Genomic DNA, 57671 nt, shown 5'->3' with positions numbered 1-57671 from the left:
GTGGCCTTCCCAACCTCGGTCTGGATCAGGATGTATGCCTGTACCACGGGGACCTCCCGGCGGCCGGTTCAAGGGGGGATCGCCGCCGTGAGCACCCGGTCAGGCGTGTGGGTGGATGGGCTCACCGGCAGTCTGATCACCACGCTACCCCGCGGTGGGCCGGGGAGGGGAGACCCCGGGGCCCCGGAAGGGCGTACGCTGCGCGCGGGGGAGCGCGACGGGGGCCGATTCGGATGGAAACGCGAGAGGACGGCAGATGCAGGGGACCGTGGGCGAGCTCGGCGAGTTCGGCCTCATCAGGGAGCTGACCGCCCGGGTACCGCTCACCGATGCGGTCGACCTCGGCCCGGGTGACGACGCCGCGGTGGTGCGGGCACCGGACGGCCGGGTGGTGGCGACCACGGACGTCCTGATCGAGAACCGGCACTTCCGCCGGGACTGGTCCACCGCCTACGACGTGGGCCGCAAGGCCGCCGCCCAGAACCTTGCCGACGTGGCCGCGATGGGGGCGGTGCCGACCGCCATCCTGCTCGGCCTGGTCGCCCCCGCGGACCTGCCGACCACCTGGGCGACCGAGTTGATGGACGGGCTGCGCGACGAGTGCCAGGTGGCCGGGGCGACGGTGGTCGGCGGCGACGTGGTGCGCGGCGACACCGTCACGCTGGCCATCACGGCGCTCGGCGACCTCCAGGGGCGTGCGGCGGTGACGCGCTCCGGCGCACAGGTCGGCGACGTGATCGCGGTGACCGGCTGGCTCGGCTGGTCCGCCGCCGGGCTGACCGTGCTCCAGCGCGGCTTCCGCTCCCCGCGCGCCTTCGTCGAGGCGCACCGCCGGCCCGAACCGCCGTACCACGCGGGCCCGGCGGCGGCCGAGTTGGGCGCGACCTCGATGATCGACGTCAGCGACGGGCTGGTCGCCGACCTCGGCCACGTGGCCCGGGCCAGCCAGGTGGACATCGACCTCAAGGCCGCCGACTTCGACGTCCCGGCGCAGATGGCCGACATCGGCCAGGCGGTCGGGGTGGACCCGCTGGTCTGGGTGCTCTCCGGCGGCGAGGACCACGCGATCGTGGCCACCTTCCCGCGCGGGGTCCAACTCCCGGCCCGCTGGCGGGTGGTGGGCGAGGTGACCGGCCGCCCGACGGGCAGCCGCAGCGGCCGGGTGACGGTCGACGGCGCGCCCTGGGACCGGGTCGGCGGCTGGGACCACTTCGCTGAGTAGCGGGCGGTCCTCCCGGATCCCCGTACGACGGACGGCGCGTGACGCTCCGGTGTGCGGGGACGGGATTCGCGGGTGCGTTGTGCGTAGGCTTGCGCCATCCCAGCCGCCCGTCCGGCGCGGATGGTCCGAACCACTGCGAGTGGGAGCACACCACAGATGCGCATCGGTGTACTGACCAGCGGCGGCGACTGCCCCGGCCTCAACGCGGTGATCCGCTCGGTGGTGCACCGGGGCACCGACGTCCACGGGGACGAGATCGTCGGCATCCTGGACGGCTTCCTCGGACTGATCGAGGGCCGCACCAGAACCGTCACCCACGACGACGTCACCGGCCTGCTCACCCTCGGCGGCACCATCCTGGGCTCGGCCCGGGTGCGGCGGGACCGGATCGTCTGGGCGGTGGAGAACGCCAAGACGCTGGCCCGGGAGATCGGCATCGACGCGCTGATCGCGATCGGCGGCGAGGGGACGCTGACCGCCGCCAAGCTGTTCAGCGACGCCGGACTGCCCGTGGTCGGGGTGCCGAAGACCATCGACAACGACATCGACACCACCGACATGACCTTCGGCTTCGACACCGCCGTCCACGTCGCGACCGAGGCGATCGACCGGCTGAAGACCACCGCGGAGTCCCACCAGCGCGTCATGGTGGTCGAGTTGATGGGCCGGCACACCGGCTGGATCACCCTCACCGCGGGCATGGCCGGCGGCGCCCACGGCATCCTGATCCCGGAGAAGCCCTTCGACATCGAGGCGGTGGCCCGGATAATCGAGGACCGCTTCGCGCGCGGCAAGAAGTTCGCCATCATCGCCGTCGCCGAGGGCGCCTGCCCGGTGCCCGGCACCATGCGCTTCGACCACGGCGAGGTCGACCAGTACGGCCACCGGACCTTCGGCGGGATCGGCACCCGGCTCGCCCACGAGCTGGAGAACCTGCTCGGCAAGGAGGCCCGCCCGGTCATCCTCGGCCACGTCCAGCGCGGCGGCACCCCGACCGCCTACGACCGGGTGCTCGCCACCCGGTTCGGCTGGCACGCCGTGGAGGCCGTCCACCGGGGGGCGTTCGGGCACTTCACCGCGCTGCGCCGGACCGGCATCGAGCTGCTGCCGATCGGCGACGCGGTGACCCGGCTGAAGACGGTGCCGCGGGACCGCTGGGCGGAGTCCGAGGCGGTGCTCTGAGACCGCGCGGGTAGGTTGGGGCCATGTCCTCCACCGCACCCCCCCGCGTGCTCACCGTCGCCGGCTCCGACTCCGGCGGCGGTGCCGGCATCCAGGCCGACCTCAAGGCGATGCTCGCCCTCGGCGTCCACGGCATGAGCGTGATCACCGCCGTCACCGCGCAGAACTCGCTCGGCGTCCAGGGCTACTGGGAGCTGCCCGCCGAGGCCGTCCGGGCGCAGTTCCGCAGTGTGGTGGACGACATCGGGGTGCAGGCCGTGAAGACCGGCATGCTCGCCTCGGTCGAACTCGTCGAGACCGTGGCCGAACTGCTGGCCGGGGTGGACGCCCCGGTGGTGGTCGACCCGGTCGGGGTCTCCAAGCACGGGGACGCGCTGCTGGTCGCCGAGGCCGTCGCGACCGTCCGCGAGAAGCTGCTGCCGGTCGCCACCCTGGCCACCCCCAACCTGCACGAAGTGACCCAGCTCACCGGGCTGACCGTCGAGGACGAGTCGCAGATGCTGGACGCCGCCAAGGCACTGGTCGACCTCGGGCCGCGCTGGGCGCTGGTCAAGGGCGGCCACCTGGAGGGCGAGGCCGCCGACCTGCTGTACGGCGGACCGGACGAGGTGCACTGGTTCCGGGCGCCGCGCTACGACAACCGCCACACCCACGGCACCGGCTGCACCCTGGCCAGCGCGATCGCCTCCGGCCTGGCCAAGGGCGAGCCGCTGCCGCGGGCGGTGGCCTCGGCCAAGGAGTACATCACCGGCGCGATCGCCGGGGGCTTCGCCCTGGGTGCCGGCATCGGCCCGGTCGACCACGCCTGGCGCTGGCGCTGAGGAACCCGGGAAAACAGAGGTGGGCGGGCTCCTGGATGGAGTCCGCCCACCACTGGTGAGTCCGGAAATCGGCGTAGCCGGCCACGGAAACAGCGAAGCCGGCTCATCCGAGGATGAACCGGCTCACTGGAGGACCGGCTTGCCGGTCTGCGCGTCAGCGCGAGACCTTACCGGCCTTGATGCACGAGGTGCAGACGTTGAGCCGCTTCGGCGTCCGCCCAATCACAGCGCGCACCGTCTGAATGTTGGGGTTCCAACGACGGGGGGTACGGCGGTGAGAGTGGGAGATGCTGTTGCCGAAGCCCGGCCCCTTGCCGCAGACGTCGCAGTTGGCAGCCACAGGAGTCACTCCAAGACTTCAGATCAGATACTTTCGAAAACCCCGCTCAGCCACCAGAACACTCACGTGAACCAGACCGGACAAGGGGGTGAGCCTGGACGGTTCCAGGCAACCGGAAGAGCATACAACGCTTGCTTCCGTCCCACGAAACTACCATGACCGGCCGAGTGATCGCTCCGGTCGCCGGTCCGGACGACCCCACCCGAGCCCCGATAACCTGCCGGTATCACCCCTCGCCGTTCATTGCCCGGCCATGTCGGCGTCCCATCCGGAGGAGACCTGGTGCTGCACACGCTCGACGCCCCGGCCGTGCGCACCTGGTGCCAGCTCGCCCTCCGCGCGCTCGGCCAGGCCCGCGAGGAGATCGACGCGCTCAACGTCTATCCCGTCCCGGACGGCGACACCGGCACCAACCTCTACCTGACCGTCGAGTCCGCCGCCGCCGAGGTGGAGAGCCGCTTCGCCGACCCCGTCGACCCGGGCCCCGGGCTGGCCGACACGGTCCGGGCGATGGCCCGCGGCGCGCTGGTCGGTGCCCGCGGCAACTCCGGGGTGATCCTCGCCCAGTGGCTGCGCGGCACCGCCGAGACGCTGGCCGAGGGCGGCGGCGCCGAACAGCTGCGGGCCGCCCTGCAGCGGGCCGCCGACTCCGCGTACCAGGCCGTCGCGGAGCCCGTCGAGGGCACCCTGCTGACCGTCGCCCGGGTCGCCGCCCGGGAGGCCGTACGGGCCGGGGACGGGCTCGCGCAGGTCGCCGACACCGCCTACCGGGCCGCCCGGGACGCGCTGCGACACACCCCCGAACAGCTCGCCGTGCTGGCCGAGAACGGTGTGGTGGACGCCGGCGGGCGCGGCCTGGTGGCCGTCCTCGGCGCGCTCGCCGACGCCGTCGCCGGGCAGCAGCCGATGGGGCCGGTCGCGCTGCGCGGCGACATCCGGGCCGTCGAGAGCTGCGAGACCCACCTCAGGCCGCCCGGCCCCGGCCACCCCGCCTTCGAGGTCATCTACCTGCTGGACGCCCCCGACGAGGCGCTGCCCGCGCTGCGCGCGCGGCTCGGCGAACTCGGCGACTCCCTGGTGATCGGCGGCGGCGACGGCCTGTGGAACGTCCACGTCCACGTGGACGACGCGGGCGCCGCCGTGGAGGCCGGGGTCGGGGCCGGGCGCCCGCACCAGATCCGGATCACCCACTTCGCCGAGGCCGCCGCGCGCTCCGGCAGCGCCGCCGAGCGCGGCGAGCGCGAGGAACGGGCCCGGGCGGTGCTCTCGGTGGTCTCCGGCGGGGGCCTGGCCGAACTCTGCGAGCAGGCCGGCGCCGTCGTCCTGCACGCCGACCCGGACCGCCCGCCGGCCAGCGCCGAACTCGCCGCCGCCGTGCGCCGCTCGGCCGCCCGCGAGGTCGTCCTGCTGCTCAACGACCCCGAGCTGCGCGCCGCCGCCGGGGCCGCCGCCGACCAACTGCGTGAGGAGGGGGTGCGGATCGCCGTCCTGCCCACCCGCTCGCCGGTGCAGGGACTGGCGGCGCTGGCGGTGCACGAGGGCGGCCGCCGCTTCGACGAGGACGTGGTCGCCATGACCTCCGCCGCCGGGGCCACCCGGTACGCCGAGCTGGCCGTCGCCGAGGGGGAGTCCTGGACGATGGCCGGGGTCTGCCAGGCCGGGGACGTGCTCGGGCTGATCGACGGCGACGTCGCGGTGATAGGCGTCGGCCTGGCCGAGGTCGGCGAGAGCGTGCTGGACCGGATGCTCGGCGCGGGCGGCGAACTCGTCACCCTGATCCTCGGCGAGGGCGCCGACGAGGCGCTCGCCGAACGGCTCGTCGCCCACGTCCGGCACCGGCGGCCCGAGGTGGACGCGGTGGTCTTCCACGGCGGCCAGGAACCGGCGCCGCTCCTCATCGGGGTCGAGTAGCGCCGCCCCGGCGGCGGACGGGCGGGCGACCAGCGCCGTTCTGTCCGTCCGGTGGTGTAGACAGGGGCCTGATGGGCGCTCTCGATGAACCACTGACCAAGCTCGTCGGCGACCGCACCGCGAAGGTGCTCGCCGACAGCCTCAAGCTGCGTACGGTCGGGGACCTGCTGCACCACTATCCGCGCCGCTACGTCGAACGCGGCCAGCTCACCAGCCTGGACGAGCTGGAGGTCGACGAGCACGTCACCGTGCTGGCCAGGATCGAGAAGGTCACCCTGATCCCGTTCCGCGGGCGCAAGGGCGACCGGCTGGAGGTCGTCGTCACCGACGGCCGCAGCCGGCTCTCGCTGGTCTTCTTCAACCAGGGCTGGCGGCAGAAGGAGCTCAGGGCCGGCGCCCAGGGCCTGTTCGCGGGCAAGGTCGGGGTCTTCAACCGGACCCGCCAGCTCGTCTCCCCGGACTACCAGCTGCTCGACGAGGACGCCGGGTCGGACGCGGCACGGCAGTTCGCCGGCCGGCTCATCCCGGTGTACGGCGCCAGCGCGCAGATGCCCAGCTGGAAGCTGTCGATCTGCATCGAGACCGCGCTCACCAAGCACCTCGGCGACGTCGGCGAACCGCTGCCCGCCGAACTGCGCGAGCGGCACGACCTGATCCCGCTGCCCGAGGCGCTGGAGCTGATCCACCGCCCGCGCGGCCACGCCGACCGCGAGCGCGCCCAGAGCCGGCTGCGCTGGGACGAGGCCTTCGTGCTGCAGGTCGCCCTCGCCCAGCGCCGGGCCGCCGACTCCGCCCTGCCCGCCAAGCCGCGCCGGGCCCGCGAGGGCGGCCTGCTGGACGCCTTCGACGCCCGGCTGCCGTTCACCCTCACCGAGGGCCAGCAGAAGGTCTCCGCCGAGATCGCCGCCGACCTGGCCACCGAGCACCCGATGCACCGGTTGCTCCAGGGCGAGGTCGGCTCGGGGAAGACTCTCGTCGCCCTGCGCGCCATGCTCGCCGTGGTGGACGCGGGCGGCCAGGCGGTGCTGCTGGCGCCCACCGAGGTGCTCGCCCAGCAGCACCACCGCTCGATCGTCGAGATGATGGGGGACCTCGCCGAGGGCGGCATGCTGGGAGGCTCCGACCTCGGCACCCGGGTGGTGCTGCTGACCGGCTCGATGGGAGTCCCCGCCCGCCGCCAGGCGCTGCTCGACATGGCCTGCGGGGACGCCGGGATCGCCATCGGCACCCACGCGCTGATCGAGGACAAGGTGCAGTTCCAGGACCTCGGCCTGGTCGTGGTGGACGAGCAGCACCGCTTCGGTGTCGAGCAGCGGGACGCGCTGCGCGCCAAGGGCGAGCAGCCGCCGCACCTGCTGGTGATGACCGCCACCCCGATCCCGCGCACCGTCGCGATGACCGTCTTCGGGGACCTGGAGACCTCCGTCCTGGACCAGCTGCCGGCCGGCCGCTCGCCGATCTCCACCCACGTCGTCCCGGCCCTGGAGAAGCCCAACTTCCTCACCCGGGCCTGGGAGCGGGTCCGCGAGGAGGTCGCCAAGGGCCACCAGGCGTACGTGGTCTGCCCCCGGATCGGGGACGAGGAGCCCGCCGCCGACGCCGGGAAGAAGCGCCGCAGGGCCGCCGAGGAGGACTTCGAGGAGGTCGCCGACGCGGGCGCCGCGAGCGACGAACGGCGGCCCCCGCTCTCGGTGGTGGAGACGGCCGACAAGCTGGTCAGGGGGCCGCTCGCCGGGCTGCGGGTGGAGATCCTGCACGGCCGGCTCGCACCGGAGGCCAAGGACGAGGTGATGCGCCGGTTCGCGGCCGGCGAGGTGGACGTGCTGGTCGCCACCACGGTGATCGAGGTCGGCGTCAACGTCCCCAACTCCACCGCGATGGTCATCATGGACGCCGACCGCTTCGGCGTCTCCCAGCTCCACCAGCTGCGCGGCCGGGTCGGCCGCGGCAGTGCGGCGGGCCTGTGCCTGCTGGTCAGCGAGATGCCCGGGGGCAGCGCCGCGAGGGCCCGGCTGGACGCGGTGGCGGGCACTCTGGACGGCTTCGAGCTGTCCCGGATCGACCTCGAACAGCGCCGCGAGGGCGACGTGCTGGGCCAGGCGCAGTCCGGGGTGAAGTCCTCGCTCAAGGTGCTCTCGGTCCTGGAGGACGAGGAGGTCATCCTCACCGCCCGCACCGAGGCCACCGGCCTGGTCGCCGAGGACCCGGACCTCGCCGCCCACCCGGAGCTGCGCACCGCGCTGGAGAGCCTGCTCGACGAGGACCGCGCGGCCTACATGGAGAAGGGCTGAGCCGTTCCGGCGGAGCCGGATTGTCAGACCCCCGGGAGAGAATGAAGGTGTTCAGGGCGCACCTCCAAGGTGCGTACCTGGCACGACACTTGGGGGTCATGCCATGGCATTCCGTCATCTCAACGAGCTCCCGCTGGGCGACAAGGTCTTCCGGATCGAACTCGCCAGCGACGACGACCGCGAGGTCACCCTCACCCTGACCGGCTGGCGCGAGGGGGCGGCCGCCGCACCGCTCGCCTCGGGCCGGCTCCGCCTGCCGGTCGAGGACGTCGCCTCGCTGCGGATCGCGCTCAACCGCGCGCTGCGGGCGCTGGCGATCGTCGCCGACGTCTCCGAGCCCATCCCCGACCGCGACGTGCTGCGCGAGCTGTACCCCGGCCACGGCGCCCCCTGGGTGCCGCAGCACGAGGAGGAGCTGGTCCGGCGCTTCCACGACGGCGAGACCGTCGCCCGGATCGCCGCCCGCTTCGGCCGCACGCCCGACTCCGTCCGGACCAAGCTGCGCGAGCTCGGGCACGACCCGCGCCGCCCCGAGTTCTGCCCGCCCGACGGATGCCTGTCCTGGTCCCGCTACGCCTCGCCGGCCCTGCTCGGCGCGAGCGCCCCGGCCCAGGCGGCGGACTCCGAGGCGAGCTGACCACCCGTGGGTGACGGTGCGGCCCGGCGGGAGCGTCCCGCCGGGCCGCACCGGTCCGGCACCGGCGCGCTCCTGCGGGTCGGGGCGGGATAGCGTGGTCGGGCAGCGACGAAAGGACCTCCCACCACCATGACCCGCGTGATCGCCGGGGCGGCCGGCGGCCGCCGGCTGGCCGTACCGCCCGGCCGGGGCACCCGACCGACCTCCGACAAGGCCCGCGAGGCGATGTTCTCCACCCTGGAGGCGCTGCACGGAACCGTGCGCGGAACCCGGATGCTGGACCTGTTCGGCGGATCGGGCGCGGTCGGGCTGGAGGCGCTGTCGCGCGGCGCCGAGCACGTCCTGCTGGTCGAGGCGGACGCCCAGGCGGCCCGGGTGATCCGGGAGAACGTCCGGACGATCGGCCTGCCCGGCGCCGAGGTGCGGGCGGCCAGGGCCGAGAAGGTGATCGCCGGCCCGCCTCCGCAGAGCCCGTACGACCTGGTCTTCCTCGACCCGCCGTACGTGGTGACGGACGAGGAGGTCCGCGAGATGCTGATCACACTCCTGGCCGGGGGCTGGCTCACGGAGGACGCACTCGTCACCGTGGAGCGCAGCACCCGCGGCGGCGGCTTCGACTGGCCCGAGGGCTTCGAGGAGCTCCGCTCCCGCCGCTACGGCGAGGGAACGCTCTGGTACGGTCGCGCCGCCGCGGCCGGCGAGCAGGAGTAGCGGGCCGCCGCCCGCAGCAGCCGTCATCCCACGAGGGAGCACACACGCCATGCGCCGAGCCGTCTGTCCCGGTTCGTTCGACCCGATCACCAACGGCCACCTCGACATCATCGAGCGGGCTTCGAAGCTGTACGACATGGTGCACATCGCGGTCCTGATCAACCGGAACAAGCAGGGCATGTTCACCGTCGAGGAGCGGATCGGCCTGATCGAGGAGGTCACCGCCGGCTTCGGGAACGTGGTGGTCGAGTCGCACCACGGCCTGCTGGTGGACTACTGCCGGGAGCGCGGCATCCCCGCGATCATCAAGGGCCTGCGCGCCGTCAGCGACTTCGACTACGAGCTCCAGATGGCCCAGATGAACCACGGTCTGACCGGGGTGGAGACGCTGTTCGTGCCGACCTCGCCGACGTACAGCTTCCTCTCCTCGACGCTGGTCAAGGAGGTCGCCTCGTACGGCGGCGACGTCTCGCACCTGCTGCCCGCGACGGTGCACGGCCGGCTGGTGGAGCGGATCGCGGAGCGCAAGGCCCAGCAGTAGCCGCCCGTCCCTTTCCTGCCGGTTCGTCACGGATTGTCCCGCGGGCGGCAGACCGGTTCGGCTGAGGCGTTGTGACCGTGCCCGGCAGTGGCCGTACAGTCTGTATTCCTGCCCTGCGGTGAGGTCCACCGCGTCGGGCCTGCCTCCGCCGGACCGTCGGCGGCACACGGAAAGACGAAGCCCCGTGGACGTGCAGAACAAGGTCGACGAGATCGTGGCGGCGGTCGAGAACGCCCGCTCGATGCCGATGTCGGCCTCCTGCGTGGTGAACCGGGCCGAGCTGATCGGCCTGCTCAACGACCTCAGGTCGGCGCTGCCCGCCGAACTGGCCCAGGCCCAGTCGGTGATGGCCGACCACGAGCAGGTGGTGGCGGGCGCCCAGGCCGAGGCCGACCGGATCATCCAGGGCGCGCACGCCGAGCGCGGCTCGCTGATCTCGGACACCGAGGTGGTCCGCCGGGCCCAGGCCGAGGCCGACCGGATCCTCGCCGAGGCGCGCGCCGAGGTCGACACCAAGCGGGCCGAGGCCGACGACTACGTGGACAGCAAGCTCGCCAACTTCGAGGTCGTGCTGACCAAGACGCTGGGCGCGGTCGGCCGCGGCCGCACCAAGCTGCGCGGCGACTCCAGCGTCTTCGAGGCCGAGCCCGACACCGAGAGCGACGGCGAGGAGTTCCGCCCGCAGCGGATCAGCCCGAGCCCCGAGGTCGACGAGTACGTCGATGTGAAGCTCGCCACCCTGGAGAACGTGCTCGGCGCCACCCTGGAGGCCGTCGGCAAGGGCCGCGACAAGCTGCTCGGCAAGCGGCCGATCGACGAGCTGGGCGCCTACCTCGCCGCCGCCGACCAGGCCCAGCAGGCCAAGGAGCGGGCCGAGGCGGTGGCCGCGGGTTTCGCCCACGACCCCGAGGGTGACGACATCGCCTGGTACCGCGAGGACGTCCCGCAGCAGCAGACCTGGCCGGAGCAGACCCCGGCCGCGGCCGACTGGCAGGCCCCCGGCACCGACCAGTACGCGGCCGCCCAGCAGCCGGGCGGGCAGTACGTCGAGGTGTACGGCGGCGGCTACGACCCGGCCGGCCAGGGCGACCCGTACAACACCCAGTGGGGCCAGCAGCAGGGCGGCTACCAGCAGCAGGGCTACCAGGACCAGCAGGGCGGCTACAGCTATCCCCAGCAGCAGCAGGGCTACGCCGCGCAGTCGTACGACGGCTACGCCTACCCCCAGCAGCCCACCGCGCCGCCGGCCGTGCCGCACCAGCAGCAGGGCCAGCAGCAGGGCCAGGGGCAGGGCCTGGACGAGACCAGCTTCTTCGACACCAGCATGATCGACATGACCAGGCTGCGGGAGCTCGGCGGCCGCTGAACCGGCCCGGCGCGGCGGTGCGGGAGTCTCCTGACGGGACCGAAGTTGGGCCTGACGGGAGACTCCGGTAGTCTGACCACTCCGGCCCCTCCATGTCCGGCTGTCGGCTTGCCCTCGCAACGCCGGTCCGGGCGGAGACGCCACCGAAGATCCCCCCAGGAAGTCAGGACACCGTGAACCGCCTCGACCACCGCGACCCCCTCGTGTTCGACACGCACGAGCTCGGTCGGCGTCCGGGCTCGATGCGCAAGGTGAGCCGGACCCTGGAGGCCCCCGAAGGCTTCGGGATCATCGACGTCATCGGCGTGCCGGAGAAGAGCCCGATCGACCTGGAGCTCCGCCTGGAGTCCGTGGTCGAGGGCGTGCTGGTCACCGGCACCGCCGAGGCCCACGTCGAGGGCGAGTGCGTCCGGTGCCTGGAGCCCGTCGAGTTCGACATCGACGTGGACTTCCAGGAGCTGTACTACTACCCGGAGTCCGACGAGCGCCACCGCGCCCGGACGACCGGGACCGAGGACCTCGACGAGGACTCGGAAGAAGAGACTTACCGTCTGGAGGGCGACTTCTTCGACCTCCAGCCGGTGCTGCGTGACGCGGTGGTGCTCGCACTGCCGCTGCAGCCGGTGTGCCAGGAAGACTGCCTGGGCCTGTGCTCCGAGTGCGGAGCGCGCCTGAGCGACGACCCGGCGCACCACCACGATGCCGTCGACCCCCGGTGGGCGGCTCTGCAGGGACTCTCCGCCGCCCCCGGCGACGAGGGTGACGGATCTAAGAACAGCGACACCCGTGAGGGTCTCGCCGAGAACCAGGAGAAGTAGCCGTGGCTGTTCCGAAGCGGAAGATGTCGCGCAGCAACACGCGCCACCGTCGGTCCAACTGGAAGGCCGTCGTTCCGGCCCTCGTGGCGTGCGACCGCTGCCACGAGCCGAAGCTGGGCCACATCGCGTGCCCGAGCTGCGGCACGTACAACCGTCGCCAGGTCCTCTCGGTCTGATCGGCGGGGTGTACGGATCGATGTCGGACGGTAACTCCACCCGCAAGGCGACCACCGCCCCGAAGGGTTCTTCGGGCGGCGGCAAGGCCGGCGGGCCGGCTTCGACCGAATACGACGTCCTGGAAGGGCGCCTCGGGTACACACTCGAGCGCGCCCTTCTGGTACGTGCCCTGACCCACCGCTCGTACGCGTACGAGAACGGCGGGCTGCCCACCAACGAGCGCCTGGAGTTCCTCGGCGACTCGGTGCTGGGCCTTGTGGTGACCGACACCCTCTACCGCGTCCACCCGGACGTCCCGGAGGGCACGCTCGCCAAGCTGCGCGCCGCGGTGGTCAACTCCCGCGCGCTGGCGGACGTCGGCCGTGGTCTGGACCTCGGCGCGTTCATCCGCCTCGGCAAGGGCGAGGAGGGCACCGGCGGCCGCGACAAGTCGTCGATCCTCGCCGACACCGTCGAGGCCGTGATCGGCGCCGTCTACCTGGACCGGGGACTGGACGCGGCCACCGAGTTCGTCCACCGGCTGTTCGACCCGCTGATCGAGGAGTCCTCTCAGCTGGGAGCCGGCCTGGACTGGAAGACCAGCCTGCAGGAACTCACCGCCTCGGTGGGCATCGGCGTGCCGGAGTACGTGGTCATGGAGTCCGGTCCGGACCACGAGAAGACCTTCACCGCGGCGGCCCGGGTGGCCGGCGAGGACTTCGGCAGCGGCGTCGGCCGTTCGAAGAAGGAAGCCGAGCAGAAGGCCGCCGAGAGCGCCTGGCGCGCGATCAAGGAGAAGTACGCCGACCGGCTGCCCGCCGGGGCGTGACCTCGAAGTAGCCTTCACTCCTGCTGATCCGTACCGAGCAGGAGGCGTGTTCCCGTGCCCGAACTTCCCGAGGTCGAGGTCGTCCGCCGTGGTCTGGCCAACTGGGTGGCCGGGCGGACCGTCGCCGACGTCCAGGTGCTGCACCCGCGCGCGGTGCGCCGCCAGCCGGCCGGCGCGGCCGACTTCACCGCCCGGCTCACCGGCACCACCCTCGGCACCGCGCAGCGCCGCGGCAAGTACCTGTGGGTGCCGCTGGCCGGGACGGGCGCGGGCTTCTCGCTGATCGGCCATCTCGGGATGAGCGGCCAACTGCTCGTCCAGGACCCGTCCGTACCCGACGAGACGCACCTGCGGGTGCGGCTGCGCTTCGCCGACGGCGGGCGCGAACTGCGCTTCGTCGACCAGCGGACCTTCGGCTGCCTGGCGGTCGAGGAGGCCGAGGACGGGGACCCGGAGGGCACCCCGGTGTCCATCGCGCACATCGCCCGCGACCCGCTCGACCCGCGCTTCGACGACGCCGCCTTCGCGGCCGCGCTGCGCGCCAAGCGGACCACCGTCAAGCGCGCCCTGCTCGACCAGACCCTGATCAGCGGCGTCGGCAACATCTACGCCGACGAGGCGCTGTGGCGCTCCAAGCTGCACTACGACCGCCCGACCGCGACCCTCACCCGCCCGCAGGCCCTGCTGCTGCTGGCCAACGCCCGGGACGTGATGACCGCGGCGCTCGCCGTCGGCGGCACCAGCTTCGACAGCCTCTACGTCAACGTGAACGGCGAGAGCGGCTACTTCTCCCGGGACCTCGACGCCTACGGCCGCGAGCAGGAGCCCTGCCGGCGCTGCGGCACCCCGATCCGGCGGGCGGCCTGGATGAACCGCTCCAGCTACTTCTGCCCCCGCTGCCAGCGGGTGCCGCGCGCCCGCAGCGGAGGCTGAGCCGTCGGGCGTGCCCCGCGGACCTCCGCCCGGTCGGACGGGGTCCGCGGGGCACGCCCCGCGCTACTTCCGGGTGAGTTCGGGCTCCTGGACGGCCGGCTCCCCGGGCGTGCCGTGGGTGTCCTGGCCGAAGTAGGCGACCCCGACCGCGGCGACCACCGCGAGCAGGAAGCCGATCACACCGAGCCAGCCCAGGCCGGCCTTGGAGGAGTCGCCGAGCCAGAGCACGCCGACCGCGCCGGGCAGCACCGTCTCGCCGACCACCAGCGCGGCGGTCGCGCCGTTCACCGAGCCGATCTGCAGCGCCACGGTGTGGATGTACATGCCGCCGAGACCGCCGACCAGGACCGCGTACAGCGCCGGGTCGGAGAGCAGCTCGCCGAACGCGAACGGCTCGATGCCGTTGAGGATGCGCACCCCGACGCCCAGGGCGCCGAAGCCGAGACCGGAGAGCAGACCGGCGACGATCGCGCCGTTGGCGCCCATCCGCCGCACCAGCAGGCTGCCGCCGACCAGCAGCACGGTGGTGATGATCAGCAGCCACCAGTGGAAGGACATCGCCGCGTGGTGCCCGCCCTCCGGCCCCGCCGAGACGGCCAGCAGCACCAGCGCCGAGCAGAGCACGGCGATCGACGCCCACTCCAGCTGCTTGAGCCGGATCCCCAGCAGCTTGATGCTGAGCACCGCGGTGATCACCAGGTTGGCGCTGATGATGGTCTGGGACAGGAACAGCGGCAGCAGTCGGGCGGCCAGTGCGCCGAGCCCGAAACCGATCAGGTCGAGCACCGTGCCGAGGATGAACTCCCAGGTGACGGCGGCCTTCGCGGTCGAGGACAGGCTCGGGCCGCCGTGCTCGGTGGTCGAGGTGGTGGCGCCCTTGGCGGCCTCCTCCCGCGCGGAGCGGCGGGATCCGACGGCCTGGAGGACCGAGCCGGTGCCGTAGCAGGCGGATGCCGCCACGGCGGTGACGAGGCCGATGATCACCAAGTGCTCCGATCGGGAGTCGGGTCAGGAACGAGCTGAGTAAAGAAAAGGCAATGGGACCGGTGGTCCGGGACCACTATGCCCGTTCGCACGGTACGGTCGGCACGCCCCCCGCAGTGCCCCGGAGCCCGGTCGGACCCGCCGGAACGTACGTCCGGGAGCCTCGCGGGGTTCCCGCCCGGAACCCGCCTCAGGGGCGGCTGGGGGAAACATCATCCCCGAGGAGGGGAGCGGGCCCGGCGGACGGCGGGGGCTCTTGTCAGTACCAGTATGCGAAGGGTATGGCGTGCTCAGCCGCCGGTCGCGGTAGCGTCGGGGGCATGAGAACCCTTGCACGACGTTCCCGGGGCGCCGGGCCGCTTGCCCTGGTGGCGGCGCTGCTCGGGCTGCTGCTCCTGGTGGCGCCCGCGGCCTCGGCCGCCGGCGGGCTGAGCGATGCCGCGGCCACCCTGAAGAAGGGCCAGGTCTACGTCGCCCCGGCCATGACCAGCCGATTCAGCGAGTCCCAGGCCGACGCCCTGAGCAAGAAGATCGACAAGGCCGACAAGCCGATCTTCATCGCGGTCATCCCCGACTCCGCGTACGCGAAGTCCACCCTCCAGGACCTCCGCACCCTGGTGGGCGTCGACGGCGTCTACGCGGTCTGGCACGACGGCAAGCTCGACGCCGGCGGCGACCGCGGCGCGATGGGCGCCGCCCAGGCCCAGCGCATCGCCGGCGCGGCCCAGCGCTCCAACGGCGGCGACATCAACGCCACCCTGAACTCCTTCGTCGACCAGGCCGCCCCGCAGACCAAGGGCACCGGGGTCAACCACAGCACCTCGATCGCCTGGGTGGTCATCCCGCTCGTGCTGGTCGCGCTCGCCGGCACCGGCGTCTTCCTGCTGTTCCGCCGCGCCAAGAAGCGCAAGGAGGAGCAGGCCAGGGCCGAGCTGGAGCAGCTGCGCCGGGTCGTGGACGAGGACATCACCGCCTTTGGCGAGGAGCTGGACCGGCTCGACTTCAGCCCGGCCGCGGCCGACGCCGACGACGCCCAGCGCACCGACTACACCCACGCCCTGGACTCGTACGAGAAGTCCAAGCGGCTGATGGACGAGGCGAAGAAGCCCGAGGACGTCAAGGAGGTCACCGAGGCGATCGAGGACGGCCGCTTCTCGCTGGCCACCCTGGCGGCCCGGCGGGAGAAGCGGCCGCTGCCCGAGCGCCGCCCCCCGTGCTTCATGGACCCGCGGCACGGCCCGTCCGTCAAGGACGTGGACTGGGCCCCGGCCGGCGGCTCCGCCCGTGCCGTGCCGGTCTGCCAGGCCGACGCGGACCGGGTGGCGGCCGGCCTCGACCCGGCGATCCGCACCGTCGACACCGACCAGGGCCCGCAGCCGTACTGGAACGCCGGCCCCGCGTACGCCCCGTACGCCGGCGGGTACTACAGCGGCTTCGGCGGCGGCGGCCTGCTGCCCGGCCTGCTGGTCGGCACCATGCTCGGCTCGATGATGAGCTCCCCGGCCTACGCGGCGGCGCCGATGATGGACGGCGGCTACCAGGACCAGTACGAGGGCGGCGACTTCACCGGCGCCGACTTCAACGCGGCCGACTTCGGTGGCGGCGACTTCGGTGGCGGTGGCGACTTCGGTGGTGGCGACTTCGGCGGCGGGGACTGGTAGTCCGCCGAGCCGACCGACCAGGTCAGCGGCCCCGTCGGTGCTCCGGCGGGGCCGCTCCCGTTCGCGCGGGGACGCGCGCGGGAGGCTAGGGTCGGGGCATGCACGGTCGTGACGCCCACAGTGAGGAACCGGTCCGGGTGACCGCCTGGGTCCGGGGGAAGGTCCAGCAGGTCGGGTTCCGCTGGTGGACCAGGGCGCGGGCGCTGGAGATCGGCCTGACCGGCTATGCCGGCAACCTCGGCGACGGCCGGGTGCAGGTGGTGGCCGAGGGGCTCGCGGCCGACTGCGAGCAGCTGCTGGCCAGACTGCGCGGCCCGGGGACCCCGGGGAACGTCAGCGGGGTCACCGAGATCTGGACGGCCGTCGGCCCCGGCTACGAGGGCTTCGAGATCCGCTGAGCCGCCCCGGGCCCGCCCCGCGGCGGCCCGGCGCGCGGCTCGCCGCTCGGTCCGCAAGCGGGCTTCCGCGAAAAGATCCGGAACTGGCGGTGTCACGAGGTTGCCATCCGGGCAGACTCGTGGTTGACTCCGCATCGAACGATGATCCACGAGCACGGGGTGGACCGGGCCCGAGGCCCCCAGGCGTGACGACTCCGCCGGGCAGGTGACAGGGGCGCGGTAGCGTGCGGTGATCGTGTTGACCCTTTCCGTCTTTGGTGAGACGCTGGAAGCCCGCGCACACGACCGCGTTCTCCCGGCAGGCGCATACCCTCGTGAGCCCAGCTCACGGTGTTGTGCCGTAGTGCCCAGCCAGCACTTCCGGTGACGCGCCGCGCGTGCGTCCCCCTTCCCCCTAGACCTGGACCGTTCCGGTTCGGTCACTCAGCGTGGAGGACCATTCATCATGGCAAAGGCGCTTCTCGGGTACGTCGGCGGCCCCGACCCGCGAATGCTCTCCGAGATGCGACGGCTTCAGCAGCGCGTCCAGGATCTTGAAGCCGAGCTCCTTCGGATGCAGGCTGAGAACGACGCTCTGACCGCTGTCGCTGACGAGCACTCGCTGCTCAACAGCATCGATCTGGATCAGCGGGAGCCGGCTCTCACCTGAGTCCCGCCCGGTCCTCGCAGATCGACGCCGCTGTGCACTGAGCCGCCCCGAAAGGGACGCAGCTTGCAAGGGACGCCCGGATGTGGCGTCCCTTCGTCGTGTCCGGCTCCGGATACAGTCGGTTCCCGTCGTGAGCGATTGAGGAGACCGGCCGCGTGCACCTGAAGAGTCTGACGCTGCGCGGGTTCAAGTCCTTCGCCTCCAGCACCACCCTGCGCTTCGAGCCGGGCATCACCTGCGTCGTCGGGCCGAACGGCTCGGGGAAGTCGAACGTGGTCGACGCGCTGTCCTGGGTGATGGGCGAGCAGGGGGCCAAGTCGCTGCGCGGCGGCAAGATGGAGGACGTCATCTTCGCCGGGACCAGCGGGCGCGCCCCGCTCGGCCGCGCCGAGGTCAGCCTCACCATCGACAACGTCGACGGTGCCCTGCCGATCGACTACTCCGAGGTGACCATCACCCGGACCATGTTCCGCAACGGCGGCAGCGAGTACGCGCTCAACGGCGAGACCTGCCGCCTGCTGGACATCCAGGAACTGCTCTCCGACTCCGGCATCGGCCGCGAGATGCACGTCATCGTCGGCCAGGGGCAACTGGACTCCGTCCTGCACGCCGACCCGATGGGCCGACGCGCCTTCATCGAGGAGGCGGCCGGCATCCTCAAGCACCGCAAGCGCAAGGAGAAGGCGCTGCGGAAGCTGGACGCGATGCAGGCCAGCCTCAACCGGGTCCAGGACCTGGTGGCCGAACTGCGCCGCCAGCTCGGACCGCTCGGCCGACAGGCCCGGATCGCCCGCCGGGCCGCCGGCATCCAGGCCGACCTGCGCGACGCCCGGCTGCGGCTGCTCGCCGACGACCTCGGCGCGCTGCGCCGGGCCGTCGAGGCCGAGGTCGCGGACGAACTGGCGCTGCGGCTGCGCCGCACCACCGTCGAGCAGGAACTGGCCCGAGCGGTGCAGCGCGAGCGCGTCCTGGAGGCGCAGGTCCAGCAACTCGGCCCCGGCCTGGAGACCGCCCGGCAGACCTGGTACCGGCTCTCCGCGCTGGCCGAGCGCACCCGCGGCACCGTCGGGCTGGCCGAGGCCCGGGCCCGGCACGCCGTCGCAGGGGGCCGGGGCGAGGAACGGCGCGGGCGCGATCCCGAGGAGCTGGAGCGGGAGGCCGAGCAGGTCCGCGAGCAGGAGGCCGCGCTGACCGAGGCGCTGGAGGAGACCCGGTACGCGCTGGCCGAGGCCGTCGAGCGCAAGGGCGGACTGGAACGGGACCTGGCCGCCGAGGAGCGCCGGCTGCGGGACGCCGCCCGGGCCATCGCCGACCGCCGGGAGGGCCTGGCCCGGCTGCAGGGGCAGGCCGCCGCCGCCCGGTCCAAGGCCGCCGCGGCGCAGGCCGAGATCGGCCGGCTCACCGAGGCCAGGGACGAGGCGCTGCTGCGCGCCGAGGCGGCCCAGGGCGAACTGGACGAACTCCAGCAGCAGGTGGACGGCCTCGCCGGGGAGGACGAACAGGCCGAGGCCCGGTACCGGCGGGCGCGCGAGCGGTTGGCCGCCGTGGAGGCGGAACTGGCCGCGGCCCGGGAGACGGCCGGCGCCGCCGAGCGCGAGCGGGCCGGGCTGACCGCGCGGCACGAGGCGCTCTCCCTCGGGCTGCGCCGCAAGGACGGCACCGGGGCGCTGCTGGAGGCGGGGGAGCGGCTGGGCGGGCTGCTCGGCCCGGCGGCCGCGCTGCTGCGGATCGAGCCGGGATACGAGGTGCCGATCGCCGCGGCGCTCGGTGCGGTGGCCGACGCGGTGGCCGTCGACTCGCCGTCCGCCGCCGCCGGGGCGCTGCGGCTGCTGCGGGCCGAGGACGCCGGCCGGGCCGCGCTGCTGATCGCCGGTGCCGCCGAAGTGGCGGAGGCGGCGGGGGAGTTGCCCGCCGGTTCCCGCTGGGCGGCCGAACTGGTGGACGGCCCGGCCGAGTTGCTCGGTGCGGTCCGGCGGCCGCTGGCCGCGGTGGCGGTGGTCGAGGACCTGGACCAGGCGCTGCGGCTGGTCGCCTCGCGGCCCGGGATCCGCGCTGTCACCGCCGACGGGGACCTGCTCGACGCCGGCTTCGCCCAGGGCGGCTCCGGCGGTGCGCCCAGCCTGCTGGAGACCCAGGCGGCGGTGGACGAGGCGGCCCGGGCGATCGGTGAACTCACCGCCCGCTGCGCCGAGTCGGCCGAGCGCCTCGCCGAACTCACCGAGCAGCGACGGGAGTCGGCCGCCGAGGTGGAGCAACTGGCCGAGCGGCGGCGGCAGGCGGAGAAGGACCGGGCCCAGGTCGCCGGGGCGCTCGGCCGGCTCGGCGGGCAGGCCCGCGCCGCCGCCGGGGAGGCCGAGCGGCTGTCGGCCGCGGCCGCACGGGCCGAGCAGGGGCTGACCGAGCTGCTGGACGGCGCCGAGGAACTGGCGCGGCGCCTGGCCGCCGCCGAGGAGTCGGCCCCGGCGGGGGAGGACGAGCCGGACGCCACCGAACAGCAGCGGCTGGTCGAGGCCGCGAGCGACGCCCGGCAGGCCGAGCTGGAGGCCCGGCTCGCCGTGCGCACCCACGAGGAGCGGGTCCGCGCCCTGACGGGCCGGGCCGACCAGTTGGACCGGGCCGCCCGCGCCGAGCGCGAGGCGCGCGCCCGGGTCGCCGAGCGCCGCCGGCGCGCCGAGCACGACGCCTCGGTGGCGAACGCCGTCGCGGTGGGCGCCCGGCAGCTGCTGGCCTGCCTGGAGGTGTCGCTGGCCCGCGCGGACGCCGGGCGCGCGGCCGTCGAACAGGCGCGCACCGAGCGCGAGCAGGAGCTGCGCGAGCACCGGGAGCACGGCCGTGGGCTCAAGGAGGAGCTGGACAAGCTCGTCGACGCCGGGCACCGGGACGAGGTGCTGCGGGCCGAGAAGCGGCTGCGGATCGAGCAGCTGGAGGCGCGCGCGCTGGAGGAGTTCGGCATCGACGGCGGCGAACTGCTCGCCTCGTACGGGCCGGACCAGCCCGTCCCGCCGTCGCCCCCGCAGGACGGGACGGAGCCGGGGGAGCCGTACCCGTACGTCCGTGCCGAGCAGGAGAAGCGGCTGCGGGCGGCCGAGAAGGCGTACCAGCAGCTCGGCAGGGTCAACCCGCTGGCGCTGGAGGAGTTCACCGCGCTGGAGGAGCGCCACCGCTTCCTCGGCGAGCAGCTGGACGACCTCAAGCGCAGCCGGCGCGACCTGATGGACATCGTCCGGGACGTGGACCAGCGGGTCGAGCAGCTGTTCACCTCGGCGTACCACGACACCGCCGCCCAGTTCGAGGGCGTCTTCGCCCGGCTCTTCCCGGGCGGCGAGGGCCGGCTGGTGCTGACCGACCCGGACGACATGCTCGGCACCGGGGTCGAGGTGGAGGCCCGCCCGCCGGGCAAGAAGGTCAAGCGGCTGTCGCTGCTCTCCGGCGGCGAGCGCTCGTTGACCGCGGTGGCGCTGCTGGTGGCGATCTTCAAGGCCCGGCCCAGCCCGTTCTACGTGATGGACGAGGTGGAGGCGGCGCTGGACGAGACCAACCTGCGCCGGCTGATCGGGATCATGGAGGAGCTGCGGGAGAGCTCCCAGCTGATCGTCATCACCCACCAGAAGCTCACCATGGAGTCGGCCGACGCCCTCTACGGCGTGACGATGAAGGGCGACGGCATCTCCCGGGTGATCAGCCAGCGGCTGCGCGAAGAGCACCGGGAGCGGCGGCCGCGGGCGGTACGCACCGCATCGGTGTAGTGCGCACCGCATCGGTGTGGGTCGGCTGCGGTCCATCCGGCCCCCGGTCGCGGATACTGGAGCGGTTATGGAATACGTGATTCTTGCCGTAGTCATCGCCGTGATCGCCATCGGTGCGATCGCGGGCCTCGTCGTTTCCGGCAGACGACGCCAGCAGCTGCCCCCGAAGTCGCAGGCGCCGGTCATCACGGCGCCGAAGCCCACCCCGCAGGAACCCCAGGTCGGCGAGGAGTCCGCGCCGCCGACCGAGGCGCCCCGCCGCACCGTCGAGGAGGTGGAACTCCCGGCGGAGCCGGAGGCCGCCGAGGCCCCCGAGGCTCCCGAGGCCGTCGAGGTCGTGCCCGTCGAGGCCGAGGCGGCGCCCGCCGTCGAGGTCCCCGAGCCCACCGCCGGCCGGCTGGTCCGGCTGCGCTCGCGGCTCTCCCGTTCGCAGAACTCGCTCGGCAAGGGTCTGCTCTCGCTGCTCTCCCGGGAGCACCTGGACGAGGACACCTGGGAGGAGATCGAGGACACGCTGCTCACCGCCGACGTCGGTGTCACCCCGACCCAGGAGCTGGTCGAGCGGCTGCGCACCCGGGTGAAGGTGCTCGGTACCCGTACCCCCGACGAGCTGCGCGCGCTGCTGCGCGAGGAGCTGGTCGAGCTGATCGGCAAGGACGCCGACCGCACCGTCCGCTCCACCAGGCACGAGGAGGGCCCGGCGGTGGTCCTGGTGGTCGGCGTCAACGGCGTCGGCAAGACCACCACCACCGGCAAGCTGGCCCGCGTCCTGGTCGCCGACGGCCGCAGGGTGGTGCTCGGCGCCGCCGACACCTTCCGTGCCGCCGCCGCCGACCAGCTCCAGACCTGGGGCGAGCGGGTGGGGGCGCGCACCGTGCGCGGCCCGGAGGGCGGGGACCCGGCCTCGATCGCGTTCGACGCGGTCAAGGAGGGCATCGCCGAGGGCGTCGACACCGTGCTGATCGACACCGCCGGCCGCCTGCACACCAAGACCGGCCTGATGGACGAGCTGGGCAAGGTCAAGCGGGTCGTCGAGAAGCACGGTCCGGTGGACGAGGTGCTGCTGGTGCTGGACGCCACCACCGGCCAGAACGGCCTGGTCCAGGCCCGGGTGTTCGCCGAGGTGGTCGACATCACCGGCATCGTGCTGACCAAGCTGGACGGCACCGCCAAGGGCGGCATCGTGGTCGCGGTCCAGCGCGAGCTGGGCGTGCCGGTCAAGCTGATCGGCCTCGGCGAGGGCGCGGACGACCTGGCTCCGTTCGAGCCGGGCGCGTTCGTGGACGCGCTGATCGGGGACTGACGCCCTCCCCGTACGTGCGACGGTACGTACCCCAGGGCGCACGAAGGGCCCGCTCCCTCCTCGGGGGCGGGCTCTTCCGCATGCCGGGGCGGCGGGTCAGGAGGCCATCCAGGCCGGCTCGGCGGTGCGCTCGCGGCTGCGGTGGCAGGCGTAGGCGAGGGTGCCGAGCAGCAGTCGGGCCTCCGGCGGGCAGCCCGCGTTGTCGCGGGTGGGGCGGCGTAGCCAGCGGACCGGGCCGAGGCCGTCGAGGACGGTGGGCGGGGCGGCGACGTAGCTGCCCTCGCCGTGGCAGGTCAGGTCGAGCGCGGCGTCGTCCCAGCCCATCCGGTACAGCAGGTCGGGCAGGCGCCGTGCGGTGCCGGCGGCGACCAGGAACTGGAGCCGGCCGGTGGGGGCGGCGAGCACCGGGCCCACCTGGGTGCCCATCCGCTCCAGCCGGACCAGGGCCTGGAGGCCGGCCTGCTCGGGGACGTCCAGGACGTCGAAGGCGCGGCCGGTGGGGAAGAGCACCGAGCCCTCGGCGCGGGGGGCGCGGGCCCGGCCGCCGCCGCCCGGCGCGGGGTGCAGGCCGGGGGCGGCGCAGCGGGGGGAGCCGCAGGGACAGCGGGTCGGGGCGGTGGCGCCGGTGACCGGGGTGCCGGTGGCCGGGTCGCCGGTGACGACCGCCCAGCCCCAGCGGCCGGTGTACTCCGCGGCGGCCTGGGACGCGGTGACCTTGGTGCGGCGGCGCGCGCCCAGCGGTGCCAGCCGCAGGTGCCCCAGTCGAAGTTCGCCGAACAGGTTGTCCATGCCTCCCCCAACAGGTTCTCGTTGCCGATGGTTACGGGACGGTGACTGTGTGTCGATTGTCAGCTGTGTGGTGCGTAGTGCGGTGGCGGCGCGCAGCGCGTGGTGTGCGCCTGTTCCGCCGGTGTGCCTCGGGCGCCGCCTTGTGGGGGCGGCGCCGATGCCGGATCGTCGTGTGCGTGGGGCTGTCGCCGTCCCGAGTGAACGGTGAACTCACCTGTGGCTGCGGTGGATTGCGGTGTCCGCCGGGTCCTCCGGGGTGCTTCGGCGGACTTGGCGGCCCGCATATGCCGGGCCGTTGGGACTCCCTAAGTGAAGCGTGTGCCCCTGGGCTTCGGTTCACTCCTGGGGGTGGCGAAAGGTGGCGTTTCGCCAGGGCCGCTCCCGCGGACTCGTCGTGGGGCATTACGTTCAGCGTGCGGATGTCGTCGAGGAGTCTGTTCCGGGCCGCCGAGGCGCGGGAGTCGGGGACCTGACGGATCGTCCGCGACGATGGCACACCAGTGCGAGGGCTTCGCGGTACGGCGGTGCCGCGGCACGGCAGCGCCTCAGGCACGGCACGTCTGGCAAGAGCCCGCAACCGTCGGGCGGTCACGATCGGGGGCCCCGCTAGGGGCCGGGCGGGATGGGGACGTTACCCATGGCAGAGAAGCAACCGAATGAGAAGCTGACCACGTGGTTCGCCCGCAGTGGCTGGTCCAAGGGCGAGTTGGCCCGCCAGGTCAACCGCCGGGCCCGGCAGATCGGCGCCCATCACGTGTCCACCGACACCTCGCGGGTGCGCCGCTGGCTCGACGGAGAGCAGCCCCGCGAGCCGATCCCCAAGATCATGTCGGAACTCTTCTCCGAGCGGTTCGGCTCGGTGGTCTCGATCGAGGACCTCGGCCTGCGCGCGGCGATCCCGGTCTCGACCGTGGGCGGCGGCGTCGACCTGCCGTGGAGCGGTCCGCAGACCGTCCAGCTGATCAGCGACTACTCCCGCAGCGACCTCATGCTCAACCGCCGGGGCTTCCTCGGCACCTCGCTGGCGCTGACCGCGGGCGCCGCGCTGATCGAGCCGATGCAGCGCTGGCTCACCCCCGGCCCGACCGGCGTCCCCACCCCGATCCTCACCGCGGCCAACGGCGGCGAGGCGTTCACGGGCCGGCTCTCCGAACCCGAGCTCGAACTGCTGGAGCAGACCACGGTCATGTTCCGGCAGTGGGACGCGCAGAACGGCGGCGGGCTGCGCCGCAAGGCCGTCGTCGGCCAGCTGCACGAGGTCACCGACCTGCTCCAGGAGACGTACAGCGAGGACACCACCAAGCGGCTGTTCCGGCTCACTGCCGAACTCGCCCACCTGGCCGGGTGGATGTCGTACGACGTCGGGATGCACCCGAGCGCGCAGAAGTACTACGTGCTCGCCCTGCACGCGGCCAAGGAGGCGGGCGACCGCCCGTTCGGGGCGTTGATCCTCACCGACATGAGCCGCCAGATGATCCACCTCAACCGGGGCGAGGACGCCCTGGAGCTCATCCACCTGGCCCAGTACGGCAGCCGCGACACCGCCACCGCGCGCCAGCAGTCCCTGCTGTACGCGATGGAGGCGCGCGCCTACGCCACCATCGGCGAGGTCAACCGCTGCGCCCGGGCGGTCCGGCTGGCCGAGGACACCTTCACCGACATCCGCGAGGGGGACCAGGACCCGGACTGGCTGAAGTTCTTCTCGCCGGCCGAGCTGAACGCCGAGAACGCGCACTCCTTCCGCGACCTCGCGTACCACTCGGACAACGCCGAGCTCTACGCCTCGATGTCCGCGCCGGTGATGGAGACCGCGGTCGACCTGTTCCGTCGGGACGCCGACCACGTGCGCTCGTACGCCTTCAACCTGATCGGCATGGCCAGCGTCCACCTGCTGCAGAAGGAGGCCGAGCAGGCGGCGGTGATGGCCGAGCAGGCGGTGGACATCGCCACCAAGGTGCGCTCGGAGCGGCTGAACTCCCGGGTGCGCAAGACCACGGAGGCCGCGGCGGCCCGGTTCAAGGGCGTGGACGCGGTGAGCCGGCTCAAGGAGCGGGTGGTCCAGGACATCCCGGAGTTCGTCTCGGTGGTCTGACCGGTCCCGCCGAGGGCCTTCCGAGGGAAGCTCCACCGACCGTGGCGGCCGCCGCCGCCACGGTCGGTGGCATGTCCGGAGTCCGACGGTGCGGCCGTCCGCGTGGCGGTTCGGGCCGGGCGGGCGGTGGTTCAGGCCGGGCGGGGCCGCGGTTCACGCAGCCGTAACCCGCGCGTCGCACGTGTCACGGCGGTGAAACAACCGGCCACACCGGCCGAAACCCGCCTTCGACACGCTCGTCCCGACGCCGACGCCCCGGGTGGCACCACGGGACGGATCCCCGGGTGCGGATCGGCCTGAACGCAGAGGAGACGCCGATGCCGGACGGCTTCAGTGCGGGCGACACCGCCTTCGTACTCATCAGTGCCGCCCTGGTCATGCTGATGACCCCGGGGCTGGCCTTCTTCTACGGGGGGATGGTCAGGGCCAAGAGCACGCTGAACATGCTGGCGATGAGCTTCCTCTCGCTCGGCATCGTCAGCGTGCTGTGGGTCCTCTACGGCTACTCGCTCAGCTTCGGATCCGACTCCTTCGCCGGTCTGATCGGAAACCTGGACCACCTCGGGATGCGCGGCCTCGGCCTCGACCAGCTGGCCGGCTCCATCCCGGTCACCGCCTTCGCGCTCTTCCAGCTGATGTTCGCGGTCATCACCCCGGCGCTGATCAGTGGCGCCGTGGCGGACCGGGCGAGATTCGCCGCCTGGGGGCTGTTCATCGCGCTCTGGGTGACCGTCGTCTACTTCCCGGTCGCGCACTGGGTGTTCTTCTTCGACGGCGGCCACGGCGGCTGGCTGGGAGACCGCAACGGCGTGATCGACTTCGCCGGCGGGACCGCCGTGCACATCAACGCGGGCGTCGCCGGGCTCGCCCTCTGCCTGGTGCTGGGCAAGCGGATCGGCTTCCGGAAGGACCCGATGCGCCCGCACAGCCTGCCGCTGGTGATGCTCGGCTCCGGACTGCTCTGGTTCGGCTGGTTCGGCTTCAACGCGGGCTCGGCGCTGGCCGCCAACGGCGTCGCCGCGATGGCGATGGTCAACACCCAGGTCGCCACCGGCGCGGCGCTGGTCGGCTGGCTGGTCTACGAGAGGTTCAGGCACGGCGCGTTCACCACGTTGGGTGCCGCCTCCGGAGCGGTGGCCGGGCTGGTCGCGATCACCCCGGCCTGCGGCTCGGTCAGCCCGCTCGGGGCGGTGGCGATCGGGCTGGTCGCGGGCGCGGTCTGCTGCGCCGCCGTCTCGCTGAAGTACCGCTGGGGCTTCGACGACTCGCTCGACGTGGTGGGCGTGCACGCGGTCGGCGGCGCGGTCGGTTCGCTGCTGGTCGGCCTGTTCGCCACCGGCGGGGTCGGCCAGGGCGTCAAGGGCCTGTTCTACGGGGGCGGGATCGGGCAGCTCGGCAAGCAGGCGATGGGCGTGGCGGTGGTCGCGGCGTACTCCTTCGTGCTGTCCTGGCTGCTGGCCAAGGCGGTGGACCGGCTGATCGGCTTCCGGGTCGCCGCGGACGTCGAGGTGGCCGGCATCGACCGGGCCGAACACGCCGAGTCCGCCTACGATTTCAGCGCCGTGGGGGCGGGCCTGGCCCGGGCCCTGCCGGGCCTGGCCGTCGCTGCCGCGAAGCCCGTCGCCGAACGGTCCGCCGCCGCGGAGCCCGACCCGGAGCCCGCGGCGAAGCCCGCCGAGAAGAAGACCGAGGTCGACGCCCGATGAAGCTCATCACCGCCGTGATCAAGCCGTACCGACTGGACGAGGTGAAGGCCGCCCTGCAGGCTTTCGGGGTGCACGGCCTGACCGTCACCGAGGCCAGCGGCTACGGCCGCCAGCGCGGCCACACCGAGGTGTACCGGGGGGCCGAGTACACCGTGGACCTGGTACCGAAGGTCAGGATCGAGGTCCTGACCGAGGACGAGGACGCCGAGGACCTGATCGAGGTCCTGGTGAACGCCGCCAGGACCGGGAAGATCGGCGACGGCAAGGTGTGGAGCGTCCCGGTCGACACCGCCGTACGGGTCCGCACCGGCGAGCGCGGGCCGGACGCCCTGTAGCCCGACCGCGCACCGGCGGGCCCTTCGCCAGGGGAGGGTCCGCCCGACGGCGCACCGGCGTCCCCCGGCCGGTCGAACGGCTCGTCCTCGGGTCGGAGCGGCGGTACGGGGCTCACCGGTGCGACGGTCCACCAGCACGACGGACGGGACTCCGCGCATGACCACCGAGACCAGCCCCTCCGACCCCTGTGACCCGGCGGGGCACGCCGCCGCCCGGGCCGCGCTGCTCGCCGGCCCCGGTCCGGTCGGCCGCCCCCGCCGGCGGGCGCTCGCCCGGCTCACCGACGACTGGCTGGCCGGGCTGCTCGCCGCCGCCGGCGCCCCGCCCGGCGTCGCGCTGGTCGCGGTCGGCGGGTACGGGCGCGGCGAGCTCTCCCCGCGCAGCGACCTGGACGTCCTGCTGCTGCACTCCGGCCCGATCGCCCGGGAGCTGCCCGAGCGGATCTGGTACCCGGTCTGGGACGCGGGCGCCCGGCTCGACCACGCGGTGCGCACGGTGGCCGAGGCCCGCTCGGTCGCCGCCGCCGACCTCAAGGCCCAGCTCGGTCTGCTGGACGCCCGCCACCTCGCCGGGGACCGGGCGCTCACCGACGCGCTGCGCTCCGCGGTGCTCACCGACTGGCGCGCGAGCGCCCCCGCACGCCTGCCCGAGCTGCGCGAGCTGGCCCGCGCGCGGGCCGAACGGCAGGGTGAGCTGGCCTTCCTGCTGGAACCCGACCTCAAGGAGGCCCGCGGCGGCCTGCGCGACGTCGTGGTGCTGGACGCGATCGCCGCCACCTGGCTCGCCGACGCGCCCCGCGACGGCCTGGACGCCGCCGCACTGTGGCTGGCCGACGTGCGCGACGCCCTGCACCTGGCCACCGGCCGGGCCACCGACCGGCTGAGCCTCCAGGACCAGGACCAGGTCGCCGAGCGGCTCGGGGTGCTGGACGCCGACACCCTGCTGCGCCGGGTCTACGAGGCGGCCCGCACCATCGCGTACGCGGGCGACGTCACCTGGCGGGCGGTGGACCGGGTGCTGGCGGCCCGCGCCGGCCGCGGTCGGCGGGTGCGCCGTCCGGGCATCCCGTTCGTCGGCCCCGGCCGCGGCGCCGGAGGGCAGGTCCACGGCGCCGGAGGGCGGGCCCGGGGCGCGGTCGAGCGGCGTCCGCTCGCCGAGGGCGTGGTCGAGCAGGACGGCGAGGCGGTACTCGCCCAGGGCGCCCGGCCGGCCGCCGACCCGGTGCTGCCGCTGCGCGCCGCGGCCGCCGCCGCGCAGAACGGGCTGACCGTCTCGTACGCCACGGTGCGCCGGCTGGCCGCCGAGTGCCGCCCGCTGCCGGTGCCCTGGCCGGACGAGGCGCGCGAGCAGCTGGTCACCCTGCTGGGCGCGGGGGAGGCGGCCGTCCCGGTGTGGGAGGCGCTGGAGGCGGAGGGGCTGGTCCGGCGGCTGCTGCCGGACTGGGAGCGGGTGCGCTGCCGTCCGCAGCGCAACGCCGTGCACCGCTGGACGGTGGACCGGCACCTGGTGGAGACGGCGGTGCGGGCCGCCGCGATGACCCGCCGGGTGGCCCGGCCGGACCTGCTGCTGGTCGCCGCGCTGCTGCACGACATCGGCAAGGGTTGGCCGGGGGACCACTGCGAGGCCGGCGAGGTGATCGTCCGCGACCTCGGCCCCCGGATGGGCTTCGGCCCCGAGGACACCGAGACGCTGGCGGTGCTGGTCCGCCACCACCTGACCCTGGTGGACACCGCGACCCGGCGCGACCCGGACGACCCGGCGACCGTCGAGGCGATCACCAAGGTGGTCACCACCCGGGCCGAGCTGGAGCTGTTGCGCGCGCTCACCGAGGCGGACGCGCTGGCCACCGGCCCCGTCGCGTGGAGCGCCTGGCGGGCCTCGCTGGTGGACGGCCTGGTGGCCCGGGTGGCGGACCGGCTGGCCGGGGCGGGCGCCCCGCCGGTGGAGCCGGCGCCGACCGCCGAGCAGGAGCGGCTCGTGGTGGAGGCCGCCAGGACGGGGCAGCCCGCGCTGTCGCTGCGGGCCCGGTCCGAGGGGGCGGCGCCGGGCGCCGAGCCGATGGGCGTCGAGCTGGACCTGGCGGTCCCGGACCGTCCCGGGCTGCTCGGCACCGCCGCCGGGGTGCTCGCGCTGCACCGGCTGGCCGTCCGCTCGGCCGGGCTGCGCGAGCTGGACCCGGTGGGCGCAGGGCCGGTGCTGCTGCTGTCCTGGCGGGTGGCGGCCCAGTACGGCGAGCTGCCGGAGGCGGCCCGGCTGCGGGCCGACCTGCGCCGGGCACTGGACGGCTCGCTGGACGTCGCCCGCCGGCTCGCCGAGCGGGACGCCGCGGCCCCGCGCCGCCGGGGCATCCCCACCCCACCGCCGCTGGTCGCGGTGGCGCCCGCGGTGGCCTCGGCGACCGCGACCGTGCTGGAGGTCCGCGCGCACGACGCCCCCGGGCTGCTGCACCGGATCGGCCGGGCACTGGACGGGGCGGGTGTGCGGGTGCGCACCGCGCACGTCTCCACGCTGGGCGCGGAGGCCGTCGACTCGTTCTACCTGACCGACGGGGACGGCCGGCCGCTGACCGCCCGGCGGGCCGGCGAGGCGGCGGCGGCGGTCCGGGCCGCGCTGGGCTGAGCGCTCGGCGTGGCGTGGCGGGCCCCGCAGGGGAAGGTCGGGGGGAGGCCGGACGGCGAGGTCGGCCGGGGTGCGGGCGGGCGTTCCGACCGGGGGTGGAGACCGTACCCGGGGCGGCCGGATACCCTGGGGGGCGACGACCGTACCGATACCGATGCCGTAGAGGACCCGCGACGACGTGTTCGACACCCTTTCCGATCGCCTCGCAGCGACGTTCAAGAACCTCCGGGGCAAGGGCCGCCTGAGCGAGGCGGACATCGACGCCACCGCCCGCGAGATCCGCATCGCGCTGCTGGAGGCGGACGTCGCGCTGCCGGTCGTCCGGGCCTTCATCAAGCAGGTCAAGGAGCGGGCGCTCGGTGCCGAGGTCTCCGGCGCGCTGAACCCGGCGCAGCAGATCATCAAGATCGTCAACGAGGAGCTCATCGCGATCCTCGGCGGCGAGACCCGCCGGGTGCGGTTCGCCAAGAGCGGCCCGACGGTGATCATGCTCGCCGGTCTCCAGGGTGCCGGTAAGACCACCCTCGCGGGCAAGCTCGGCCACTGGCTGAAGAAGCAGAAGCACACCCCACTGCTGGTCGCCTGCGACCTCCAGCGCCCCAACGCGGTCAACCAGCTCCAGGTGGTCGCCGAGCGCGCCGACGTGGCCTTCTACGGCCCGCAGCCGGGCAACGGCGTCGGCGACCCGGTGCAGGTGGCCAAGGACTCGATCGAGTACGCCAAGCAGAAGCAGTACGACGTCGTCATCGTCGACACCGCCGGCCGCCTGGGCATCGACGCCGAGCTGATGCAGCAGGCCGCCGACATCCGCGCCGCGGTGAACCCGGACGAGGTCCTGTTCGTCGTCGACGCGATGATCGGCCAGGACGCGGTCACCACCGCGCAGGCCTTCCTCGACGGCGTCGACTTCACCGGCGTGGTGCTCTCCAAGCTCGACGGCGACGCCCGCGGCGGTGCCGCCCTGTCGGTCGCGCACGTCACCGGCCGGCAGATCATGTTCGCCTCCAACGGCGAGAAGGTCGACGACTTCGACGCCTTCCACCCGGACCGGATGGCCTCGCGCATCCTCGGCATGGGTGACGTCCTCTCGCTGATCGAGAAGGCCGAGCAGACCTTCTCGCAGGCCGAGGCGGAGAAGATCGCCGCCAAGCTGCGCGGCGGCCCGAAGCAGTTCACCCTGGACGACTTCCTGTCCCAGCTGGAGCAGGTCCAGAAGATGGGCTCGATCTCCAAGCTGCTCGGCATGCTGCCGGGCATGGGCCAGATCCGGGACCAGATCAACAACATCGACGACAAGGACGTCAACCGGGTCGGCGCGATCATCAAGTCGATGACCCCGGCCGAGCGCGCCGAGCCGGAGCTGATCAACGGCTCCCGCCGGGCCCGCATCGCCAAGGGCTCCGGCGTCCAGGTCGGCGAGGTGAAGAACCTGGTCGAGCGGTTCTTCGAGGCCCGCAAGATGATGTCCGCGATGGCCTCCGGCAAGGGGATGCCGGGCATGCCGGGCATCCCCGGCATGGGCGGCGGCGCGAAGAAGTCCGGCAAGAAGGCCCCGCAGGCCAAGGGCAAGCGCAAGAGCGGCAACCCGCTGAAGCGCGCGCAGGAGGAGGCCGCGGCCGCCGAGCGCCGCGCGCTCGGCCCGGGCGCCGGCCAGGGTCCGGCGGACGGCGGCGCGTTCGGCCTCGGCGCGGGCAAGGGCCCGGCCGACTTCGAGCTGCCCAAGGAGTTCAAGGACATGCTGTAGTCCTTGATCGACTCTGATCGGCCCGTCGTCCGGTGTTTCCGGGCGGCGGGCCGATCGCGTGTCCGATGATGGGGTCATGCGAGTGATGATCAGGGCCCCGAGGGCCGAGGACACGGCCGTTTACGCCGACGCGGTCCGGCGGTCCGCCGAACACATCGGCCGGTGGAACCCGGTCGAGCCGGACGGACTGCCCGACCTGCTGAAGCGCCAGGGCTCCGGGCTGCGGACCTTCCTGATCCTCGACCGGGAGACCGGCGGACTGGTCGGCAAGGTGAACGTCGCCAACATCGTGATGAGCCGGTTCTGCAACGCCACGCTGGGCTACGACTCGTACCTGCCGTTCAACGGCACCGGGCGGATGACCGAGGGCATGCGGCTGGTCCTGGACCGCTGCTTCGCCCCGCAGTCGTCCGACGGACTGGGCCTGCACCGGCTGGAGATCAACGTCCAGCCGGACAACGAGCGATCGATCGCGATGGCCAAGCGGCTGGGCTTCCGGCACGAGGGCTTCTCCCCGCGGATGCTGTTCCTCCAGGGGGACTGGCGCGACCACGAGCGGTTCGCGCTGACCGCCGAGGAGTGGCCGGGCACGACGGCATAACCGCTGGTGGGAGCGGCCGGCGCGGCCGTACGGCGGCTCGGGCGCGGCGTTGCGATTGGCTCGCCCGAGCACCTGTCCGTATTGTCCGATGGGTGACCGAACCCGTGCCGCCACGTCAGACTCCCGACCAGCCCTGGCGCTCGGAGGGCGCCCCGCCCCCGCCGCCCAAGCGCCGGATGCCCGGCGGCTGGGTGGGGCTCGCCCTCACCGCCCTCGTGGTGTTCCTGATCTCCGACCTGCTGTTGTCCTTCTTCGGCCCCGCCGGGTCCACCACGATCTCGTACACCGAGTTCAACAACCAGCTGAACAAGGGCAACATCACCAAGATCTACGCCAAGGGCGACGCGATCGAGGGCACCCTCAAGACCGCCCAGCCCAAGCCGGACGGCGGCAAGGGCGACTACACCGAGTTCGACACCCAACGGCCCTCCTTCGCGGGCGACAACCTCTGGAGCACCCTGCAGCAGAAGGGCGTCGAGGTCACCGCCACCTCGCCGGTCCAGCAACGCAGCTTCCTCACCAACCTGCTGCTCTCGCTCGCCCCGATGCTGCTGCTGATCTTCATCTGGGTGATGCTCGCCCGCCGGATGGCCGGCGGACTCGGCGGCGGACCGCTCGGCCGCAAGGCCCCGCCCAAGCCGGTCACCGCCGAGCAGGGCAAGCGCACCACCTTCGCCGACGTGGCCGGCATCGACGAGGTCGAGGCCGAACTCACGGAGGTCGTCGACTACTTGAAGAACCCCGAGCGGTACCGCAGGCTCGGTGCCAAGATGCCGCGCGGCGTGCTGCTGAGCGGCCCGCCCGGAACCGGCAAGACCCTGCTGGCCCGGGCGGTGGCCGGCGAGGCGAACGTGCCGTTCTTCTCCGCCTCCGCCTCCGAGTTCATCGAGATGATCGTCGGCGTCGGCGCCAGCCGGGTCCGCGAGCTGTTCGCCGAGGCCCGCAAGGTCGCCCCGGCGATCATCTTCATCGACGAGATCGACACCATCGGCCGCCAGCGCGGCGCCGGCGGCGGCATGGGCGGGCACGACGAGCGCGAGCAGACGCTCAACCAGATCCTCACCGAGATGGACGGCTTCACCGGCTCCGAGGGCGTCATCGTGATCGCCGCGACCAACCGGGCGGACGTGCTCGACCCGGCGCTGCTGCGCCCCGGCCGCTTCGACCGGCGGATCACCGTCAGCCCGCCCGACCGGGAGGGCCGGGCGGCGATCCTGCGCATCCACAGCCGCAGCGTCCCGCTGGCCGGCGGCACCGACCTCAGCCGGCTGGCCAAGGTCACGCCGGGGATGACCGGCGCCGAGCTCGCCAACCTGGTCAACGAGGCCGCGCTGCTGGCCGTCAAGCGCAAGCAGGACGCGGTCAACGAGCGGGACCTCTCGGACGCCCTGGAGAAGGTCCAGCTCGGTGCGGTGCGGCCGCTGGTGATGCCGCAGGAGGAGCGCGAGCGGACGGCGTACCACGAGAGCGGGCACGCGCTGCTGGGCATGCTCCAGCCCGGCGCGGACCCGGTCCGCAAGATCACCATCGTGCCGCGCGGCCGGGCGCTCGGCGTCACCCTCTCCACCCCGGAGGACGACCGCTACTCGTACACCGAGCCCTACCTGCGCGGCCGGATCATCGGCGCGCTCGGCGGCATGGCGGCCGAGCAGGTGGTCTACGGAGTGATCACCACCGGCGCGGAGAGCGACCTGGAGCAGGTCACCAACATCGCCCGCGGGATGGCCGGGCGCTGGGGGATGAGCGAGCGGGTCGGCCGGCTCACCGCGGTGCCCTCCGACCCGCAGGGCGCGTACGGGCTCTCCGCCGCGCCGACCACCCTGGACGCGGTGGACGAGGAGGCCCGGCGGATCGTCTCCGAGTGCTACGACGACGCGCTGCGGATCCTGACCGAGCAGCGGCACCGGCTGGATGCGCTGGCGGCTGCGCTGCTGGAGGCGGAGACGCTGGACGAGGCGGAGGCGTACCGGGCGGCGGGAGTGCCGCGGGGGGCGTCGGCGGAGGGCTCCGGAGGGGCCGAGGGGTCCGGTGGGGCCGGTGGCTCTGACGGGGCCGGTGGCTCCGATGGCTCCGATGGGTCCGACGGGAAGTCGATCGACCGGGCGTGAAGCCGGGAATCGGGGGCGTGCGCCATGGTGGCGGGCGCCCCCGATTTCGTGTTTCCCGGTCCCTTTCCCTGCCTCCTGCCCCGCCTCTTGCCCCGTCCCTGTCCCCGCTCTGCCTAGCGCGGCCGCTCGGCGACCAGGTAGCGGAACAGGTTCTCCATCCGCACCGAGCCGTCCGCGCGCAGGTACGGCTGGAGCACCTCCTCCAGTTCCTTGGCCACCAGCGAGGCGCCGGAGAACTCCTCGGCCGGCTCGAACAGGCCGGTGGAGAGCAGCCCGCGCACCGCGCTGTCGAGGTCGGCGTAGGCGAACGGGCAGCTCACCCGGCCGCTGCCGGCCGGACGCAGCCCGGCCGGGGCGAGCAGGTCCTCCAGGGCGCCGGGCGCGCTCAGCTCGAACGGGTCGCGCGCGGTGGTCCGACCCGCCATCCGCCGGGCCACGTCCAGCACCGGGGCGCTCTCGCAGCGCTCCGGCGGCCCCCAGGCGGCCAGCACCACGTGCCCGCCCGGGAGGGTGAGCCGGGCGGCCTCGGCCACCACCGGGCCGGGCTCGGCGGCGCCGGGCAGCTGCTCGAAAACCGTCACCAGCGAATGGGCCGGGTGGGGGACGGCGGATGGTCTCCGGGCCCCCGCGCACACCCGCAGCCGACGGGCGCGGGCCAGCTCGCGCAGCTCGTCCCGCGGCTCCTGACCGGCGACCTGGGCGCCCCGGCCGGCCGCGAGCAGAAGGGCCAGTCCGGACCGGCAGCCCAGGCCCAGCACGCTGCTCGCCGGGCCGACCTCCAACCGGTCGTAGACCGCCTCGTAGAGCGGCACCAGCATGCGCTCCTGGATCTCCGCCCAGTCGCGCGCCCGCGTGGGGCGCGCCGCCCCGGTCCGCGGGTGGTGCGGGCGTGCGCCCGTCGGTCGTGCGGTCGTGCCGGTCGTCCGCGCTGAAGCCATGGCGGCCTCCCATCCGGTCCTTCGGTGTGCTGCTACGGCTCCCCCAAAGTCCCGCCCCACACCAGCGAACAGCGGGTCGGGCCCGGCGTCCAGAGGGGTGCAGGGTGGTGCGCGCGTGTCACGGTGGTGCGCCCCCGTCCGGTGATACCGATTCGAAACCGGGGCCCCGGGCCCCGTACCATTCGCCCCATGGCTAAGGCACCCGTTCTCACCCCTCAGGCGGAAGACTTCCCGCGCTGGTACCAGGACCTCATCAACAAGGCCGAGCTGGCCGACAACGGTCCGGTGCGCGGCACCATGGTCATCCGACCGTACGGCTACGGCCTGTGGGAGCGGATGCAGCAGGAGATGGACGCGCGGATCAAGAAGGCCGGCGCGCAGAACGCCTACTTCCCGATGTTCATCCCGCAGTCCTACCTGACCAAGGAGGCCGAGCACGTCGAGGGCTTCGCCCCCGAGCTCGCGGTGGTCACCCACGGCGGCGGCAAGCAGCTGGAGGAGCCGGTCGTCGTCCGGCCGACCTCCGAGACGATCATCAACGAGTACTTCTCGAAGTGGGTGCAGAGCCACCGCGACCTGCCGCTGCTGATCAACCAGTGGGCCAACGTGGTCCGCTGGGAGCTGCGTCCGCGCGTCTTCCTGCGCACCACCGAGTTCCTCTGGCAGGAGGGCCACACCGCCCACGCGACCTACGAGGACGCCCGTGACTACGCGTCGATGATCCACACCCAGGTCTACGGCGACTTCATGACCAACGTGCTCGGCATCGACGTCGTGCTCGGCCGCAAGACCGCCAAGGAGCGCTTCGCCGGCGCCATCAACACCCTCACCCTCGAGGGCATGATGGGCGACGGCAAGGCCCTCCAGATGGGCACCAGCCACGAGCTGGGCCAGAACTTCGCCAAGGCGTTCAACACCACCTACCAGCTGCAGGGCGCCGAGCGCGAGCACGTCTGGCAGACCTCCTGGGGCGTCTCGACCCGCATGGTCGGCGGCCTGATTATGTCCCACGGCGACGACAACGGCCTGCGGGTGCCCCCGCGCCTGGCCGCCGTCCAGGCCGTCGTCCTCGCGATCAAGGGCGACGACGCGGTCATCGCCAAGGTCCGCGAGATCGGCGCCCAGCTGGAGGCCGCCGGCATCCGGGTCGTGGTCGACGACCGCACCGACACCCCGTTCGGCCGCCGCGCCGTCGACTGGGAGCTCAAGGGCGTCCCGCTGCGCATCGAGGTCGGCCCGCGCGACCTGGAGAACGGCACCGCGATGCTGGCCCGCCGCATCCCGGGCGGCAAGGAGCCGGTCTCCATCGACGCCCTGGCCACGCTGCTCCCGGGCGTGCTGGAGGAGGACCAGGCGCTGCTGCTGCGCCAGTCCCGCGAGCGCCGCGAGTCCCGCACGGTCGACGTCAAGACCATCGACGAGGCCATCGAGGCCGCCGCGACCGGCTGGGGCCGGATCTCCTGGGCCGACCTCGGCGCGGAGGGCGAGGCCAAGCTGGCCGAGCAGGGCGTCACGGTCCGCTGCATCGTCGCCGCCGACGGCTCGGTGCCGCAGACGGACGACCAGGAAGGCAACGTCGCGATCGTCGCCCGGGCGTACTGACATCCGTTCGGTGTCCGGTGGACGGCAGACGGCGGACGGCGTTCGGCGGACGGTGTTCGATGTCCGGTGGGTGGCCTTCGGCGGATGGCCTTCGGCGGATGGCCTTCGGTGGACGGTGTTCGGTGGACGGCGGATGTCGCTTCGATGTCCGCCGGACGTCCGTCCTCCGCGGGTATTGACCGGCAGCGGCGACATTTGCCCGGAATGCGGATGGGTAAGAATCCGGTAACTGTTCCGGTGTGTCCGCGCGGTGGACATCCCTACTGGCCGGTCAACTCCCGGTATTAACGGAATAGCGGTACGGTGTACGGCCCGTGGCCCTGTCAATCCGGCAGGCCCACGGGCCGTACGTCCTGGGTGGCGACAGCCCGCCCCCCGGACGGAATTCACCAGGCCCGTCGGCGTTGCGACGGGCCGAAACCGGCAGGGGGTTGGTCTTGCGTCAGATCCGGAACGCGCAATTCGCGCGCGGCCTCGCATTCCTGGGAGTTCCCTGTGAATTCCCCGGGAACGGGAACATGCGGAACATCGGCTCGCACTCCATCGTTGGTCTAGCGTGAGCACGACACAGCCCCTCGTTCTCGCGGCCGAACTGGCCGCCGCCTGGAGCGACATCCAGGCCTACCACCAGGACCTTCCCGACCTCGCCTCGCCCGAGGCGCTGATCGGGGAGTCCTCCTCGGCCTGTGGGACGCGGCTCGGTTTCGAGCGCCTCCTCCACGAGGCTGCCCATGGTCTGGCCGCGGCCCGGGACATCCGGGACACCTCGCGGGCCGGCCGCTACCACAACCGGCGCTTCCTGATGCTCGCTTCCGAGCTGGGCCTGGCGCACCCGGTCGAGCCGCACGCGAGCAGCGGCTTCTCCCAGGTGACCATGCTCAAGGAGACCCAGGAGCGGTACGCCGACACCATCGAGCGCCTGGACCGTGCCCTCGGGGCGCACCAGGAGGCGGTGGCCGGCGACGGCGCGACGCGCGCCTTCCGCGGCCCGGCGGCCCGGCACGGCTCCTCCGGGGGCGGCGTGCGGGTCAAGGCGGTCTGCGGCTGCGGGCGCAATGTCCGGGTCGTTCCGTCGGTGCTCGCGCAGGCGTCCATCGTCTGCGGTGCGTGCCAGCAGCCGTTCAAGATCGCCTGAGCGGTCGACGCCCCGGCGGGCTGCTGTGCGGGCAGCGGTCCGGCCGGAATGCCGGAGTGCGGCAGCGAGCCGCACTGCGGCAGCGAGCCGCACTGCGGTGAAGTGAGCACTGCGGAAGTGAGCGGTGCAGCAGGACAGTGGTGATGTCTTCGGGCCGGACCGGGAGCGGGGGCTCCCGGTCGAGCCCTGACCGGGCGCCCGGCCCGCGTACAGGCGGTTCTCGCCGATGTGGCAGAATGGACAGCTGAGTACTCGGCAGCCGAGCAGGACCCCTCTCTCCTACGGCTGGCGTGTCCCTTGAACGGTCCGCCGCGCAACCCCACGCGCTGGCGAGCCCGCTCACCCACGTCAACACCAGGAGAATCCACTCCCGTGGCAGTCAAGATCAAGCTGAAGCGTCTCGGCAAGATTCGCTCCCCGCACTACCGCATCGTCGTCGCCGACTCCCGCACCAAGCGTGACGGCCGCGCGATCGAGGAGATCGGCATCTACCAGCCGACCTACAACCCCTCGAAGATCGAGGTCGACAGCGACCGCGCCCAGTACTGGCTGTCCGTCGGCGCCCAGCCGACCGAGCCGGTGCTCGCCATCCTGAAGCTGACCGGCGACTGGCAGAAGTTCAAGGGCCTGCCGGCTCCGGCGCCGCTGAAGGTCGCCGAGCCGAAGGTCGAGGACTTCTCGCACCTGTTCGCCAAGGCCGTCGCCGGCTTCGAGGACGCCACCACCGGCGTCGCCATCACCCCGAAGGCCAAGAAGTCGGACAAGGCCGAGGCCGAGGCCGACGCCGCCGCCGAGGCCTGATCGTGATCGAGGACGCCCTCGACCACCTGGTGAAGGGCATCGTCGAGCACCCCGACGAGGTGCAGGTGCGCTCGCGCAACCTGCGTCGGGGTAACACCATCGAGGTGCGGGTGCACCCCGATGACCTCGGCAAGGTGATCGGCCGGGGCGGCCGTACGGCGCGCGCGCTGCGCACCGTGGTCGGCGCCCTCGGCGGTCGCAACGTCCGGGTCGACCTGGTCGACGTGGACAACATTCGCTGACGCTGCTGCTCGTTCAGCCGTCAGGGCTTGTGAGGCCGACCGGGACGCATGTCGTCCCGGTCGGCCTTTCGCATTTCCATCCGCTTTTCCGTCGCATCGCCGCTTCGCGTCATTGCTTCGCGGCACCGCTTCGCAGCCCGTCGCTTTCGTTTCGGCTCAGGAACTCCAGGAGAACGATCACCGTGCAGCTCGTCGTCGGCAGGATCGGCCGTGCCCACGGCATCAGGGGGGACGTCAGTGTCGAGGTCCGCACCGACGAGCCGGAACTCCGGCTCGGCCCCGGTGCCGTCGTGCTCACCGACCCCGCGTCGGTCGGACCGCTGACCGTCGAGTCCGGCCGGGTGCACAGCGGCCGGCTGCTGCTGCGCTTCGCCGGCGTCAAGGACCGCAACGCGGCCGAGGCCCTCCGCGGCACCGTGCTCATCTCCGAGGTCGACCCGGAGGAGAGCCCCGAGGACCCGGAGGAGTACTACGACCACCAGCTGGTCGGCCTGGACGTGGTGCTGCTCGACGGCACCCTGGTCGGTGAGCTGACCGAGGTCGTCCACCTGCCCTACCAGGACCTGCTCACGGTGAAGAAGGCCGACGGCACGGAGGTGCTGGTGCCCTTCGTCAGCCAGATCGTGCCGACCGTCGACCTGGAGAACCAGCGTGCTGTGATCACCCCGCCGCCCGGGCTGATCGACCCGGAGCAGGCCGAGGTCGCGGGGGCCTCCTCGGCCGAGCGCACCGAGGGTTCCGAGGACGCGGAGGAGTCGGAGTGACCGTCGAGGAGCGTGCCGGGTCGGGGGCCGAGGCGGTCGGCAGTGCCGTGTCCGGTGCTGTCGTGTCTGACGCTGTCGTGTCCGACGCTGCCGTCTCCGGTGCGGTGCAGAGCGGTATGAGGATCGACGTCGTCACGATCTTCCCCGAGTACCTGGAGCCGCTGGACATCTCGCTGGTCGGCAAGGCCCGCGCCCGCGGCCAGCTGGACGTGCACGTCCACGACCTGCGCGGGTGGACCCACGACGTGCACCGCACGGTCGACGACAGTCCGTACGGTGGCGGCCCCGGCATGGTGATGAAGCCCGAGCCGTGGGGCGAGGCGCTGGACGCGGTGGTCGCCGCCGGCCCCGAGGGGCAGGTGCCCACGCTGGTCGTGCCGACCCCGAGCGGGCGCCCGTTCACCCAGGAGCTCGCCCAGGAGCTGGCAGGCCGCCCCTGGCTGGCCTTCACCCCCGCCCGGTACGAGGGCATCGATCGCCGGGTGATCGAGGAGGCGGCCACCCGGATGCCGGTGGTCGAGGCCTCGATCGGCGACTACGTGCTGGCCGGCGGCGAGGTCGCCGTGCTGGTGATGGTCGAGGCGATCGCCAGGCTGCTGCCCGGCGTTCTCGGCAACGCCGAGTCCCACCGCGACGACTCCTTCGCGCCGGGCGCGATGGCCGATCTGCTGGAGGGCCCGGTCTACACCAAGCCCGCCGAGTGGCGCGGCCGGACCGTCCCGGACGTGCTGCTCAGCGGCAACCACGGCAAGATCGCCCGCTGGCGCCGCGAGCAGGCCTTCGCCCGGACCCTGGCGAACCGCCCCGACCTGGTCGAGCGCTGGCAGTACGGCGCCTTCGACAAGAAGGAGCGCGAGGCGCTGAGCATCCTCGGCCTGGCCTGGGACGAGCGGCTCGGCCGATTTCGGTCCGCGGCCGGTGATGTGGAAGAATAGGCCGCTGCTGTCTGTCGCTGGTTCCCTTCCGTAGGGGGCACGTGGACCGGCGCCCCCGCCACGGGGGGATCGTCGTCAGCCGATGCGGCCCGCAGCAGACCCCATTGTGACGACTTTCCGTGGGCGGCCCGTGGCGCCTGCGATGGAGAGCAACATGAGCAACAAGCTCGCTGCTGTCGACGCGGCCTCGCTGCGTAGCGACATTCCGGCCTTCCGCGCCGGTGACACCCTGAAGGTTCACGTCCGGGTCATCGAGGGCAACCGCTCCCGTGTCCAGGTCTTCCAGGGCGTCGTCATCCGCCGCCACGGCGCCGGTATCGGTGAGACCTTCACCGTTCGCAAGGTCAGCTTCAACGTCGGCGTGGAGCGCACCTTCCCGGTGCACACCCCGGTCGTCGAGAAGATCGAGGTCGTGACCCGCGGTGCGGTTCGCCGCGCCAAGCTGTACTACCTGCGTGACCTCCGCGGCAAGGCCGCGAAGATCAAGGAGAAGCGCGACCGCTGATCCACCGGCCCCCGGCCTCGCCGGGGGATCGGAACGCTCCGAGGGGGCCGAACGGCCGCAAGGTAAGCTCACCCCCCGATGAGCACGCACGAACCATCCGCGGACCGCGACGGCAGTCCCGCACCCACCGGTGCGGACTCGCTGTCGCGGTCCGCGGTCGTTTCCGGGGGCGGGCCTGAGCACGCCGAGGTGCCGGAACAGGCCGAGGGCCAGGAGCGGGCCGAGGGCTCCGGCGACAGTGGCCCCGGCGGCGAGGGCGCCGATGGTGCCGGCAGTGCCGATGGCGCCGATGGCAGTGATGGTGGCGACGGGGGTGATGGCGGTGGTGGCTCCGGTGACGACGACTCGGAGCAGGCGGAGGAGCCAGGGCACTCGCGCTCGCGGGACCTGCTGCTGTTGGTCGGGATCTGTCTGGCGGCCCTGCTGCTGGTGAACGCCTTCGTCGCGCGCCCGTTCTCGGTGCCCTCCGGGTCGATGGAGGAGACCCTGCGCCCGGGCGACCGGCTGGTCGCGAACCAGCTCGCCTACGCCTTCGGCGGCCACCCCCAGCGGGGCGACGTCGTGGTCTTCGACGGGACGGGCTCCTTCCTGCGTGGGTCGGCCGCGCCGTCCGGCTTCTGGGACGGCCTGCACTCCCTCGCCCAGGACCTCGGACTGGCCCCGGCCGGGGACACCGTCTACGTCAAGCGCGTGATCGGGGTCGGCGGGGACCGGGTGACCAGCACCGGCCCGGGCGCGCCGATCACCGTCAACGGCGTGCCGATCGACGAGACCTCCTACCTCTCCCCGGGCGACGACCCGTCGAGCGTGGCCTTCGACGTCATCGTGCCGGCCGGCAAGCTCTGGGTGATGGGTGACCACCGCAGCGCCTCCCGGGACTCGCGTGACCACCTCGGCGAGCCCGGTGGCGGCTTCGTGCCCGAGAAGAAGGTGATCGGGCGTGCGGACTGGGTGGTCTACCCGTTCTCGCGCTGGACCGGCCTGGACCGGCCCGCGGCCTTCGCCGTGACTGCGGGAACGGGCGGTCATGGGGACCAGAGGTAGGGGGCGGCTCGCCGACCGCCCCGCGGCCGGGGGACCGGGGGACGGGGAGTCGACGGCCGGCGGGGCGACGGCCGGGGGACCGGGGGAGGACGCAGCGGCGGGCCGTGGGCCGATCGGGGCCGCGCCGGCGCGTGGTCGGGCCGAGCGCCGGCGCAGTGCCCGCAAGGCGGCCCGCCGGCGCAGGCGCTCGCTGGTGCGCGAGGCGCCGCTGATCGTCCTGGTCGCCCTGCTGGTGGCGCTGGTGATGAAGACCTTCCTGGTCCAGGTGTTCGTGATCCCCTCCGGCTCGATGGAACAGACCATCCTGATCGGGGACCGGGTACTGGTGGACAAGCTGACCCCCTGGTTCGGCAGTGAGCCGCAACGCGGCGACATCGTGGTGTTCAAGGACCCGGGCGGCTGGCTGGAGCACGACCGCAAGCCGTCCGAGGACGGCCCGGTGCTGGGCGCGGCCAAGCGGGTGCTGACCTTCGTCGGGCTGCTGCCCTCCGACGACGAGCAGGACCTGATCAAGCGGGTGATCGGCGTCGGCGGCGACACCGTCGAGTGCTGCGACGCCCAGGGGCGCCTCACCGTCAACGGCCGTCCGGTGGAGGAGCCCTACCTCGCGCCCGGCAATCCGCCGTCCCGGCAGACCTTCAGGATCCAGGTGCCGGAGGGGCGGTTGTGGGTCATGGGCGACCACCGGGACGTCTCCGCCGACTCCCGTTTCCACATGGGCAATCCGGGACAGGGGACGATCCCGCTGAGCGGCGTGGTCGGTCGCGCGTTCGTGGTCGCCTGGCCGCTGGACCGCTTCCATCAACTCGATACGCCGAGTTCACTCTCCTCTCTCGCCCGGATGCCGCAGGCCGGCGGAACTGCCGCGGAATCGGTGGGCGTTGGGCCGGTTCCTGTGGAACCCCCGCTCGTTATGGGTGTGTTGGGCATCCTTCCGCTCGTCGTTCGTCGGTCCGGGCGGCCTCCGGAGTGAGCCGCGCAGGCCGCCGACCGGACGGGCCTCGCGTGTGGGACCGCGAGCCGGATGCCTTGGAGTGATAGAGAAGTGCAGGTGCGGCCGGGAGTGGTCCGGGCCGTCGGTCGAGGCTGTGCTGGTGTCAGGGGCGTCCGCCGTGGGCAAGCCCTGAGGCGTTCATGGTCGTGGTGAGCGTGGTGCCCGCTGTGCGGCACTCTGAGCGCGGGCGCACGGGCGTCCGCACAGCAGGGAGGAGACGTTGTGGGGGATTTGGTGATCGGCGCCCGATCAGGCGCCGGAGAGCCCGAGGGCTCGGGCCGTCGGGCGGACCGGTCCGCCGAGTCCGCGGCCTCGGCCGAGGCCTCGGCGGCGCAGACCGCCGACGGTCAGGGCGGCTCCGGGCCGGAGGACGCCCCGGACTCCCCGCACGCGGGTGCCGAGCCCGCGGACGGGTCGGAGTCGGAGGCTCCGGCCGATCCGCGCAAGCAGCGCTCGTTCTGGAAGGAACTGCCGATCCTGATCGGCATTGCGCTGATCCTCGCGCTGGTGATCAAGACCTTCTTCGTCCAGGCGTTCTCCATTCCGTCGGAATCGATGCAGAACACGCTGCAGGTCGGCGACCGTGTCCTGGTGGACAAGCTGACCCCGTGGTTCGGGGCCGAACCCGAGCGCGGCGAGGTCGTGGTGTTCCACGACCCGGGCGGCTGGCTGAACGACGAGCCGACCCAGCAGAGCAGCAACTCCTTCGTCCGCGGTGTCCAGGACGTGCTCAGTTTCGTCGGCCTGATGCCCTCCGCCAACGAGAAGGACCTGATCAAGCGGGTCATCGCGGTCGGCGGTGACACCGTCGAGTGCGAGGCCGACGGGCCGGTGACGGTCAACGGCGTCGCGCTCAACGAGCCGTACGTCTACCCGGGCAACACCCCGTGCGGTGACCACCCCTTCGGCCCGGTCCAGGTGCCCAAGGACCGGATCTGGGTGATGGGCGACCACCGCGCCAACTCGCTGGACTCCCGCTTCCACATGGACCAGCCGGGCGGCGGCACCGTCCCGGTGAACAACGTGATCGGGCGTGCCTTCGTGGTGGCCTGGCCGATCAGCCACTGGTCGACGCTGCCGGTGCCGGACACCTTCGACCAGACGGGCCTGGCGGCGGCCGCGCCGATGGCGCCGCCCGTGGCCGGTGCGGTGGGGGCCGTCGCCCTGCTCCCGCTGGTGCGTCGGGTGCGGGGCCGGGCGGAGCGCCGCCGGGAGTCCTGAGCTCCACCGGATCCCGACCCACCGGGTTGGCCCCGGCTCTTGCGCGGGCCGTGGTACCGACGAGTAATCTGCTCGGACGTGCCACGGCCCGTCGGCTTTTCCGCCCGTGCCTCCGGCGTGCCAGTGGTGTTCTCCGGTCGGCCAGAGGTGGACGGTGTCGATGAGCAGTGTCGTGGAGCAGACGGCCGACCACCCGACCGCGCCCGCCCGTGTGCGCCGCCGGCCCGCCGCGGTGCTGCAGGGCGTCGCGCTGGCGCTCGGACTGGTGCTGATGGTCGGCGGTTTCGCCCTGATCGCGATCGACTACCGGCCGTACAACATCCCCACCGCCTCGATGCACCCGACGCTGCGTGCCGGTGACACCGTGCTCGCCCGCAAGGTCGGCGGCGGCGACATCGGGCGGGGCGACGTGGTGGTGTTCAGGGACCAGGCCTGGGGCGGCGAGCTCATGGTCAAGCGGGTGGTCGCGGTCGGCGGGGACACCGTCGCCACCACCGGAGCCGACTACCGGCTGACGGTCAACGGGCAGCCGGTGGACGAGCCCTACCTCGCGACCCAGGGCCACCAGGGCGCCACGTTCAGCGTGACGGTGCCCCAGGGCCGGCTGTTCCTGCTCGGCGACAACCGGGTGGGCTCGCTCGACTCCCGTACCCACCTGGAGGTCGACGGCGGGACCGTCCCGGCCGACGCCGTCGAAGCCAGGGTCGAGGCCACCGCGCTGCCGTTCGGCCGGATGGGCCTGCTCGGCAGGGTCACCGACTTCGACGGCTTCACGGGCCCGAAGGCCGCGCGGCCCGGCCCGCTGGAACCCCTCGTCTACGCAACCCTCGCGGGCGCGGCGCTGATCCTCGTGACCTCGGCGGTGGGCGGGGTGGCCGGCCTGGCCCGCCGGTTCCGGGGGCGCAGCTCCTGAGCGGGGCCGTCGCCCGGTGGGCCGCTCTGCCGAACATCGCCCCGGACGGCCGCGTCGGGTGGCAGGATCGGTAGCGCCACCGATGCGAACGGAAGGAGCGTGGAGCGCCGCCATGACAGCACGGCGTCGCAGGGCGGCGCGGATCCTGCTGCTCGACGGGCAGGACCGCATCCTCCTCTTCCTGGGGGCCGACCCGGCCGCCCCGGAGGAGACGTGGTGGTTCACGCCCGGGGGCGGCTTGGAGGCGGGCGAGGGCGTGCGCGAGGCCGCCGAGCGGGAGCTCGCCGAGGAGACCGGCCTGCGAGGTGTGGACCTGGGGCCCTTGGTGGCGTACGGCACGGTGTCGTTCTCCTTTCGGGGACAGCGTTACGAGCAGGAACAGTGGTTCCACCTGGCCCGGACCGCGGAGACGGGGCTGGACCACTCGGGCGTGGGCGCGGACGAGCACGCCCAGCTGCTCGCGGCCCGCTGGTGGACGGTCGAGGAACTGAGGGGAACCGCCGAGACGGTCTATCCGGTCGGTCTGGCGGACTTCCTGGAGCGGCTGCTGGCCGAGGGCCCGCCGGTGGAACCGGTACGGCTCTGACCGTGGGTGCGGTGGTCCACAATGGGTGGACGTGACAAGTTGAGGGGACGCCTGGATGAGTGCCGAAGATCTCGAGAAGTACGAGACCGAGATGGAGCTCAAGCTCTACCGGGAGTACCGGGACGTCGTCGGCCTGTTCAAGTACGTGATCGAGACCGAGCGACGGTTCTACCTCACCAACGACTACGAGTTGCAGGTGCACTCGGTCCAGGGCGAGGTGTTCTTCGAGGTGTCGATGGCGGATGCGTGGGTCTGGGACATGTACCGGCCGGCCCGGTTCGTCCGCAAGGTCCGGGTGCTGACCTTCAAGGACGTGAACATCGAGGAACTCGCGAAGAGCGATCTGGAGCTGCCCTCGGACGAGTCCGGCTTCGGGAACTGACGTTGAACGACTCCGTCCCGCGTTGTCCAGCCGAATTTCGCGGGAACGGGGCTTCTCACCCCTGAGGGTGACAAAAGTTGTCCACAGGCCCGGGTTATCCACAGGGAACGGGAATTCCCGGGCCTCGTCGTGCGCGTTGGTGCAGCCTCCTCGGCGGAGGTGGTCACCATGCAGCACACCGTCGTGCAGGACCAGCAGCACCAGCAGGACCAGGCCGTACCGGACATGGCCGCAGCCGGGAAGGCCCCGCGGGCGGTCCCGGACCGCACCACCAAGAACGGGCTCGGCCGCTACGGGGAGCGGGTCGCCGCCCGCCGGCTCGCGGAGGCCGGGCTCCGCATCCTGGACCTCAACTGGCGCTGCGTCGAGGGCGAGCTGGACATCGTCGCCCTCGACGGCGACACCGTGGCGGTCTGCGAGGTGAAGACCCGCTCCGAGCGGGGTTTCCAGCAGCCCACCGAGGCCATCGACCGGACCAAGGCCGCCCGGCTGCAACGCCTGGCCGAGCGCTGGATGGCCGAGCGCTGGCCCGGTCACTTCGCCGAGCTGGCCGGGCCCGGCTACGACCCGGGGCCCACCGATCCGCAGTGGCCGCCCGCCCCACCGGGCGGGGTGCGGATCGACCTGGTCGCGGTGGTCAACCGGGCGCGGGGTGCGGCCCTGGTCGACCACCTGCGGGGGGTGGTCTGAGATGGCCTTCGCCCGCACCTGTTCCGTCGCGCTGGTCGGTGTCGACGGAGTGATCGTCGAGGTCCAGGCCGATCTGGAGCCCGGGGTGGCCGCGTTCGCCCTGGTCGGCCTGCCCGACAAGGCGCTCACCGAAGCCCGCGACCGGGTCCGTGCCGCGGTCGTGAACAGCGGCGAGGCCTGGCCGCAGCGCAAACTGACGGTCGGACTCAGCCCCGCCTCGGTGCCCAAGAGCGGCAGCGGCTTCGACCTCGCGGTGGCCTGCGCCGTGCTGGCCGCCGCCGAACGGCTCGACCCCTCCACCATCGCCGACCTGCTGATCATCGGCGAGCTGGGGCTGGACGGCCGGGTGCGGCCGGTCAGAGGGGTGCTGCCCTCGGTGCTGGCCGCCGCCGACGCCGGGTACGAGCGGGTCGTGGTCGCCGAGCAGACCGCGCCCGAGGCCTCGCTCGTCCCCGGGGTGACGGTGATCGGCGTCCGCAGTCTGCGCCAGCTCGTCGCCAACCTGACCGGCGTGGCGGCACCGGAGGAGCCGCCCGATCCGATCGGAGGCCGACCGGATCCGCTGATGGCCGGGCTGATGCTGCCCTGCGCGGGAGTGCGGGGCCTGCCCGACGACCGGGCGGCCCGGCTCGACATGGCCGACGTGGCCGGCCAGTACGAGGCCCGGCGGGCCCTGGAGATCGCCGCCGCCGGAGGACACCACCTCTACTTGAAGGGCCCACCGGGCGCGGGCAAGACGATGCTGGCGGAGCGGTTGCCCGCGCTGCTCCCGCCGCTGACCCAGAAGGAGGCGTTGGAGGTCACCGCCGTCCACTCGGTGGCGGGGCTGCTCCCGGTCGGGCGTCCGCTGATCGACACCGCGCCCTACTGCGCCCCGCACCACTCCACGACGATGCCGGCCATCGTCGGCGGCGGTAGCGGCCTGCCGAGACCCGGCGCGGTCTCGCTGGCCCACCGGGGCGTGCTCTTCCTGGACGAGGCGCCGGAGTTCCCGGTCCGGGTGCTCGACGCGCTGCGCCAGCCGCTGGAGTCGGGCGAGGTGGTGATCGCCCGCTCGGCCGGATCGCTGCGGCTCCCGGCGCGCTTCCTGCTCTGCCTGGCGGCCAACCCCTGTCCGTGCGGTCGGTACTCGCGGCGGGGTGAGGGCTGCGAGTGCACCCCTGCCATGGTCAGCCGCTACCAGGGGCGACTGTCCGGGCCGCTGCTGGACCGGGTCGACCTCCAGGTCCAGGTGGCCCCGGTGACGCGGGTCGAGCTGATGGAGCGGGACGCCACGGCGGAGACCACCGAGACCGTCGCGGCCAGGGTGCTGGCCGCGCGGGAGCGGGCGGCGGCCCGGCTGGCGAGTACCCCGTGGCGGACGAACGCGGAGGTGCCGGGCCACGAGCTGCGCACCCGCTGGCAGCTCGCGGGCGGCGCGCTCAACGACGCCGCGCGACAGTTGGAGCGGGGGCTGCTGACCGCCCGGGGCCTGGACCGGGTGCTCCGGGTCGCCTGGACGGTCGCCGACCTCGCCGGACGCGACCGGCCGGACCAGCGGGACGTGCGTAGCGCCCTCGTCCTGCGCACCGGGGTGGAGCACGGACTGCCGCTGACCGAGCGGGTCCTCGGCCGGCTCGGCGGAATCCCGGCGCGGCGCGGCAGCCCGGAAGAGGGCCGGCCCGCGAAGCCGGGGGCGCCTGACGGACATCCGCGGAACCAGGAGGGTGAGGCATGAACCAGTTGCTCAGGCAACCGCGAATTCCCGGCGCGGCCGAGGCCGAGGCCGAGGCCGGGGCCGGTGCCGCGGCCAACGTCGAGCCGGAGCCCGAGCGCCTCGCCCGGGTGCTGCTGGGCCGGCTCAGCGAACCGGGCGACGCGGTGGTCGGCCGGTGGCTCGGCCAACTCCCCGCCGTCGATGTGGTGAAGGCGATCCGGGGCGGGACGGTGCCCGACCACCCCGCGCTGGACGCCACCCGGCTGGCCGGGTACCAGGCGCGGCTCCCCGGCCTGGACCCGCAGATGGACCTGAAACGGGTACGCGACGTCGGCGGACGGTTCATCATTCCGGGGGACTCGGACTTCTGTTTACAGTCTCCGTGTTGTCCGAGGTCGTGTTGCGGTAGCGGGGGGACATGTTGTGGTCGAGTGGCGCCTGTACTGGGTTGGGCAGGGAGGTACAACTAACCCAGCGGAAGGGGTCTTCGAGGGCTGGGGCGATCTTGATTGGCGAGAGCGAGCGCTGAAGTTCCGCGACGTCCAGCCGATCCTGGTTTCGCCGGACGGCCGGGTGGATGTGCGGCTCAGCACCTTCTTCAGGCGATCTAGGTTTACCTCCCGGAGCAAGGGCACCAAAGAGACCTACGCGCCCGATTACCGGCTGTTCTTCACGTTCCTGTGGCAGCGAGGCCTGAACTGGGACCAGGCAACAGCGGAGGACCTGGACGACTGGGAGGACTGGCGGCGTCGGGGAGCGGACAACCCCCGGCGGATCGGCGGTGCACGCTGGGGCCGCGAGCTAGCCGCCCTCAAGCTGCTCTACGACTGGGCTGCGGGCAGCGGCATCATGACGGTGAGCCCGGTGACGACGCACCTGGTGCGAGGCCGTGACGGCGCGATGGTGGAGGTCGCCGACTTGGCGCCCGCCGACGCGAAGCACGCCGACGTGAAATGGCTCCTGCCTCGGGCTTACCGGCTGTGGCGGGACGTCGGTCTCGGCGGGATGCTGCCGACCGGGCTTGAGGACGACAGCTTCCGGGGCCGCAACGACGGCCGCGATGTGGCCGGCGCGGACCTGATGTACTCCAGTGGCCTGCGCCGGCGGGAAGCAGGAACGATCCTGCTAGCCGAGCTGCCTGCCCTGGGCACGAGCAACTACTACTCGTCTCGCGTCGGCCAAGAGGTCGCCAAGCGGGCCGGCCGCACCTTCTATGTCAGCCACAGCGCCGTGCAGTCGGCCAACGCCTACCGGATCAGTCTGCGGGACAAGGCGGTCCGCACCGCCCAGTCCAGGGGGCTGTACGAGGCGATCCCCGATCGCCTGGTGGTCCGGGAGATCACCCGGCGCGGGATCGTGCGCTGGACCACGGTGGATGGTCGGCGAGAAGAGGCGAGCTTCGACACGCTGACCGTTGCCCAGCGGATGCGGCTGTTCATCCAAGGGGAAGACGGTCTCGAACCGGCGATGCTCTGGCTCACGGAGACCGGGCTGCCACTGGCGTACAAGAGCTGGACAAAGATCTTCGAGCGGGGCAGTGACCGCTGCAAGCGGCTGGGCCTGGGGGTCTACGCCACGCCGCACATGCTCCGCCACAGCATGGCCCTGCGGATGCTCGTCTCCCTGAACAACGTCCTCGACCGACGCTACGGGCTCACCCCGGCGGAGCGGCGGCATTACGCCGAGGTCTACGGCGTCATCTGGTCGATGGTGAAGGACATGCTCGGACACAAAAACGAGCAGGTCACGAAGGACATTTACCTCGAACCTGTGCGAGGACTACAGCTTGAATCTCTGCTGAACGACGAGGAGAACCCGATCAACGACATCACCCTGGCCGAGCTCGCGAAGAAGACCGGCCTGATCTTGGATGTCGCGTGAGTGCCCCAGGGCGTCCGGCCGCGCTGCCGCCGGCTGACTACCGCCGCGCGAGCAACCTGGATGACACCGGGCTCGTGGTCCACGCCGTGGCCGAGGACGGGCAGGACCTGGGCACATGGGACTTCGGCGCGATGCCGGGGGACCTGGGCCGGGAGTTCGCCGCAGCGTTCGCCGCGTGCGCCCGCCGGAGTTGGAACAGCCCCCACTCGACCGAGACGTATTTCGGTGAGATCAAGCGGTTCATCCAGATCGTCGGGGCGTTCGACCCGCCCGTGACCTCGGTCGAGGAACTGACGCCCGAGGCGTGGCGGGAGTGGAGGGATCACAGGTCCGCTTCGCCCCGTGACCTGCGGCAGGTCGTCCGGGAGCTGCCCTCGCTGCGGGCCGACACCCGGGCCGTGCTCGACAAGCGGCGCCGCGTCATCAAGCCGAAGAAGAGCACGCTGAAGAGCGGCTTCACCCAGCGGGAGATGCGCGCGGTGCGGACGGCCGCGGCCCGTACGGTCCGTGAGGCCCGGCTGCGGATCGCGGAGAACACCGCGCTGATGGAGCGCTGGCGCCGAGGTGAGATCCAGGTCGGGACGCTGGACTGGCGGTGGGGCGAGCTGCTGGACCAGTTGAGTCGTACGGGCGATGTTCTGCGCTTCCCGTCGGGACCAACCCGCCGTGAGTCGCGGGTACTGACCGCGGACGGGGGGTTTCAGGCGGCATGCGCGCGTCTGTGGCCGTACCCGTGGGAGATCGGGGCAGCCGCCGTCCTGCTGATCTGCCACGAGGGCTGGAACCTCTCGGTGCTCAAGAAGCTGCAACTGCCACGTCAGTGGCCGAACGCCGACGAGAACGACCCCGATCCGGCGATCTTCCGGCTGGACACGGACAAGCAGCGGCGCCCCCGCCTGCGGTTCAACAGCAACAACCTGATCAACGCCGGGGAGGGCACGGCCGGTGCGGCGATGAAGCAGATCATCGACATGACCGCCCAGGTCCGCACGACCATGGCGGCCATGGGCACCCCGACCACAGCCCTTCTGGTGACCCGGAAGCTGCCGCGCGGCGGCGGCTACAAGAAGGGGCTGTTCCGCACCTCCGAAGACGGCCAACTCCTCGCCTCCTGGATCGCCGACTGGTCGCAGCGGACGAAGGCCGAGGGTGTCGACCTGCCGCACGTGAGCGCCCGGCTGACCCGCCACACCGCGCAGGCGCTCTACGGCAGGGCTCGTAACAACACCGACGCCGTCAACGACGCGGACTACCTCATGAGGGACACCACGGTCCGCGAGGAATCCCGCACAGTGGTCGAAGCGGGCCTGAACGCCGCGATGTCGCATGCCTTCGACCAGGTCGCGATGCGCATGATCGCCGGAGCCACCGGGGACGGGGCGCATGACGCTGAACTGGTCGCGAAGCAGACCGGTCTGCCGCTCGACACGGCGGCTGGCGTCGTGGCCGGGCAGCTTCAGACGCCGGTGGCGTCCTGCACCGACTTCGACCACAGCCCCCTCACCCCGGCCGGTCCGTGCTCGGTGTCCTTCCTGCTGTGCTTCGCGTGCCCGAACGCCCTGGCGACCGGCCGCGACCTGCCGCGCATCGTCTACCTCCACCGGGCTCTTGAGGCTCTGCGGTCAGCCGTCAGTGGCTCCGTGTGGCAGGCCGACTGGGCCGCCCACCACCTGCGCGTGAACGACTTCCTCAACACCCACACCAGCGAGAGCGCCCGGCCGGCACTGCTGGCCGAGGTTGCTGAACGCGACCGGCAGCTCATCGACCGGATGCTCGACAGGAGGCTCGATTCGTGAACACCGCCGCCGCCTGGGCGGGGACGCTCGTCAACCCGGCGCCGTCCGACCTGCTGTTCTCGCCGCACCGCATCCGGCCCGGCACCAGCCCGGAGGCATGGCCGCGCTTCGGCCAGCTGAGGTGGAACCTCGCCTACGCCGACCACAGCCAGATCACCAAGTACTACTCCGTCAACTGGGCCAACGTGCCGGAGGCTTTCCGAGGCTCTTTGATGCGCGCGGGCTGGGCCGTCGTCAACATCCCCACCCCTGATTTCTTGTTGGACAAGAAGCGCGGCGCCGTGCCGTCCGTCCACCCCGGGACGCTCCAGGCGGTATTCCGCGGCTGGAAGGAGTTCGCCCTCTGGCTTGACTCCGAGGGCATCACCAGCCTGGCGGAGGTGACGCGGGAGCTGATGGAGTCCTTCGCCCTGACCCTGCCGTCCAAGGGCCGGTCCTGGCCCGAGAACCAGCGTCACTTGTCCTCGCTCGCCCGGTTGTGGGCGTATGCCCCCTACCTCCTGCCGCAGGACCGGATACCGATGCCGCCCTGGGAGGACGAGGGTGCCAGCCACGCGGACTACCTGGGCGAGCGTGCCTCGACCGGGGGCGAGGCCAGTACCCCGGTCATCCATCCGGCCGTCATGTCGCCGCTGCTGGTCTGGGCGATCCGCATGGTCACCGACCTGGCCCCCGACATCCTCGCCGCCGTTCGCGAGCGAGAGCGCCTGCTGGCACGGGCGGCCCCCAGCGCGGTCAAGAGCGGCCGGGCCACGATCAGGGACCACTTGAGGCAGCTGGTGGACGGCGGCCAGAAGATCCCGACCGACGCCCGACGGAAGATCGATCCGACGCCGAGGGCGGGCAGGCTGCCGATCGCCGCCCAGTATCTGGCTGGGCTGTTGGAAGTGGCACCGACCCAGGTGAGCTCTTTCGTCCGCGACCGCCCCGAGGAGTTCCCGCCGCACCTTTTCGGTGTCGGGGCCCCGCTCGACCTCCCTATCACCGCGAAGATCGGTGACCGCCCGTGGACTGAGAAGATCGACTTCGGACAGGTGCCCGACCTTGCGATCTGCCTCGCTGCTGCCGCGACTGTGGTGATCATCTACCTTTCCGGAATGCGCCCGGAAGAGGCTCTTCACCTGGAACGCGGCTGCCGGTCCACGGAGGAACGCGAGGACGGCACGGTCCGGTACAAGATCACTGGGAGGCATTTCAGCGGGGTCCGGGACAAGGACGGCAACACCCAGGTCGGCGGGGAGATCCGAGAGGACCCGTGGATCGTCATCGAGCCGGTCCACCAGGCCGTCGCCGTCCTGGAAGAGCTGACTGACGAACGCTTCCTGCTTCCCCACAGCCTCACGACGAAGCCGAAGCCGGTGGAGATCCCGCTCCCGGTCGCGAGCCAGGACATGGTGACCGCGTGGATCGCCAAGTTCATCGCGTGGGCGAACGAGCAGTCCCAGCTTCACGACCGCCCGCACGAGTTCATCCCGGAGGACCCGGACGGCGCGGTGGTCCTGGTGCGCTTCAGGCGTACGGTCGCGTGGTTCGTCTACCACCGCCCCGGCGGCCGGATCGCGCTTGGGGTCCAGTACGGCCATGTCGAGACCACCATGGGAGAGTCGTACGCTGGCCGTTCCAAGGCCGACATGCTCCAGATCCTGAACTTCGAGCAGGGGCTGGCGATGGCCGACTCTCTCGCCGAGGCGTCCGAGCGGCTCGCCTCTGGCGAGGGGGTCAGCGGCGCGGCCGCCGAGCGGTACCTGGCGGCGGTGAGCGAGTACGGCAACAAGTTCGCGGGCGCCTTCGTGACCACACGGCAGCTGAAAGCGATCCGGAGGAACCCGAAGCTCCAGGTGTTCGAGCATGAGCGCTCCCTGCTGGCCTGCAACTTCGACCCCTACACCGCACTGTGCCAGCGCGAGCGGCCCGGCCAGGAGCCCGCCCAGCGCACACCGAGCCACGACCGGTGCCAGGCGGCCTGCCCGAACATCGCCCGCACCGACACCCACATTGAGCGCGCGAAGGCGGAGATCACGGACATCGACGCCGAGTGCGCCGAAGGTCTCAACCCCCTGCCGATCACCCGGCGCCTCGAACAACGGCGCGCGACGCTCGCCGAGATCATCGACAAGCACGAGCGCACCCGTATCTACCCCGCCCCGACCACCGGAGACCGGACGTGACCCAGCCCGATCCGCAGACCGCCGGCGATGTCGCAAGTCCGAAGGGCCAGGCTGCCGACATCGCTCAGGTCATCGGCACACTCCTCGCCCAGAGCGCCGAGGTGTCCCAGGCCGCCAAGCCCGACGACGCCCACGAGATCCAGGCGATCACCGAGGCGATGATCCGGCTGTTCGTCGGGGCGCCACTGCGGTCAGACGGGCAGCTGACCGTGAAAGCGCTGGCCGAGGAAGCGGGCCTGCGGCGCAACAAGCTGACCCACAAGCACACCGGCTTGAAGGACCTGTTCTACGCACTGGTCAAGACCATGGAGCGGTCGCCCGTCCCCGCCCAGCGCCAGGCCCAGGACGACGACCTCAAGCGCCGTCACAGCGAGTTGTGGGCCAAGCACCAGCAGCTCAAGCGGGAGGCGGCCCAGATGGCCCGGGTCATCCATGTCCTGGAGGTCGAGAACGACCAGCTCCGCAAGCAGGCGGCCGAGGGCCACGGAAACGTCCGTTTCCTTCCGAATGCCCGTTGAGATCACCGCAGCCGGGCACCTAGAACGGTGCCCGGCTGCAGCGGTGTCGGCCACAAGCCCGGACGGAGGTCGTCGGCGGGCCAGATCCAGGTTCAGGTCCGGGTCTGTGATCGACTCCAGCTCGAACGTACATGCCGTCTGGTGGCGAATGGGAGAGCTCTACGACCTGGTCGCGAGCCGTCGCCTTGGACTCGATGACCGCTCTCTGGCGCGGGCAATACGATTCACTCGGCTGGCCAGCAGGTTGGCCACGGCCTTCTTGAGCTTAAGAGGCGTGGGTGGCCACCGGACCGGGCTCGCCCCTGCCACCTCCATCCAGTCGGCTACACCGTACCGACTGGCGTCAGCCAAGCGTGAGGACTCCGCCAAGAACGCTGAGGTAGGCGGGGCGAAGCAAGCGCGATGTGACTAGATGTCAGATGTCCTGTGTACGGTGCCGGCCATGAGCGATGAGACGCCCTGGCGGCAGTGGCACGCCAAGGCCCCGCGGTGCCCTGCCGGAGTCAACTGGGAAGCCTTCATTGGGCGAAGGTTGGAGATCACCGATGGCTGGAGGGGGCATGCCTTCCGGCCGGAGAAATTCAGGGGGGTCGTAGTCCCTAATGGCCCCGGAACTGCCGATGGATGCATGACGTTCGATGACGGGTTCGTCTTCAATCCCGAGTTTTGGGATATTTACGATCTGGAGCGTGGGGACTGGCTCCGATTTACCGTCGATGGTCGTGAGTTGATCGAGCCCACGATGCGGCCCCACCGTGACTGATAGCGAGATTGCCAGCGGCCTGCCGTACAAGACTTGTCAAGCATTTCCCCCAGGGTCGGAATTTCCCCCCTGTGTGCGGCCGATGCGGTCCAATCGACTTTGTGACGCCCATAATCAACAGCGAGCCGACGGAAAGAAGCTCGGGCCGATCAGGAAGCGCCGGAGGACTAAGCCAGAGTTCTGCACTTTCCAGCCCGGTGGAAACACCTCAGCTGATCCTTGCGGGCGGCCCACCGTCAGCGACGGTCTGTGCAATGGTCATTATCAGCAGAGAGATCAGGGGCGGGAGCTCGTGCCGCTCTACACTCGGCGCATCAGTCAGGAACGGGCTGAGGAGCTGAGGGCCCAGGGGCTCAAGCTATGCACGGCCTGCAGCGAGGTGAAGCCGCTGGAGGCGTTCGCTCTTTCGTCAGCTCAGGTCAGTGGGCGGTCAACATACTGCAGGGGTTGCAATGGCGACTATTTGATTATGAAGAGGTTCAATTTCCCTTCGCTTGAGGCCCTGCGGGATTTCCGGGCATCGCGCAACCATTGCTGCGATATCTGCAATCGGCAATGGAAGCCAGGCGAAAATGCATTCCATGTTGACCATGACAGATCGTGCTGCAACACCAAGGGTGCAAATTGCGGGAAGTGTACGCGGGGCTACCTCTGTCCATTGTGCAACACTCAAGGATTGGCCTGGTATGAAGCAGTCGGCCGAGCGATTGCGCCCTTGCCAATATTTGAGACGTACCTGCTGAGGTACGAAGCCCGGCGGGCAGCACCCAACTCTAGCTGATCAGCGCTCACGCTCTTCATGTGGGTGATTAATTGGATTTCTGACCCAAGGAATCAACTGATCGGCCAGGAGTGGCCTGCCGTGGAGTCTTGCCAAACGGGCTATCGAGAGTTGAGTCCAAAGTTGAGAACGGTCAAGCACGGGGCTTGTGGTGCTCTGGATTCATTGCCGATCGGGTCGTTGTCAGAGTTCATCCTTGATCATCAAAGATGACTAGAAGAGAAGATGGTTCTGCCTGCAGTCCGCGTGCAAGGTTGAGCAGAGTGGTCAAGCTTGGATTGCGTCGTCCATGCTCGATGTAGACCACGCCCCGGAAGCTAAGCCCGCTTCTGCTTGCCAGCTCTTCAAGTGTTAGCCCGCGATCCTCGCGGAGGCGCCGCAAGTGCATGCCGAACCGATGGAGCTGGGGGTCCGGAGGGTCTGTTGGCGACACGGCTTCGACTCGAACACCGAAGGCCATTTGACTGCCATGAACAGCTGTGCATAATCGGCGCTGATCGTTGCTTTAAGCATGCCGAACCGCGGGGTGACCGGCGGTGGAGTGTGACTCTTCGAGAGGAAGCGCCATGCCTGCCCCGAGGAAGTACCCGCCTGAGCTGATCGAGCGCGGCGTCCAGATGGTTGTCGAGCAGAAGCGAGCCGAGCCTGGCCGGTCGGGCATTGTGAGGGCAGTGGGGGAGCTATTGGGCATCCATCCTGAGGTTCTGAGGCATTGGGTCAACAAGGCTGATTTCATCGGGTCATATGGGCACCACGTCTTCGGCAGGAGTCGGCCCCATGGTTGGGCTGTTCGTGACGCCGATGTACCTGATCGTGCTCAAG

52 protein-coding genes and 1 pseudogene (1 of these 53 running past the window's edge) are annotated in these 57671 nt (G+C 72.1%); 47 read left to right on the top strand and 6 right to left on the bottom strand.

What is annotated here, in order from left to right; all coding sequences use genetic code 11:
* Positions 1-47, bottom strand: the 5' end (the start) of a protein-coding gene (locus ACGF0D_RS29790; protein WP_392883844.1) for an Lrp/AsnC family transcriptional regulator. It extends 187 nt beyond the left edge of the window; the window shows 47 of its 234 coding nt (coding positions 1-47); it begins with the start codon at positions 45-47; the stop codon falls past the left edge of the window.
* A 209-nt stretch (positions 48-256) separates the two neighbouring features.
* Between ACGF0D_RS29790 and ACGF0D_RS29785 the strand changes: the two genes are divergently transcribed.
* From ACGF0D_RS29785 to thiD, 3 genes are all read left to right on the top strand, one after another.
* Positions 257-1222 carry a thiamine-phosphate kinase gene (locus tag ACGF0D_RS29785; RefSeq protein WP_392883842.1) on the top strand — a complete coding sequence of 322 codons (966 nt, stop codon included), beginning with the start codon at positions 257-259 and terminating at the stop codon, positions 1220-1222.
* 156 nt (positions 1223-1378) lie between these two features.
* Positions 1379-2404, top strand: coding sequence for an ATP-dependent 6-phosphofructokinase (locus ACGF0D_RS29780; protein WP_392883841.1), 1026 nt, complete (start codon positions 1379-1381; stop codon positions 2402-2404).
* 23 nt (positions 2405-2427) lie between these two features.
* The gene (gene thiD / locus ACGF0D_RS29775) at positions 2428-3225 is read left to right on the top strand and encodes a bifunctional hydroxymethylpyrimidine kinase/phosphomethylpyrimidine kinase (RefSeq protein ID WP_392883839.1); all 798 of its coding nucleotides are present in this window, start codon (positions 2428-2430) and stop codon (positions 3223-3225) included.
* Positions 3226-3379: 154 nt separating this feature from the next.
* Here thiD and rpmB read toward each other — a convergent pair whose 3' ends face one another.
* Positions 3380-3565 (bottom strand): 50S ribosomal protein L28, encoded by a 186-nt coding sequence (rpmB, locus tag ACGF0D_RS29770; protein ID WP_014138233.1) that lies wholly within the window; start codon positions 3563-3565, stop codon positions 3380-3382.
* Positions 3566-3847: 282 nt separating this feature from the next.
* Here rpmB and ACGF0D_RS29765 point away from each other — a divergent pair, with 282 nt between their 5' ends.
* From ACGF0D_RS29765 to mutM, 10 genes are all read left to right on the top strand, one after another.
* Positions 3848-5476: a DAK2 domain-containing protein gene (locus tag ACGF0D_RS29765; protein ID WP_392883838.1), complete on the top strand. Its 1629-nt coding sequence runs from the start codon at positions 3848-3850 to the stop codon at positions 5474-5476.
* Between the two features lie 71 nt (positions 5477-5547).
* On the top strand, positions 5548-7767 hold the full coding sequence (gene recG, locus ACGF0D_RS29760; protein WP_392921428.1) for an ATP-dependent DNA helicase RecG: 2220 nt from the start codon (positions 5548-5550) through the stop codon (positions 7765-7767).
* 103 nt (positions 7768-7870) lie between these two features.
* A complete protein-coding gene (locus tag ACGF0D_RS29755; protein WP_392883836.1) occupies positions 7871-8404 on the top strand; it encodes a hypothetical protein in 534 nt (177 codons plus the stop codon).
* 129 nt (positions 8405-8533) lie between these two features.
* Positions 8534-9115 carry a 16S rRNA (guanine(966)-N(2))-methyltransferase RsmD gene (rsmD, locus tag ACGF0D_RS29750; RefSeq protein ID WP_392883834.1) on the top strand — a complete coding sequence of 194 codons (582 nt, stop codon included), beginning with the start codon at positions 8534-8536 and terminating at the stop codon, positions 9113-9115.
* A gap of 49 nt (positions 9116-9164) precedes the next feature.
* Complete coding sequence (gene coaD, locus ACGF0D_RS29745; RefSeq protein ID WP_392883833.1) at positions 9165-9656, top strand: pantetheine-phosphate adenylyltransferase; 492 nt, start codon at positions 9165-9167, stop codon at positions 9654-9656.
* A gap of 184 nt (positions 9657-9840) precedes the next feature.
* Positions 9841-11022: an ATP synthase F0 subunit B gene (locus ACGF0D_RS29740; RefSeq protein ID WP_392921425.1), complete on the top strand. Its 1182-nt coding sequence runs from the start codon at positions 9841-9843 to the stop codon at positions 11020-11022.
* 173 nt (positions 11023-11195) lie between these two features.
* Positions 11196-11840 (top strand): YceD family protein, encoded by a 645-nt coding sequence (locus ACGF0D_RS29735; protein WP_392883830.1) that lies wholly within the window; start codon positions 11196-11198, stop codon positions 11838-11840.
* A gap of 2 nt (positions 11841-11842) precedes the next feature.
* The gene (rpmF, locus tag ACGF0D_RS29730; protein ID WP_030056747.1) at positions 11843-12016 is read left to right on the top strand and encodes a 50S ribosomal protein L32; all 174 of its coding nucleotides are present in this window, start codon (positions 11843-11845) and stop codon (positions 12014-12016) included.
* A gap of 20 nt (positions 12017-12036) precedes the next feature.
* A complete protein-coding gene (gene rnc / locus ACGF0D_RS29725) occupies positions 12037-12825 on the top strand; it encodes a ribonuclease III (protein ID WP_392883829.1) in 789 nt (262 codons plus the stop codon).
* Positions 12826-12879: 54 nt separating this feature from the next.
* On the top strand, positions 12880-13758 hold the full coding sequence (gene mutM / locus ACGF0D_RS29720; RefSeq protein WP_392921422.1) for a bifunctional DNA-formamidopyrimidine glycosylase/DNA-(apurinic or apyrimidinic site) lyase: 879 nt from the start codon (positions 12880-12882) through the stop codon (positions 13756-13758).
* A gap of 63 nt (positions 13759-13821) precedes the next feature.
* Here the strand turns inward: mutM and ACGF0D_RS29715 are convergent, their stop codons facing one another.
* Positions 13822-14742 (bottom strand): hypothetical protein, encoded by a 921-nt coding sequence (locus ACGF0D_RS29715; protein ID WP_392883825.1) that lies wholly within the window; start codon positions 14740-14742, stop codon positions 13822-13824.
* A gap of 320 nt (positions 14743-15062) precedes the next feature.
* On the opposite strand from ACGF0D_RS29715, the gene ACGF0D_RS29710 reads away from it, so the two are divergent.
* The 5 genes from ACGF0D_RS29710 (at position 15063) to ftsY (ending at position 22499) form a co-directional block, all read left to right on the top strand.
* Positions 15063-16403: a hypothetical protein gene (locus tag ACGF0D_RS29710; protein ID WP_392921419.1), complete on the top strand. Its 1341-nt coding sequence runs from the start codon at positions 15063-15065 to the stop codon at positions 16401-16403.
* 98 nt (positions 16404-16501) lie between these two features.
* Positions 16502-16801 (top strand): acylphosphatase, encoded by a 300-nt coding sequence (locus ACGF0D_RS29705; protein ID WP_359900575.1) that lies wholly within the window; start codon positions 16502-16504, stop codon positions 16799-16801.
* Between the two features lie 445 nt (positions 16802-17246).
* On the top strand, positions 17247-17450 hold the full coding sequence (locus ACGF0D_RS29700; protein ID WP_045702518.1) for a hypothetical protein: 204 nt from the start codon (positions 17247-17249) through the stop codon (positions 17448-17450).
* Between the two features lie 155 nt (positions 17451-17605).
* Positions 17606-21196: a chromosome segregation protein SMC gene (gene smc / locus ACGF0D_RS29695; RefSeq protein ID WP_392921416.1), complete on the top strand. Its 3591-nt coding sequence runs from the start codon at positions 17606-17608 to the stop codon at positions 21194-21196.
* Positions 21197-21263: 67 nt separating this feature from the next.
* Entirely contained in the window at positions 21264-22499 is a 1236-nt protein-coding gene (ftsY, locus tag ACGF0D_RS29690) for a signal recognition particle-docking protein FtsY (RefSeq protein WP_392883820.1), read from the top strand.
* A 96-nt stretch (positions 22500-22595) separates the two neighbouring features.
* Here the strand turns inward: ftsY and ACGF0D_RS29685 are convergent, their stop codons facing one another.
* Complete coding sequence (locus tag ACGF0D_RS29685) at positions 22596-23288, bottom strand: bifunctional DNA primase/polymerase (protein WP_392883818.1); 693 nt, start codon at positions 23286-23288, stop codon at positions 22596-22598.
* A gap of 637 nt (positions 23289-23925) precedes the next feature.
* Between ACGF0D_RS29685 and ACGF0D_RS29680 the strand changes: the two genes are divergently transcribed.
* The 7 genes from ACGF0D_RS29680 (at position 23926) to ftsH (ending at position 34494) form a co-directional block, all read left to right on the top strand.
* Positions 23926-25380 carry a hypothetical protein gene (locus ACGF0D_RS29680; RefSeq protein ID WP_392921413.1) on the top strand — a complete coding sequence of 485 codons (1455 nt, stop codon included), beginning with the start codon at positions 23926-23928 and terminating at the stop codon, positions 25378-25380.
* A 317-nt stretch (positions 25381-25697) separates the two neighbouring features.
* Positions 25698-27086: an ammonium transporter gene (locus tag ACGF0D_RS29675; protein WP_392921411.1), complete on the top strand. Its 1389-nt coding sequence runs from the start codon at positions 25698-25700 to the stop codon at positions 27084-27086.
* Positions 27083-27421, top strand: coding sequence for a P-II family nitrogen regulator (locus ACGF0D_RS29670; RefSeq protein ID WP_392883814.1), 339 nt, complete (start codon positions 27083-27085; stop codon positions 27419-27421). Before ACGF0D_RS29675 ends, ACGF0D_RS29670 begins: the two co-directional genes overlap by 4 nt.
* Positions 27422-27578: 157 nt before the next feature.
* Positions 27579-30041 (top strand): [protein-PII] uridylyltransferase, encoded by a 2463-nt coding sequence (locus ACGF0D_RS29665; protein WP_392883812.1) that lies wholly within the window; start codon positions 27579-27581, stop codon positions 30039-30041.
* Between the two features lie 178 nt (positions 30042-30219).
* Entirely contained in the window at positions 30220-31785 is a 1566-nt protein-coding gene (gene ffh / locus ACGF0D_RS29660) for a signal recognition particle protein (RefSeq protein ID WP_392883810.1), read from the top strand.
* 76 nt (positions 31786-31861) lie between these two features.
* Positions 31862-32386, top strand: a complete 525-nt coding sequence (locus ACGF0D_RS29655; protein ID WP_392921409.1) for a GNAT family N-acetyltransferase — start codon at positions 31862-31864, stop codon at positions 32384-32386.
* Positions 32387-32478: 92 nt separating this feature from the next.
* Complete coding sequence (gene ftsH, locus ACGF0D_RS29650; protein ID WP_392921406.1) at positions 32479-34494, top strand: ATP-dependent zinc metalloprotease FtsH; 2016 nt, start codon at positions 32479-32481, stop codon at positions 34492-34494.
* A 113-nt stretch (positions 34495-34607) separates the two neighbouring features.
* Here ftsH and ACGF0D_RS29645 read toward each other — a convergent pair whose 3' ends face one another.
* The gene (locus tag ACGF0D_RS29645) at positions 34608-35432 is read right to left on the bottom strand and encodes a class I SAM-dependent methyltransferase (protein ID WP_392921403.1); all 825 of its coding nucleotides are present in this window, start codon (positions 35430-35432) and stop codon (positions 34608-34610) included.
* 189 nt (positions 35433-35621) lie between these two features.
* Between ACGF0D_RS29645 and proS the strand changes: the two genes are divergently transcribed.
* The 21 genes from proS to ACGF0D_RS29540 all read left to right on the top strand — a co-directional run bounded on the left by proS (position 35622) and on the right by ACGF0D_RS29540 (position 56068).
* Complete coding sequence (gene proS, locus ACGF0D_RS29640; RefSeq protein ID WP_392883805.1) at positions 35622-37034, top strand: proline--tRNA ligase; 1413 nt, start codon at positions 35622-35624, stop codon at positions 37032-37034.
* Positions 37035-37590: 556 nt separating this feature from the next.
* Positions 37591-38169, top strand: a complete 579-nt coding sequence (locus ACGF0D_RS29635; RefSeq protein WP_359822362.1) for a hypothetical protein — start codon at positions 37591-37593, stop codon at positions 38167-38169.
* Between the two features lie 372 nt (positions 38170-38541).
* Positions 38542-38970, top strand: coding sequence for a 30S ribosomal protein S16 (gene rpsP / locus ACGF0D_RS29630; RefSeq protein ID WP_097236094.1), 429 nt, complete (start codon positions 38542-38544; stop codon positions 38968-38970).
* 2 nt (positions 38971-38972) lie between these two features.
* Complete coding sequence (locus ACGF0D_RS29625) at positions 38973-39212, top strand: RNA-binding protein (protein WP_030056773.1); 240 nt, start codon at positions 38973-38975, stop codon at positions 39210-39212.
* 182 nt (positions 39213-39394) lie between these two features.
* Complete coding sequence (gene rimM / locus ACGF0D_RS29620) at positions 39395-39976, top strand: ribosome maturation factor RimM (protein WP_392921401.1); 582 nt, start codon at positions 39395-39397, stop codon at positions 39974-39976.
* 116 nt (positions 39977-40092) lie between these two features.
* Complete coding sequence (trmD, locus tag ACGF0D_RS29615; RefSeq protein WP_392883869.1) at positions 40093-40911, top strand: tRNA (guanosine(37)-N1)-methyltransferase TrmD; 819 nt, start codon at positions 40093-40095, stop codon at positions 40909-40911.
* Between the two features lie 154 nt (positions 40912-41065).
* Positions 41066-41416, top strand: a complete 351-nt coding sequence (gene rplS, locus ACGF0D_RS29610; protein WP_030306736.1) for a 50S ribosomal protein L19 — start codon at positions 41066-41068, stop codon at positions 41414-41416.
* A 78-nt stretch (positions 41417-41494) separates the two neighbouring features.
* Positions 41495-42460 (top strand): signal peptidase I, encoded by a 966-nt coding sequence (gene lepB, locus ACGF0D_RS29605; RefSeq protein ID WP_392921398.1) that lies wholly within the window; start codon positions 41495-41497, stop codon positions 42458-42460.
* A 193-nt stretch (positions 42461-42653) separates the two neighbouring features.
* The gene (gene lepB / locus ACGF0D_RS29600; protein WP_392921395.1) at positions 42654-43433 is read left to right on the top strand and encodes a signal peptidase I; all 780 of its coding nucleotides are present in this window, start codon (positions 42654-42656) and stop codon (positions 43431-43433) included.
* 243 nt (positions 43434-43676) lie between these two features.
* Positions 43677-44675, top strand: coding sequence for a signal peptidase I (lepB, locus tag ACGF0D_RS29595; protein WP_392883799.1), 999 nt, complete (start codon positions 43677-43679; stop codon positions 44673-44675).
* A 160-nt stretch (positions 44676-44835) separates the two neighbouring features.
* Positions 44836-45588, top strand: coding sequence for a signal peptidase I (gene lepB / locus ACGF0D_RS29590; RefSeq protein WP_392921392.1), 753 nt, complete (start codon positions 44836-44838; stop codon positions 45586-45588).
* A gap of 112 nt (positions 45589-45700) precedes the next feature.
* Entirely contained in the window at positions 45701-46174 is a 474-nt protein-coding gene (locus ACGF0D_RS29585) for an NUDIX domain-containing protein (protein WP_392883797.1), read from the top strand.
* Positions 46175-46229: 55 nt separating this feature from the next.
* Complete coding sequence (locus ACGF0D_RS29580; protein WP_030056781.1) at positions 46230-46556, top strand: DUF2469 domain-containing protein; 327 nt, start codon at positions 46230-46232, stop codon at positions 46554-46556.
* 225 nt (positions 46557-46781) lie between these two features.
* A complete protein-coding gene (locus ACGF0D_RS29575) occupies positions 46782-47246 on the top strand; it encodes a YraN family protein (RefSeq protein WP_392883868.1) in 465 nt (154 codons plus the stop codon).
* 1 nt (position 47247) lies between these two features.
* Positions 47248-48963 (top strand): YifB family Mg chelatase-like AAA ATPase, encoded by a 1716-nt coding sequence (locus ACGF0D_RS29570; protein WP_392883796.1) that lies wholly within the window; start codon positions 47248-47250, stop codon positions 48961-48963.
* Positions 48960-49412, top strand: a complete 453-nt coding sequence (locus ACGF0D_RS29565; protein ID WP_392921389.1) for a hypothetical protein — start codon at positions 48960-48962, stop codon at positions 49410-49412. The genes ACGF0D_RS29570 and ACGF0D_RS29565 overlap by 4 nt, the downstream gene beginning before the upstream one ends.
* Positions 49366-50823: a site-specific integrase gene (locus ACGF0D_RS29560; RefSeq protein ID WP_392921387.1), complete on the top strand. Its 1458-nt coding sequence runs from the start codon at positions 49366-49368 to the stop codon at positions 50821-50823. Before ACGF0D_RS29565 ends, ACGF0D_RS29560 begins: the two co-directional genes overlap by 47 nt.
* Positions 50820-52619, top strand: a complete 1800-nt coding sequence (locus ACGF0D_RS29555) for a hypothetical protein (RefSeq protein WP_392921384.1) — start codon at positions 50820-50822, stop codon at positions 52617-52619. The genes ACGF0D_RS29560 and ACGF0D_RS29555 overlap by 4 nt, the downstream gene beginning before the upstream one ends.
* Positions 52616-54787 (top strand): hypothetical protein, encoded by a 2172-nt coding sequence (locus ACGF0D_RS29550; RefSeq protein ID WP_392921381.1) that lies wholly within the window; start codon positions 52616-52618, stop codon positions 54785-54787. The genes ACGF0D_RS29555 and ACGF0D_RS29550 overlap by 4 nt, the downstream gene beginning before the upstream one ends.
* Positions 54784-55305 (top strand): hypothetical protein, encoded by a 522-nt coding sequence (locus ACGF0D_RS29545; protein ID WP_392921379.1) that lies wholly within the window; start codon positions 54784-54786, stop codon positions 55303-55305. Before ACGF0D_RS29550 ends, ACGF0D_RS29545 begins: the two co-directional genes overlap by 4 nt.
* Positions 55306-55747: 442 nt before the next feature.
* Positions 55748-56068 carry a hypothetical protein gene (locus ACGF0D_RS29540; RefSeq protein ID WP_392921376.1) on the top strand — a complete coding sequence of 107 codons (321 nt, stop codon included), beginning with the start codon at positions 55748-55750 and terminating at the stop codon, positions 56066-56068.
* Positions 56069-57039: 971 nt separating this feature from the next.
* Here the strand turns inward: ACGF0D_RS29540 and ACGF0D_RS29535 are convergent.
* Positions 57040-57237, bottom strand: coding sequence for a helix-turn-helix domain-containing protein (locus ACGF0D_RS29535; RefSeq protein WP_392921450.1), 198 nt, complete (start codon positions 57235-57237; stop codon positions 57040-57042).
* Positions 57238-57415: 178 nt separating this feature from the next.
* Between ACGF0D_RS29535 and ACGF0D_RS29530 the strand changes: the two are divergent.
* Positions 57416-57671: pseudogene (locus tag ACGF0D_RS29530) on the top strand (hypothetical protein); the annotation flags it as partial.

This window comes from Kitasatospora sp. NPDC048298 (genome assembly GCF_043201465.1).
In the GTDB taxonomy this organism is placed as follows: domain Bacteria; phylum Actinomycetota; class Actinomycetes; order Streptomycetales; family Streptomycetaceae; genus Kitasatospora.
Note: the sequence above shows the minus strand (reverse complement) of the source record. Positions and strands in the feature narration are given on the sequence as shown.

Excerpts from the sequence above, each read along its gene's own strand:
- ACGF0D_RS29785 (WP_392883842.1), top strand. The coding sequence starts at position 257 with ATGCAGGGGACCGTGGGCGAGCTCGGCGAGTTCGGCCTCATCAGGGAG.
- ACGF0D_RS29780 (WP_392883841.1), top strand. The coding sequence starts at position 1,379 with ATGCGCATCGGTGTACTGACCAGCGGCGGCGACTGCCCCGGCCTCAAC.
- thiD (WP_392883839.1), top strand. The coding sequence starts at position 2,428 with ATGTCCTCCACCGCACCCCCCCGCGTGCTCACCGTCGCCGGCTCCGAC.
- recG (WP_392921428.1), top strand. The coding sequence starts at position 5,548 with ATGGGCGCTCTCGATGAACCACTGACCAAGCTCGTCGGCGACCGCACC.
- ACGF0D_RS29755 (WP_392883836.1), top strand. The coding sequence starts at position 7,871 with ATGGCATTCCGTCATCTCAACGAGCTCCCGCTGGGCGACAAGGTCTTC.
- rsmD (WP_392883834.1), top strand. The coding sequence starts at position 8,534 with ATGACCCGCGTGATCGCCGGGGCGGCCGGCGGCCGCCGGCTGGCCGTA.
- coaD (WP_392883833.1), top strand. The coding sequence starts at position 9,165 with ATGCGCCGAGCCGTCTGTCCCGGTTCGTTCGACCCGATCACCAACGGC.
- rnc (WP_392883829.1), top strand. The coding sequence starts at position 12,037 with ATGTCGGACGGTAACTCCACCCGCAAGGCGACCACCGCCCCGAAGGGT.
- ACGF0D_RS29710 (WP_392921419.1), top strand. The coding sequence starts at position 15,063 with ATGAGAACCCTTGCACGACGTTCCCGGGGCGCCGGGCCGCTTGCCCTG.
- ACGF0D_RS29705 (WP_359900575.1), top strand. The coding sequence starts at position 16,502 with ATGCACGGTCGTGACGCCCACAGTGAGGAACCGGTCCGGGTGACCGCC.
- ACGF0D_RS29700 (WP_045702518.1), top strand. The coding sequence starts at position 17,247 with ATGGCAAAGGCGCTTCTCGGGTACGTCGGCGGCCCCGACCCGCGAATG.
- ftsY (WP_392883820.1), top strand. The coding sequence starts at position 21,264 with ATGGAATACGTGATTCTTGCCGTAGTCATCGCCGTGATCGCCATCGGT.
- ACGF0D_RS29685 (WP_392883818.1), bottom strand. The coding sequence starts at position 23,288 with ATGGACAACCTGTTCGGCGAACTTCGACTGGGGCACCTGCGGCTGGCA.
- ACGF0D_RS29680 (WP_392921413.1), top strand. The coding sequence starts at position 23,926 with ATGGCAGAGAAGCAACCGAATGAGAAGCTGACCACGTGGTTCGCCCGC.
- ACGF0D_RS29675 (WP_392921411.1), top strand. The coding sequence starts at position 25,698 with ATGCCGGACGGCTTCAGTGCGGGCGACACCGCCTTCGTACTCATCAGT.
- ACGF0D_RS29670 (WP_392883814.1), top strand. The coding sequence starts at position 27,083 with ATGAAGCTCATCACCGCCGTGATCAAGCCGTACCGACTGGACGAGGTG.
- ACGF0D_RS29665 (WP_392883812.1), top strand. The coding sequence starts at position 27,579 with ATGACCACCGAGACCAGCCCCTCCGACCCCTGTGACCCGGCGGGGCAC.
- ACGF0D_RS29655 (WP_392921409.1), top strand. The coding sequence starts at position 31,862 with ATGCGAGTGATGATCAGGGCCCCGAGGGCCGAGGACACGGCCGTTTAC.
- ACGF0D_RS29645 (WP_392921403.1), bottom strand. The coding sequence starts at position 35,432 with ATGGCTTCAGCGCGGACGACCGGCACGACCGCACGACCGACGGGCGCA.
- proS (WP_392883805.1), top strand. The coding sequence starts at position 35,622 with ATGGCTAAGGCACCCGTTCTCACCCCTCAGGCGGAAGACTTCCCGCGC.
- trmD (WP_392883869.1), top strand. The coding sequence starts at position 40,093 with ATGAGGATCGACGTCGTCACGATCTTCCCCGAGTACCTGGAGCCGCTG.
- rplS (WP_030306736.1), top strand. The coding sequence starts at position 41,066 with ATGAGCAACAAGCTCGCTGCTGTCGACGCGGCCTCGCTGCGTAGCGAC.
- lepB (WP_392921398.1), top strand. The coding sequence starts at position 41,495 with ATGAGCACGCACGAACCATCCGCGGACCGCGACGGCAGTCCCGCACCC.
- lepB (WP_392921392.1), top strand. The coding sequence starts at position 44,836 with ATGAGCAGTGTCGTGGAGCAGACGGCCGACCACCCGACCGCGCCCGCC.
- ACGF0D_RS29585 (WP_392883797.1), top strand. The coding sequence starts at position 45,701 with ATGACAGCACGGCGTCGCAGGGCGGCGCGGATCCTGCTGCTCGACGGG.
- ACGF0D_RS29580 (WP_030056781.1), top strand. The coding sequence starts at position 46,230 with ATGAGTGCCGAAGATCTCGAGAAGTACGAGACCGAGATGGAGCTCAAG.
- ACGF0D_RS29575 (WP_392883868.1), top strand. The coding sequence starts at position 46,782 with ATGGCCGCAGCCGGGAAGGCCCCGCGGGCGGTCCCGGACCGCACCACC.
- ACGF0D_RS29570 (WP_392883796.1), top strand. The coding sequence starts at position 47,248 with ATGGCCTTCGCCCGCACCTGTTCCGTCGCGCTGGTCGGTGTCGACGGA.
- ACGF0D_RS29565 (WP_392921389.1), top strand. The coding sequence starts at position 48,960 with ATGAACCAGTTGCTCAGGCAACCGCGAATTCCCGGCGCGGCCGAGGCC.
- ACGF0D_RS29540 (WP_392921376.1), top strand. The coding sequence starts at position 55,748 with ATGAGCGATGAGACGCCCTGGCGGCAGTGGCACGCCAAGGCCCCGCGG.
- ACGF0D_RS29535 (WP_392921450.1), bottom strand. The coding sequence starts at position 57,237 with ATGCACTTGCGGCGCCTCCGCGAGGATCGCGGGCTAACACTTGAAGAG.